The sequence below is a fragment of the Alistipes sp. CAG:29 genome, assembly GCF_000435435.1.
In the GTDB taxonomy this organism is placed as follows: domain Bacteria; phylum Bacteroidota; class Bacteroidia; order Bacteroidales; family Rikenellaceae; genus Alistipes; species Alistipes onderdonkii.
Window position 1 is genome coordinate 65,536 of the sequence record NZ_FR893507.1, and the last position, 48,225, is coordinate 113,760.

A 48,225-nucleotide genomic window follows, 5' to 3' on the forward strand; every position below is an offset into this window, starting at 1 on the left:
GTCGTGCTGGAGAAATAGGGCGGGTGTGCGCATGCATGCGCACACCCGTTTGCGATAATAAACAGGTTAGGTTATGCATCACAAGGAGAGTCGCGCCACCTTGGGTGGCAAATTGAGCGCCGTGCTGGTCGCCGCGGGAAGTTCCGTGGGGCTGGGCAACATCTGGCGCTTCCCCTATGTAGCCGGGGACAACGGCGGCGGGGCATTTCTGATAATCTACATCCTTTGCGTCCTGCTGCTGGGGCTGCCGCTCATGATCGCGGAGTTCACCGTGGGGCGTGCTTCGCACCGCAATGCCGTGGGTGCCTACCGGGCGCTGAACCCACGGTGGAGTTTTCTGGGTTACAACGGCGTGCTGGCCGCATTCCTGATCCTGGGGTTCTACTTCGTAGTATCGGGATGGACGGCCGAATACATGGTGCACTCGGTGACGGGCAGTATCGCTCGTTTCTCGACCGCCGAGCAGTACAAGAGTCTCTTCGAGAACTTTATCAGCAATCCCTGGAGGCCGGTCGTCTACACCTGCCTGTTCGTCCTCGCAACCCATTTCGTGATCGCCATGGGCGTACAGAAAGGCATCGAACGCTCGGCTAAAATCCTCATGCCGCTGCTGTTCCTGATTCTGATCGTACTGTCGGTACATTCACTGCTGATGCCGGGCGGGGAAGCCGGGTTGAAGTTCCTCTTCGCCCCCGACTTCTCGAAGGTGACGCCCACGACCGTGCTCGTCGCACTGGGGCAGGCGTTCTTCTCGCTTTCGATCGGCATCGGCACGATGGTGACCTACGCCTCGTATTTCAAACCGGACACGAACCTGCGCCACACGGCGCTCAACGTCACCATCCTCGACACACTGGTGGCCATACTGGCCGGCGTGGTGATCTTCCCGGCGGTATTCAGCGTAGGCATCGAGCCTTCGTCGGGGCCGTCGCTCGTATTCATCACCCTGCCGAGTATCTTTAACGGCATGCCGCTGAGCATGGTGTGGTCGTCGATTTTCTTCCTGCTGCTGGTCGTCGCAGCACTCACCTCGACCATCTCGCTGCACGAGGTAGTCACGGTCTACCTGCACGAGGAGTGGCACCTGAGCCGTAAGGCTGCGGCATGGCTGACGACCGCCGCCACGGCCGCCCTGGCGTCGCTGGCATCGCTGTCGCTGGGTGCGTTGGGCAGTTGGAAGATCGCCGGGCTCTCGCTTTTCGATTCGCTCGACTTCCTGACGGCCAACATCCTGCTGCCGGCAGGCGGGCTTTTCACCTGCATCTTCGTGGGCTGGAAGCTCGACCACCACATCCTCAAGGCACAGATCACCAACGACGGAGAGCTGAAATTCCGCATCTACGGCCTGTTCAGCTTCCTGCTCCGCTACGTCTGCCCGGCCGTGCTGCTGCTGATCTTCCTCGACAACCTCGGCGTATTCTGACACGGCCGACACGCGTTTCCCCGACCCCGGACTTCGGAAAGTCCGGGGATTTTTATTTCCGCGGCCAGGACGGAATGGAGGGCGTACATTTCGATTCAAAACCACTCTTTCTCAAAAAAGCAGACATTTCGCCCAGTTTTTTTGTGTTTTATTTTGGAAAATAAAATTAAAGATTTATTTTTGTTTCATAATGAAATTAAAAATATTACACATCACAATAAAAAACACAAATACAACCGAAAAACCCAAAAAAGGTAAAAAGCGGCACGAGATCCAATCACGACCGTAAAAGGCAAACCGCGGGCAGCACCCGCGGCCTGCATCCGTTTCAGTGACAAGCTTTCGCAGCGGCAGCCGATTGCCAGGGTATGAAAAAAGGATTACATTCCGGTGACAACGACACACGGAGCCAATTATTAAAATATTTTTGCAGCCGGAGCGACAAAGGCTCCCACCTATAATAATAAAGAAACCATTCGAAAAGACCCGGCCATGAAAAACCTGTTACTTTTCCTGCTGGCCTGCAGCCTCGGCGCCGCAGCCGCAGCCCGCCCGATACGGGGATCGGTCAAATGCGGCGGAAAGCCGATGGGCGGCGTGACCGTAACCGACGGTTATACGTTCGCGCAAAGCGACGAGCAGGGCATATTCACGCTCGATGCCGACGACCAGGCGCTGTTCATCAGTCTGGTGACCCCGTCCGGCTACCTGGCTCCGCTCGATGGGGGCATCCCGCAATTCTACCGCGCATACGACCCGGCGGCCAAACGCTACGACTTCGAATTGCAACCGTGGCCCGGCCCGGACGGATGCTACGAACTGCTGGCGATCGCCGACCCGCAGCCTAAGACCGAAGAGCATTTCCGGCGGTTACGGAGCGAAGTCATGCCCGCATTGCAGGCGGCAACCGATAACGGGAGAACGCGGGGCGCGAACCAGGCCGCGATCGTGCTCGGGGACATCGTATGGGACTCCCCGGAACTCTTCGCAGGCGTGAAAGCGGAGTTCGCCAAGCTCGGGGTACCCGTATACGGCGTGATCGGCAACCACGACCATGACCTGAACAAATATACCGACCGCGAGGCGACGGAGAATTACCGCAGCCATTTCGGCCCCACCTATTATGCATTCGACATGGGGCGCACGCACTATATCGTGCTCGACGACATCGTTTACCACGGCGCGAAGAAATACGAGGAGCGGATCGACACGATGCAACTGCGCTGGGCAGCCGCCTATGCCGAACGCCTGCCCGCAGGGTCGCGCGTCTGCATCGCGATGCATGCCCCGGCCATGAAATCGTGGCTCGGGAACCGCGTCATGGAGTCGGCCGAAGGGCTGATGGACGCCTTTGCGGGGCACGAACTGCACTTCATCACCGGGCATACGCACCTCAACTCGAATTACGACATCCGCGAGGGGGTCATGGAACACAACGTAGCGCAGGTCTGCGGCAACCTCTGGTGGGATCCGATCAACTGGGACGGTACGCCCAAGGGCTTCCAGCTGTTCCGCGAATGCGGCGGGGAATTCTCGTGGGAATACCGGAGCCTCGGCGAGTCCCCGGCACGGCAGATCCGCGTATGGCACCCCGGCCAGGTGGCCAAGCACCCGGCCAGCGTCGTGGCAAAGGTATGGAACTGGGATTCGTACTGGACGGTCGTATGGTATGAGGACGGCCGTTACCGCGGCGCCATGCAGCGTACGACGCTCGACGACCCGGATTATACCGCGCACATCGACTCGCTGAAGGCCGCCGGAAGGAAAATCTCCAAAGTCCAGCGCCCACGCCCGACGAACTTCTATTTCACGGCACGCCCCTCGGCATCGGCCCGCGAGGTGGAGGTGGTCGCCACCGACCGATTCGGGCGCCGCTACTCGGAGCGCATCGCACTCGGGCACACCGACTGACGTACAGGACACCAACACCAAAATCATCAATAGCCTATGAAAAAACTGATTACTTTAATCGCCGGGTTGCTGCTCGTCGCCCTGCCGGTCGGACTGGCCGGTTGTGACGACAGCGACAAGGAGATCTACAACGATGGCCGGCTGGTCACCGATGTAGTTATTCCGACCTCGATGACCGTCTACCGCGGGATGGAGGTTTCCGTTTCCGGCTACGGCTTCGCCCAGGGCGACGCCATCGCGTTACGCGCCGGTGAGGATCTCCCGGCAGCGACCACGGTAGCATCGGAAAAACTGCTGACGTTCGTCATACCCGACGGCGCGGCAGACCAGACCGTCTATAAGGTCGTGCTCAACCGGGCACAGGACTACCAGGTGCTCGGATCGAGCAGGATGACCGTACAACTGGCCATCGACGTCGACCTGGGCAAGACCATCTCGGGCAACTGGGGCGGCGACGCCGTGATCCGCGGCCGCGGGTTCATGGCTACGGACAAACTCTTCCTGGAACAAGGGGGGGGGGAAATTCGAAGCGCCGGTCAAGGGTGCTGACGATTCTTCGCTGACCTTCACCATTCCCCAGAACGCCGCCGACGGCGACTGTGAATTCACCCTGCAGCGCGGAGCAGAAGAGCAGGCACTGGGCTCCGCCAAACTCAACCTCTCCCTGGGCGGCGTCACCGTACCGGACAAGGAGGGCGCGACGATCAAGGGTATCGTCCACCTGGCAGGACAAGGCATCGCCGACGTCCTGGTCTCGGACGGAGACCTGATCACCAAGACCGACGCCAACGGTTTCTATTGGCTCAATTCCGAAAAACGCAACGAACTCGCCTTCGTCATCCTGCCTGCGGGCTATGACGTCCCCACCGTCAAGGCGATGCCCCAGTTCTGGCAGCCCTGCACGCTCGACGCAAACACCGTCGAACAACTCGACTTCCAGCTGCTCAGGGCCGACAACGACTCCCACACCATGCTCGTGGCCACGGACATGCACCTGGCCAACCGCAACTCCCCGAAAGATTACGTCCAGTTCGCCGACGGCTTCGTCAAGGAGCTGACATCGGCCTACAACTCCGCCGCACCCGGAAAGGTATACTGCCTCAACCTGGGCGACTTCTCGTGGGACGGCTACTGGTACGACAACAAGTGGGCGCTGCCCGAATGCAAGCAGAGCGTCGAGGACTTCAACTTCCAGATGTGGTCGGTGATGGGCAACCACGACAACGACCCCTATGTAGCCTCCGATTTCGGCGCCGAAGGCCCCTACCGCCAACACATGGGCCCGGTTTACTACGCCATGAACATCGGCCGGATACACTACATCATGCTCGACAACACCGAGTACCTCAACACGGGCGGCTCGCAGGGTACGGTCGGTTCGCGCAACTACAACCGCCGCTTCGACGACCGGCAGCTGGCATGGCTCAAGGAGGAACTCACCCATGTCGACAAATCGACCCCGATCGTCGTGGGATGCCACTGCCCGCTTTACTCGTACAGCGGAAGCGGCGGCGTGAGCGTAGCGCTCCAGACCCAGGCCGACATCGACAAAATCCTGAGCTGCTTCGCCGGCTTCAGCAACGTGACTTTCCTCACGGGGCACACGCACGTGAACCGCAATATCCAGTCGCCGACCTATGCGAACGTCTACGAGCAGAATATCGCGGCGGTCTGCGGCACCTGGTGGTGGACGCAGCAGTACGGCAACAACAACGTCTGCACCGACGGTTCGCCCGCGGGTTACAAGATCTTCACGGTCGACGGAACCGACCTCAAATGGCAGTACAAAGCCACGGGGCTTCCCATCGAAAAGCAGTTCATCACCTACGACATGAACGAGGTCAAGGAGTACTGGGCCACCGACGCCACGGCACTCAAGGCCTTCGCCGCAGGCAACGACCTCCGAAACCGCGACAAGGATTATTCGACGGTGGGCGAAAATGCCGTCTACATCAACGTCTGGGCCTATGAGCCGGGCTGGACGGTTTCCGTGACGGAAAACGGAACGCCGCTCGCCGTGAAACAGGTCTGGAGCAAGAAAGACCCGCTGCACAGCATTTCGTACGACATCCCGCGCGGCGCGGCCAACAACGGCACGCTCACCTTCCCCTCGACCTCCTGCATGCATATGTTCGAGGTTACGGCCTCCTCGGCGTCTTCCACGCTGGAGATATCGGTTACCGACCGCTTCGGCAACGTCAGCACGGAGTCGATGACCCGGCCCAAGGCGCTCACGACCGACGTGACCAAATAACCCTCAAAAAACCTTAAGACAATGAAGCGTATAATGAACAAATGGTTGTGGTCGTTATTATGCGTCACGCTCCTGGGAGCCGCGGCATGCAGCGACGACGACACCGAAGGGGATTCGGGGAACCCCATCCCCCCGGCACTCTCCACCGAAAACCTGCCCGATGCAGGGCTGAAGTTCCTCTATTCGGCACTGACCCCGCATACATTTACCATGAGCGTCGACGCGCCCTGGGAGATCACCAAGACCGCAGGCTGGTTCGTCGTCACCCCGAACAAGGGCGAGGCGGGCCAGAATATCCAGGTCACCGTCACCCCGGCCCTGAACCAGGGCGAGGCGCGCGACGGCGAATTCACCATCCGCGCCAACAGCGGCAACAACCTCCATCCCTGCCTGACGGAGAAGAGCATCCCGCTTTCGCAGGACGCCTACCTGGCGGCCGGCATCGTGATAACGGGGCTCGAAGAACGCCTGCTGGCCTTCGAAGCCGAAGATACGGATCCGGTGGTCTTCACCGTCGAGGCATCCTACGACTGGACGCTCACGGTGGAGAACGAGACCTGGCTGACGGTAGCGCCCAAGAGCGGCAAGGCCGGCTCTGCGGCCCAAGTCACCATCACGCCCAAGGCCAACACCACCGACGAACGCCGCGAGTCGAAAATCACGATCACGGCCGGCGACGCCGAATTCGGCGAGAACACCGCCGAAGAGATCATCGAGCTGGTTCAGGCGCCCTACATGCCCAAGGACACGCATGCCGAGGGATACGTCTTCTTCAGCGACGACTTCCAGTGGATTCCCGACAACTGGGTGAGCCCCTACACCAAGTACGGCTGGCCGAGCGTATCGATCGACGGCACGAACGGCAACGAGTTCGCCCTTTCGACCGACGGGATGAAAGAGGCCGTAGCGGCCAAGGGCTACACCTACACGCCCTCGGTATATGCCCGTTACGAAGGCCATGTCAAGCTGGGTAAGACCGCCAACATGGGCGCCATCACGATCCCCGCACTCACGGGCATCGACGCCGGCAAGGCCGCGACGCTGCTCGTGCAGTTCGACGCAGCCGCCTATTCGTCGGCAGGCGGCACGGTGGACAACGGCGACGACCACATGGACGTCACGATCGAAGGCCCCGGCACGATCGGCGACCTGGTGGAAACCTCCGCGCTGGTCGAAGTGAAGAACGTCTGGGAGTGGACGCGCTACTCGCTGATCGTCTACGGCGCTACGAACGAAACCCGCATCACCTTCGGCAGCGAGCGCGAAGTGAAGTGCCGCCTCTACCTGGACAACATCACCGTGACGCGCGCCAAGGACGAGAACCCCGAAGCCCCGGCTCCGGAGGCACTCGTAACCCCGCTCGACAAGGAGATCGTCAATACCTCCGATGCGAGCCTCTTCGATGCCAACAAGATGGTGGTCGCCGAAGGCGGCACGCTGATCTGCTCGGTGCGCGTCAACAAGGCCTGGACGGCGGAGACCGACTGCGACTGGCTGACGATCACCACCGTACGCTGCGGCGACGCAGATCCGTCGACGGTAACGGGCGCCAACAACGGCGCATCGCTCTCGAACGGTGTGGCGACCGTCAAGGCCACGGGGCTGCCCTACGTCACCACCAAGGTCGAAGTAGGCAGGAACTCCGGAGGCGAAAGCCGCACGGGCCATATCATCATCAAGTCGGAAGGCGCAGAGATCGAGAAGGTTGCTGTCACGCAGGCTTCCGGGGCACAGATCACCATCGAAGGGCTGACGGACAATACGCTGGAGCTCAGCGACAACCCCACAGAATCGGGTGCCGAGGTGAAATTCACGGTCAACGCCCCCTATCCCTGGACGATCGCCCCATCGGGCGCTGCGGCATGGTACGAGGTGAGCCCCGGGCAGGGTGCCGCCAACACCGACGTGGAGGTAACGGTCAAGGCGCTTGAGCAGAACCTCTCGTTCCGCCGCTTCGGCGAGTTTACGATCACGGCGGCCGAGGGCGATGCAACCCTTACCGAGAAGATCGCGCTTTCGCAGCAGCCCGTATCGCCCGGAACGGTGAAATGGGACTTGGCGTCTCCCGTACAATGGTCGTTCTCGGAAGAGGATATGGGCAACTACGCCCAGGACTTCAAGGGCGGGCCCGACAGCCCGTACAACACGGTGCTGGCCCAATCGGGGCCGGGGTACCTCTCCTATACGCACACGGCACCGAGCGATCCCGACAAGAAATGCGAACGCATCGTCGGCAGTACGGGCCATCCGTACATCACGGGCGGCTGGCCGGGCGACTACTGGACGTTCGCCGTCCCGGTGACGAACCTCGACGCAGGCACCAAAGTCCGCTTCACGGCGATCACCCGCACCTCGGCCACCGGCCACAAATTCTGGCGGATGGAGTACAACGACGGCGGCACCTGGAAACCCGCCGCGGCATTACAAACGACCACGGAAACGGGGGAAGAGGTCTCCTACACCCACGCCATGAAAGCCGACAGGACGACCTACATCACGGTCGACGTGACGGTCACCTATGCCAATGCGATCTCCGGCGGCAACATCGAATTCCGGTTCGTCTGCGCAGCCAACTGGCAGGCCAACGGCAAGGGCGCACTCACCAAGCCCAACGGCGAAACGATACGCTGGGGCGGAGCCGGAACGGCCGACAGCCCGAGAATACAGATCGTACCCTAAACCGACCTTGACGGCTGCGGCCGCCCGCAGGACGACCGCAGCCGTTCGACAAAAAAAACCGAATTAAAAAATCAACAATATGAAGCTTAAAACATACATACGGAATGCTTTGGCAACCGCGGTAATGTTGCTGGTCGCTTCGGCCGCCTGGGCCCAAAGCCGCAACATCACGGGCATCGTGTTCGACACGGACGGCAAAAGCCCGCTCGTCGGGGCCACCGTCATCCTGAAGGGGACTGCGACAGGCACGATTTCGAACGCAGACGGAACCTATACGATCCATGTGGGCAGCGACAACGACGTGCTGGTCTTCCAGTCGCTGGGTTATGACCCGCAGGAGGTCACGGTCGGAAGCCGCACCACGATCAACGTCACGCTGAAAGAATCGGCGCAGAAGATCGACGAAGTGGTCGTCACGGCACTCGGCCTGACCCGCTCGGAGAAATCGGTCGGCTATGCCGTTTCGAAAGTCTCGGGCGACGAACTCACCAAATCCATATCGAGCAACTGGGTGACGGGGCTCAACGGCAAGGTCGCCGGTATGTCGATGTCCTCGGCGGGCACCGGCCCCGGCGGTACGGTACGTGTGACGCTGCGCGGCGACACGTCGCTCAACTACGGCGCCAACGAAGCGCTGTTCGTCATCGACGGTATCCCGATGAGCAACGGCACGGTAGCCTCCGGTTCGGGCGCCAACTATGCCAACAGCAACGCCCCGGTGGACTTCGGTAACCCGATCTCCGACCTCAACCCCGACGACATCGAGAACGTCTCCGTCCTCAAGGGCCCCGCCGCAGCCGCGCTTTACGGTTCGATGGGCCAGAACGGCGTGGTGCTCATCACCACCAAGTCGGGCCGCGAACAGCGTGGTATCGGCGTTACATACAACGGTTCGGTGACCTTCGAGACCGCAGGCTTCTGGCCCGAATTCCAGGAGGAATACGGCCCCTCGGCCGTCACCACGTCGCTCACCAACCGCGTCGCATCGGCATGGGGCCTTCCCGGCACGATGACCTACGACGGGCAGCCCGTCCGCCAGCAGATCTCGCGCTACACGTACGGCGAGCATTTCGACTCCAGCAAGCTGCGCTATCTCTACATGTCGAAGAACTGGGAAACCGGAGAGTTCACCCCCCTGCCGTGGGTATACGCCGACGACTGGTTCACCGGCCTCTTCGAAACGGGCGTTACGTGGAGCAACTCGGTGACCATCGACGGTTCGACGGGCAAGGGTACGAGCACGCGCTTCTCATTCACCGACCTGCGCAACGACTGGATCACGCCCAACTCGGGCTACGAACAGCAGACCTTCGCACTGGCCCTGAACCAGAAGATCAGCAAGGCCATCAAACTGGCGGCAAAGGTCAACTACATCCGCAAGAACAGCGACAACATGCCCATGTCGGGTTACAGCCAGGGTTCGCCCATGTACGGCCTGATCTGGGGCTACAACACCAACCCCATCTCGGCTTACCGCGACGAGTACATGCAGGGCCGTTATACCTATGCCAACTACCTGGCAGGCAGCGGCGAAGACAAATACAACACCACTTCGGGGCTTATCTACAACAGCCTCGAGGGCCACAACCCCTACCGCACGCTGTACGAGGAGCTGAACAAACTGGATCGTGACCGTTTCTTCGGCAACGTGAGCATCGACTTCACGATCCTGCCCGAGCTGACCTTCACGCTGCGCGGCGGCTTCGACGCCAATATCGAATGGCGCTCGCAGCAGAAACCCTTCATGTCGCTCGACAACCGCTACGGCATGTACCGCGAGAAGACCATCCGCCGCTACGACTACAACTCGGACTTCCTGCTCAAGTACAACAAGCTGTGGGATCGCTTCGGCGTCACGGCGGCATTCGGCGGCAGCGTCCTGCGCAACAAATACTACTCGACCACCATCACCGCCTCGCAGCTGAGCAGCGAAGGCCCCGGCATGTATTCGTTCGCCAACGCCGCGGTAGCCCTCGACACGTCGCCCTACCGCAGCAACCGGCAGACCAACAGCCTTTACGGCTTTGTCAACCTGTCGTGGGACGACACCTACTTCCTCGACGTCACGGCCCGCAACGACTGGTCGTCGACGCTGGCTCCCTCCAACTGGAGCTATTTCTACCCGTCGGTATCGGCCAGTATCCTGCTCGACAAGGCGTTCAAGATCAACTCCCCTCATGTCAACATGATCAAGCTGCGCGGTTCTTGGGCACAGGTGGGTAACGACACTTCGGTCTTCTCGCTCTACGACGACTACTCGACCACGGACTATCCGGGCGGCGTCACGCTGCCTACGGCCAGCAACTACCCGTACATCCTCCCGGAAAAGACCAGCAGCTGGGAAGTCGGCCTGGAAACCAAGTTCCTGGGCAACCGGCTCAATGTCGACGTGGCGCTCTACAAGACCAGCACCCGCAACCAGATCATCAGCGCCGAAACGAGCGCCGAAACCGGCAGTACGTCCCGCAAGATGAACGCCGGCCTGATTACCAACAAGGGTGTCGAGGTCACGTTCCGCATGGTTCCCGTCCGCACGAAGGACATCAACTGGGAGATCAACGGCAACTGGTCGCTCAACAAGAACAAACTCAACGAGCTGCAGAACGGATGGGATCCCGCAACGCCGTTGCAGACCTCGACCTCGACGACCATCGGCAGCCGTATATTCGTCTACTCGTACGTGGGTAAGTCCATGCACCAGCTCTATTCGGCCAGCCACTACGAGTACGCGCCGGAGGGTTCGACCTACACGGACGAAAACGGTAACCAGGTCGACTGCTCGGGCATGCAGATCATCAACGCCAAGACCGGCTACCCGCTGCTGACCAAGGAGACCGACTCCAAGAAGTTCGAGCACCTGGGCAGCGTAATCCCCGACTGGAAGGCAGGCTTCGGCACGACGTTCCGCTACAAGAACCTCTCGCTGAGCGCGCAGTTCACGGCGCAGGTCGGCGGCGTGGCCTACTCGGTGACCAACTTCGCACTCTCGTACCAGGGCAAACTGAAGAACTCGCTCGCCGGACGTGACGACGGCCTGGTTCTGCAGGGCGTCAACGCCGTGGACAACGGCGACGGCACGGTTTCCTACCAGAAGAACACCGCCGTCACGGAGAACATCTACACCTACTACCAGTCCTACAAATGGGTGCGCGACAACGGCCGTGAAAACACGTTCAGCACCGACTTCCTCAAGTTCAAGGAGCTGCGCATCGACTACCAGCTGCCGAAGCACCTGATGGCCAAGACCCGTTTCCTGCAGGGCGCGTCGATCGGGTTCTTCGCCACCAACCTCTTCTGCATCACCGACTGGCCGCAGTTCGACCCCGAGGCGGCAGGTCTGGTCAACGGTACGAACATTTACCCCGGTATCGAAACCGTCACCTTCCCGATGACGCGTACCTACGGTATCAACATCAAACTTCAGTTCTAAAACTGCGAACGCCATGAAATACGCAAAATATATCCTGATACTCGCGCTGCTCGCCGCATCGGGCGCATGTACGAACGATTTCGAGGATTACAACACCAATCCGAACAAACAATCGGAAGGGTCGGTAGCCCCCATCGCGCTGCTCGAACCGCTGATTTACAGCTCTACGAACAGCTATTCGTCCTACATGCTGAGCATCGCCAACGAGATTTCGCAGGTCACCGTGGCCAAGTCGACACCGCGCCGCGAACACTGCTACAACCTTGCCGACGGCAATTTCAAGGCCATCTGGAACCTCGGGTACAAATGGGCCGGCAATGCCAAGCACATGTACGACCTGGCCGTGGCGCAGAACCAGCCCAACTTCCAGGCCATCGGCCTGACGCTGAAGGTCTATAACATGTCGATCCTCACCGACATGTTCGGTTCGATCGCCTACCGCGAGGCGCTCAAGGGCGGCGAGGGCATCAACACCCCGCATATCGACTCGCAGCAGGAGGTCTATACGGCCATGCTGGAGGAACTCGAGCTGGCCAACTCGCTCTACAACGCCAGCCTGGGGCTGGACGACCCCACCAAGGACGGCATCTACGGCGGCGACATCGCCAAGTGGCAGAAATTCACCAACACGCTGCGCCTGCGTCTGCTGATGCGCGTGAGCGGCCGTAACAACGCCTTCACCCCCACGGTCGGCGAGCAGATCAACCAGATCATCTCCAACCCGGGCAAATACCCCGTCTTCGAGTCGAACGACGACAACGCCACCGTGAAGTTCTCCGGCAGCGCGGAGTATTACAAGACCTATTTCAACTCCAGTTCGTTCCCCGACGACAAGAGCCTGTCGAGCGACCACCACATCGCCGCACAGCTGCTCGACCTGCTCTACGACGCTTCGGACGGCTTCGTCGACCCGCGCCTGCGCATCTGGATCAAGCCCCGCTACATCCAGTATCCCAGTGCGACCGAGCCCGATGTGATCCGCGAAATGATCGGCGCCGTCTCGGGCTGTACGATCAACTACAACGGCATCACCTCCATCAGCGAACGCGAACCCTACCTGCATTACGAAACGCTGGTGGGCGACACGCGCCCCAACCACATGCTCGACTACGACGAGCTGCTCTTCATCAAGGCCGAAGCAGCGATGAACGGCTGGATATCGGGCTCCGCCAAGGAGTATTACGAAGCGGCGATCACCGCGTCGTGCCAGAAATGGGGCGAATACGGCATTTACGCTTCCTACCCCGAACTCAACGCGTCGAACAAGATCGAACTCAAGACCGTAGCCATCACGCAGAAGAACATCGCCGCACTGCTGGCGAGCGACCAGGTAAAATGGAACAATACCCAGCAGCGCCTCGCCGAGCAGAAATGGCTCTCGCTGTTCTGGGTCATCGGCTTCCAGATGTACCACGAAATGCGCCGTACGGGGTATCCCGAGTGCAAGACCGGTATGGGAACGATCGAGCTGAACGCCACGGGCGGAAAGTTCATCGCCCGCTATCCCTATCCGTCGATCGCGATCGCCAACAACCGTGCGAACTATACGGCCGCATTCGAGGCACAGGGCGGTACCATCAACGACAACACCATGGTCTTCCCGATATGGTGGAGCGGCCAGGCCGTCGCCAAGGATGCCGGGCAGCCGTGGGAACACTCGTTCCGCAAGAATGTCATCGCCGAAGAGAACCTATAATCTAAAAACGAACGCACTATGAACGCGAAAAACATAATCCGCAACATGAGGGGCCTGGCCATGTCGGCGCTGCTCCTGATCCCGGCGGCCTTCGTCTCGTGCAGCGACGACGACACGGAGGGCGGCAGCCCCTACTTCCGGCTGGAGAATACCGTCGTATCGAGCAAGCTGGTGACCGCCTCCTCCGACCTGGGTTTCGACGCCGAGGCCATCATCGGCGACGCCACGCTCGAACTGATCCGTTACGACATCCGTTCGAACTGCAACTGGAGTGTCGAATGCAACTCCACGGACGGAGACTGGATCAAATTCTACCCCAAGACAGGCCAGGGCGACGGCAAGGTACGCTTCTGCCTGGAGGACAACGATGCCAACACCCCGCGTTCGGCGACGGTCGTATTCCGCTATGCGGACGGCAGGCAGACCGAAACGACCCTCGTCGTCAACCAGAGCGCCAACGAACCTTACATCAGGTTCGTCGTCAACAACATCGAGACGAACGAGATCGTAGCGGGACGTTATGCCGCCCATTACGACATCAAGGTCGCGTCGAACGTGACGCCGTTCTACGAACCCGAAAAAGCCGAATGGGCAACCTTCACCGAGACGGGCAACGGGACTTTCACGCTCGACATCGAGGAGTATCCCGAGCAGCCGGCATCCCTGAGCCGTGATTTCAGCATCGCCTTCAAGGGCAGCGGCCAGTACAAGGACATCAAAGCCGACCTGAACATCCTGCAGGACATCACGCCGCAGATCGAGATTACGAGCGAGGACATCGGCGACGACCTGGCACTGCCCCCGTTCCCGGCCTACCAGCCCAATGCATTCACCTTCAAGGTGAAATCCAACTGGGACTGGACGATTTCGGTTGCCGAGAACGCATGGATCGAGGTCACGCCCTCGGCCGGCGAAGCGGACAAGGAGTATGTCATGACGGTGAAAGCGACCAGCAACCTTTCGCTCGACGAACGCTCCGCTTCGTTCTCGATCATCTCGGACGAGGTGCTCGGCACCAAAGCCGTCAAGGAGATCTTCGTGACACAGGAAAGCCTGGCGGAAGGCGGGCCGCTGGAAGGTCTGGACGCTCCGGTAAAGTGGTTCTTCAACGGTGCCTCGGGCACGGACTACACGGTTCCGAAAGAGCAGTTCGAGCAGAACAACAAGCTCATGGCCTCATCGGGCGTAGGTTATATCTCCTACTTCCACACCTTCAACTCCGACGGCAGCCTGCACCCCAACAGCACGCGCATGATCGGCGGCACGGGACAACCCTACGTCACGGGAGCATGGAAGGGCGACTACTGGTTATTCGAAGTTCCGGTCAAGAACTTCAAGTCGGGAACGAAGGTTCGTTTTACGGGTCTCACACGTATCTCCGGCACCGGACAGAAGTACTGGAGCCTGCAATATATGGACGGTACGAGCTGGAAACCGGCGACCGACACGCAGACCGCAACCGTCAACGGGGAACAGATCACCTACACGCATCTGGTACCGACGGCCAACATGCAGATCGACGAGACAATGACCTTCGCACGCGGTATCAGCGACGGCAGCGTCAAGATCCGGTTCTATTGCGAAGCCAATACCACGGGCGGTACGGAACCCAACGGCGGTACGATCCGCTGGGCAAGCTCCGCCGATAACGGGTACAACGACAGTCCGGTCATTCAGGTTGTCGAATAACACCGTTCGATCCCCATACCGAAGAGGGAGGCCTGAAGGCCTCCCTCTTCTTTTATTCCGCCCCGGGTGGCAACGGCGATGGCGGTGGTACAGGCCTCCGAAGGCCGGGCCCGCCGGGCCCGAGGCACATGCCTTTCCGTCCAAGCCGTGAATGGCGCCCCGGAGCATATCAGGCGGCGGAGAGGGACGCACGGGCGCCGACACGGACACACAACTCGCGGGCACACGAGTTCAAGACGCACAGCACACGGTTCACGGAGCACGGTTCCCAGAGCACAGGACACGGATCATAGGTCATGACACACGGACGCAACTGATAACCGCTACGCACCGCCGGAAACGCCGCAAAAAAGGGAGCCTATGAAAGGCTCCCTTTAATATCTGTACCAAAGTCGTCAGTTGATGTTCCGCCGGTCGGGTTCGTGGTCGGGGGAAGCGGCTTCCATGTCGATCTGCAACTTGACCATGTTGATGGCTGTCGCAGCCGCTTCATCGCCCTTGTTGCCGTGGCGGCCGCCGCAGCGGTCGAGCGCCTGCTGCATGTCGTTGACGGTCAGCACACCGAATGCGATCGGCATGTTCCACTGGATCTGCAGCTGGGTGATACCCTGCGTCACGCCCTGGCAAATGAAATCGAAATGGCGCGTATCGCCCTGGATGACACACCCGAGCGCGATCACCGCGTCGACATCGGTATATTCGGCGAAAAACTGTGCGCCGAGCGCCAGTTCGAACGTCCCGGGGACATATTTGATCTGGATGTTCAGGTCGGGGCATCCGGCGGCACGCAACGTGCGCACGGCGCCTTCGAGAAGGGCTTCGGTGACCTCGCGGTTCCACTCGGCCACGACGATGCCGAACCGCATCTCGGCGGCCGAAGGCAGGGGTGAATCGAATTGGGAAAGGTTATGCTTCTTGGTCGCCATAGTCTCCGGTTATTTTATGCTGCCGAGAAGTTTCTCCGCGTCGCGTGCGTCCATCGACGCCGGGTACGAAGTCAGTATCTGCTCGTAGTATGCGGCCGCTTTCGCGCCGTTGCCCTGGGCCTGCTCGGCCAGGCCGGCTTTGCGGAGGTACATCGGAGCGGTGAGGTTGTTGTCGGCAGCCGCTACGGCTTTGTCGTAGAATTTCACAGCCTTGGCATAGTCCTTCTGCTCGACGGCGATGTCACCCTGCAACCCGTAGTTCTGGGCGTTGATCAATGCGCCCGGGATACCCTTTACGGGCGAATACCTGGCCAGGAATTTGGCGGCATTCTCCAGGTCGCCGGCCTTCAGGTAACAGATGCCGGCGTAGTGTTTGGCAAGGTTGCCCGAAGGGGTCGAGCCGTACTTCTCGATCACCTCGAGGAATCCGGCGCCGTTGGCATCGCCTTCGAGTGCCAGCGCATAGTCCGCATTCTGATCCTCGAAACGGTACTGCGCCTCGGCGATCATTTCGGCGGCCTTCTCGGCACGCGGCGACACGATCAGTGCGCGGTAGCCGAAAACGAGGGCTGCGAGCACCAGCAATCCGAGGAAAACATACGACAACATACGGCCGTTCTTCTCGAAGAAAAACTCAGTTTTGTTCATTGCTTCGCCAAGGGTTTCCTGCTCGGCGACATGCTGTTTTGCCATAAAAATCTATCTTGTTTAGTTTATAATTCCGTACGTTAGGCAGCAAAGATACAAAACTATTCACAATGTACAATGCCGCATCCCGATTTTTTGCAACTCGGGATACATGCGACGGGCGCAATGCCCAAATAAATTTGGCATTGCGCTCGGCTTGCACTATCTTTACAGAACACAGGCGGCGCCTTGGCAATGCCCAAATAAATTTGGCATTGCGCTCGGCTTGCACTATCTTTGAACCATGTATCTGAAGAAAATATCGCTGCTCAACTTCAAGAATATCGCACAGGAGGAACTCGCCCTGTGCCCCGGCATCAACTGCCTGGTGGGCGACAACGGGGCGGGCAAGACCAATGTCATCGACGCGGTCTATTACCTCTCGATGTGCAAGTCGTCGCTGACGATGACCGACGGGCAGAGCGTCCGCCACGGCGCGGATTTCTTCCTCGCCGAAGGACAGTACCTCACCGATGCGGGCAAGACGGAGAGCGTCGTGTGCTCGTTCTCGCGCAAGGGCGGCAAGGTGCTCAAACGCAACGGAAAGGAGTACGAACGGCTGTCGGATCACGTGGGGCTGATTCCAGCCGTGATCGTGTCGCCGGCCGACAGTGCGCTCATCAGCGACGCCGCGGACGAACGCCGCCGCTACCTCAACGGCTTCATCTCGCAGCTCGACCGCACCTACCTGGCCGCCGTAATGCGTTACAACGGCGTGCTGGCCGAACGCAACCGCCTGCTCAAGAACATGCCCGACGAAACGATGCTCCGCATTTACGACCTGCAACTCGTCGAGCAGGGCAACCGAATACACGCCCTGCGGCGGGAGTTCACGCAACGGCTGCAACCCGTCGTCGCGGACTATTACCGCACCCTCTCGGGCGACCGCGAGCAGGTCGAACTGCACTACAAGTCGGAGCTGAACGACCGGCCGTTCGACGAACTGCTCCTCGCGGCACGGCAGAAAGACCTCGCCAACGAATTCACCACGGCAGGCATCCACCGCGACGACCTGGTGCTGAAAATCGGCGGCTACCCCCTGCGCAAATACGGGTCGCAGGGACAGCAGAAATCGTTCCTGATAGCCCTCAAACTGGCGCAATACACCATCGTCGCCCGGGAAAAGGGCGAAAAACCGATCCTGCTGCTGGACGACCTCTTCGACAAGCTCGACGCCGGGCGCGTGGAGCAGTTGATCCGCCTCGTGTCCGAAGATTCGTTCGGGCAGATCTTGATCACCGACTGCAACCCCACACGGCTGCGTACGATCCTCGACAAGGCGGGCGGCGAATATGCGCTTTTCACGGTCGGGAACGGGGCGGTGACGCAGGGGAATGCAACGGCAACGGCTGCCGCGGCAGACCCGGACAAAGGATCGGCCGGAAGCCGGCCCGGGAATGCGGTAACGGACGGGGCTGCGGAACCGATGGAGGAAAAAACACCGGGACAGACCGGGACTGCGGCCGCGGATCGGACAGAAGGGCAAGCCGGGGAATCGCCGGCGGGAGAACCCGCGCGGCGGCCTTCGGAACCAGTCCCGGCACCGGAGCCTGCCGAAGAACCAGCAGCAGAACCCGACGGCAACGGGGCACGCCCCGGGGATGCAGCATCGGAAGGAGGACGGCCATGAGACGGACGAAGACCATGCTGATGGGCGACCTGCTGGAGGAGTTTTTCAAACGCCCCTATGTTGCGGCGAAAGTCGCCGAAGGGAAACTGCCCGACACCTGGCGCGAGATCGTGGGCGACCGCGCCGCGGAGATTACGACCGAGCTGAAAATCGAAAACCACATCCTCTATGCCCGCATCCAGTCGAGCGTGCTCCGCTCGGAGCTCTTCTACCAGCGCGAGGCGCTCAAGGAGGAGATCAACCGCCGCTCGGGCGTGCGGCTGGTCAATGCCGTGATTATCAGGTAAAACACACAGCCGACACCCCGGAATCAGCACAAGAAAAAGGTGCAGGACAATCCTGCACCTTTTTCTTTTCTACTTCGGGGGAAGCCCGCAGCCTCGCTCCCGATTACTGGATGATCGCGGCACGATTGGCGGCCTGAACCTTCTTGAACGGATCGGGCGAGTTGCCCTTGCCCTCGTAATTCAGCTGCTTGGGGTTGACGCCCTTCGATACGAGGAAGTCGAATACCCGCTTGGCACGGTGCTCGGCGACGCGCTTGTTCCCGGCTTTGGTTCCCGTCTGCTGGTCGGCATGGCCTACGATCTGATAAACCATATCCTGCGGGCCGTTCTTGATCTTCTCGGCCACCAGCTCGAGGCGGGTCTTCTCCTGCGGCGTGAGCCACGACATGCTGTAATCGAAGAGGATGATCGAAGTATCCGCTGCAACCTGCTCCTCGGCGGCAACCACCGTAGCGGCTGCGGCGGCAGTAGCTGCCGCAGCTGCGGCATCGGCCGTGGCGGCGAGCTCGGCCTGCGAGGCGGCAAGCTGCTGTGCCAGCTGGGCATTCTCGACCTCCATGGCGGCGGCAGCGGCCATGCTGGCGGCTACGGCGTCCTGGAAAGCCTGGATGTCCGCAACGGTATAGCCCGCAACACCGCGCTGCCAGCCGCGCTTGTTAAAGCGGTAGGTGAAGCCTGCCGTAGCGCTGAAACCGAACAGGTAAGAGCCGTCCATCGCAACGGGGCTGACCCGCGAAGGCGCTATCAGCCCTTTGAGTTCGATATTGAAATCGAACGACGGCGAAATGCGGAACTTGTTGAGCCAGCCCAAAGTGAACGCGAACGACTGGTGCGTACCCGAACCGTTGTTCTCGTGGCTTTTGTCGGTAAAGTTCGAGGCCATATATCCGAAACCGGCGAACGGCACGGCATAGTAGGCTCGGTCTTCACGGTAACCTCCTGCCCAGTTGGAGAAGTTGAGCATGAAATCGGCATGCACGAACAAATAGGGCCATTTCGCCTTGCCCAGCACATCGTCGAAATTGGCGAACCGGCCGCCCTGCAACTGAAGGCGCATACCGGTCACCGGATGGAACCATTTGGTAAGGCCGAAGTTGGCCTCGAAATTAATACGGTCGCCGAAACTCCCCTGGTTGGTACCGTTGGAAAGGGCCGTACCGGCACCGCCCCCAAGCGTAATTTCCCAGTTATCCCAGAAACCGTTCGACACGAAACCGGCGAAGCTCGGTTTTTTGGGCGTGTCCTGCGCCCATACAGACGTAGCCAATGCCACGGCTGCCAACAATAGAATAAGTTTTTTCATGGTCAATAATATTTAATCCCAATAATAAAGTTTCTCTTTTCCCGAAACCGTTAATTGACAGGTCATAGCACAAAAACAGCGCCGAACCCGCACAAAAAAGGCTGGAAACGTGTATTTCCAGCCTTTTAAGCTCAGGATTAAATCTTTACAGAATCAACCGCACTTCGAATAACCGCACGACATGCACGTAAGACAGCCATTCTGGTAGGCCATATTCTCCTGTCCGCAGCTCGGGCACTTGCCTTTCGACTTGGTGCCGTCGACGATATACTGCTTCAGGGCGCGGCAGACGCCCGTCTTCCACGTGTTGATCGACTCGCTGTTCAGGTGGAGCGATTCGATCAGCGAGACAGTCTTCTCGATCGGCATACCGTGGCGCAAGACACCCGAGATCAGTTTGGCATAGTTCCAGAACTCCTCGTCGAACAGACGCGAGATACCGCCGATGGTATTCGTATAGCCGTAGCGGTCAGTATACTGGAAGTCGTAACGCTTGGTGCCGTCCTCCTCGCGTACCTTTATAATATAGCCCTTGTCGATCTTGCGGGGGATATACATGGCATCCTCCTCGATCTTACCGGTGAAGACCTCGTAGGGGCGACCGTCCTGCAGGCCCACGAAGGCGATCCAGTCCTCGGTGCCGTTCTTGAAACGCACGATGTCGGCCGGGATCGACTTGGGACGCTTGGGCACCTGTCCGGGATGCTCCTCGCACTTCGGCTTCTTTTTGGAGCCCTTTTCGAGCAGCACACCGTCGCGGCAGCCATCGCGGTAAACCGTGACGCCCTTGCAGCCGCATTCCCAGGCCGTGCGGTAAACCTGCGCTACGAGCCCCTCCGAAACATTGTTCGGCAAGTTGACGGTCACCGAGATCGAGTGGTCGACCCATTTCTGGATCGCACCCTGCATCTTGACCTTGGCCACCCAGTCGATGTCGTTGGCCGTAGCCCCGTGGTAGGGCGAAGCGGCCACCCACTCTCCGAGCTCCTCGTCGGAGATCGTCGCGAGCTTCGACGTGTCGTATCCGTTCGCCTCGAGCCACTTCACGAAGTTGTGGTGGTAGACGTTGTATTCCTGGAACTTTTCGCCCGTTTCATCCTCATAGTCCACATGCGTGTCCTTGTCGGAGGGGTTGATCTTGCGGCGGCGTTTGTAGACCGTGCGGAACACCGGCTCGATGCCCGACGTGGTCTGCGACATGAGCGACGTGGTACCCGTGGGGGCGATGGTCAGCATGGCGATGTTGCGGCGGCCGACCTTCTCCATCTCGGCGTAGAGTTCCGGGTCGGCCTCGCGGATGCGGGCGATCATCGGATTGTCCTTCTCCTTGGCTGCGTCGTAGACCGGGAAGGCACCGCGCTCGGCGGCCATCTTCACCGAAGCCCGGTAAGCCTCGACGGCCAGCGTCTTCTGCACCTCGACGGCGAATGCGATCGCCTCCTCGGAACCGTATACCAGTCCCAGTGCGGCGAGCATGTCGCCTTCGGCCGTGATGCCGAGGCCCGTACGGCGGCCCTTCTGCGCCATGCCGAGGATCTTCTTCCACAGCTCCAGCTCCACGCGGCGCACGTCCTCGTCCTCGGGGTCGGCGGCGATCTTCCCGATGATCTGCTCGACTTTTTCCAGTTCGAGGTCGATGATGTCGTCCATCATGCGCATGGCCATGGCCACGTGCGACCGGAACTTGTCGAAATTGAACTTCGCATCCTTCTTGAACGGGTTGTCCACATAGCTCAGCAGATTGAGCGCCAGCAGGCGGCACGAATCGTAGGGGCAGAGCGGGATTTCACCGCAGGGGTTGGTCGAAACCGTCACAAAGCCCTCGTCGGCATAGCAGTCGGGCACGCTTTCGCGGATGATCGTATCCCAGAACAGCACGCCCGGCTCGGCCGACTTCCAGGCATTGTGGATGATCTTGTCCCAGAGCTTCCGGGCGTCGATATCCTGCTCGTATCGGGGGTTGTCCGAATTGATCGGGAATTGCTGGTGGTATTTCTTGCCGGCGATGACGGCACGCATGAACTCGTCGTCGATCTTGATCGAAACGTTAGCGCCCGTGACCTTGCCCGTGTCGACCTTGGCGTCGATAAAACGCTCGGCATCGGGGTGCTTGATCGACAGCGAGAGCATCAGCGCACCGCGGCGGCCGTCCTGCGCCACCTCGCGCGTCGAGTTGGAATAGCGCTCCATGAAAGGCACGATACCCGTCGACGTGAGCGCCGAGTTGAGCACCGGGCTGCCCGTGGGACGGATGTGCGAGAGGTCATGCCCCACGCCCCCGCGGCGTTTCATCAGTTGCACCTGCTCCTCGTCCATGCGGAAGATGCCGCCGTAGGAGTCGGCCGGATGCTTGTGCCCGATCACGAAACAGTTCGAGAGCGAGGCCACCTGGAAATTGTTGCCGATACCCGTCATCGGGCCACCCTGGGGAATCACATACCGGAAATGATCCAGCAGGCCGAAGACCTCCTCGCGCGACATCGGATTGGGATACTTGCGCTCGATGCGCTCGATCTCGGCTGCGATACGCTCGTGCATCTGTCGGGGTGACGTTTCATAGATATTGCCGAAAGAGTCTTTCAGGGCATATTTGCTGACCCATACCGTCGCGGCAAGGTCGTCCCCGTCGAAATACTTTTTCGACTCGGCAACCGCATCGTTGTAATCGACTTTCTGCGGCGCTTCGGGTTTTACGGCTTTAGACATAACTGTTATTGCTTTTATTTCAGATTTTTAGCGTCGATCCGGGCGAAACCCGGTTCTACAAAATTCATTCTTTTCTATGGAATAACCCAATGCACGGCACCAAACTTATCCACAAATTATTTACAAAAAGGCAAAACATGCGCCCCACATTTATGGGGCGCACATTTGCTGCGGACGGGATGTCCGGCAACGGCTATTTCGCCGCGACGGCGTCGATCTCGACCAGCGCCCCCATCGGGAGTGCGGCGACCTGGTAGCATACGCGCGCGGGCATTCCCGAGGTGAAGAACCCGGCGTAAACGGCATTCATCGCGGCAAAGTCGCCGATGTCCTGCAACAGGACGGTCGTCTTGGCCACGTCGCCGAGCGTATAGCCGGCCTCTTCGAGGATATGGCGCAGGTTGGTGAGCGACTGCCGCGTCTGGGCCTCGATGCCTTCGGCCATCTTTTGGGTCGCGCCGTCGATGGGGAGCTGTCCCGAAACATAGAGCGCTCCGCCGGCCTCCACGGCCTGCGAATAAGGGCCCACGGCCTTGGGGGCGTGGGGCGATGCGATAATCTTCTTCATAGCGGGGTGTTTTTCAAATTCCACACAAAGATAAGATATATTCCGTATATTTGCACAACACATTTAAGAATATGCTATGAAGATTTTGCTGAGAATCGCAGTTATCGCAGCCGTAGCGGCACTCGCCGCGGGTTGCTGCAAATGCCGTTCCTACCAGAAGAAAAACCGCCGGCCGCTCATCGGCACCGAATGGCAGCTCATACAGTTGGACGGCAGGGCCGTCAAACCCGAAGAGGGCAAGTTCTATGTAATGTTCCTCGCCGAAGAGAACCGCTTTGCGGGGGTCGGGGCCTGCAACCGCCTGATGGGCAAATACGAAACCACCGACAAGGGCGCGCTCAGGATCGGGCCGATCGCCTCGACGATGATGGCCTGCCCGGGCATGGAACAGGAGGACGCCTTCACCAAGGCGCTCGAAGCCACCACGCACTACGATATGGACGGGCCGATGCTGCTGCTGCTCGGCGACGGCGAGCTGAAAGCCGTATTCCAGGCCAAACCCTGAAACAGCGGTCGGAGAAAATCGGAAACAGGGGCCGGTTCAAATGAACCGGCCCCTGCCGTAACAAGATGCATCCGCCGCCTATTTCAGGTGCGGGTTCAGGCCGCGCCACTTTTCGACGGGCGGGATGATCCCCATCGAGATCACCTCGTCGCGCAGTTTGCAGAGGTGCCCGTAGCTGTCGGCAAGAGCCTTGTTCTCCTCGGCCGTACCCTGCACGTTTTTGTAGCTGATACCGTCCTTCGTGATTTCGGTCTCCATCGCCATCAGGATATGCTTGAACCGGTCGTTGTGTACGAACACGCCGGCCGGATAGCCGAACGGCCTGCCGCCCATCGCCGCGGCAATCATGCAGATCGACAGGTAGGCCGGGCTCTGGAACGACGAACGTCCGCGCAGGTCGATGATGTGCTTGCCGCCCTGGATCACCCGCTGTTGCAGGTCGTGCCAGTCGCCTTCGGGCATCTCGCGGCCGATCAGCTCCGACAGGGGGCGTCCGGCAACGAGCGTCGTCGAAGCGAAGACCGCCATCTGCTCGCCGTGGCCGCCGTAGGTGCGGCAGTTGCGGATCTCGTCGGGCGAAATCCTGAAATATTTGGCCAGTTCGCTCCGCAGGCGCGTGGAGTCCAGCGCCGCGAGGGTCGAAAGCTGCGACGGGCGGATACCCGCATAGATGAGCGTCACCAGCCCCGTGATGTCGGCCGGGTTGAAGACCACAACGACGTGTTTCACGTCGGGGCAGTAAGCCTTGATGTCCTTGCCGAACTGTGCGGCGATCTCGGCATTGCCCTTGAGCAGGTCTTCGCGCGTCATGCCGGCCTTGCGGGCCGCGCCGCCCGACGAAACGACATAGGCCGCTCCCGAGAGCGCCTCCTTGACATCGCTCGTCCAGGTGATGTTCACCCCTTCGAACGCACAGTGGTAAAGCTCCTCGGCCACGCCCTCGAGCGCCGGAGCATAGGGATCGTAAAGGCAGATGTTGGGCGTAAGGCGCATCATCAGCGCCGTCTGGGCCATGTTCGAGCCGATCATGCCGGCCGCGCCCACGATCGTGAGCTTGTCGTTTGTCAGAAATTCCATATGAGAAATATTTTACATTGGTACAATCCTGTACCCGGGTCTTGCTTGCAAAAAAACGGGCGACAGTTCCGGCCGTATTCCGGCATATGTCGTGCCGCAACCGGGGATCCGCCCCACAGTGCGCCCCGGCCGCAGGTCATTCGACCTCGCGGCGGTTCAGCAGGGCGTGCGTGATGGTCAGCTCGTCGACATATTCCAGTTCGTCACCGAAGCCGATGCCGCGGGCAATGGAGGTGACTTTCAATTCCGGGAACTGCCGGAGGCGGTTCATCAGGTAGAAGAGCGTGGTTTCGCCCTCGACCGAGGTGGAGATGGCGAGGATCACCTCCTTCACGCCGCCGCGGGCGATGCGTTCGGTCAGCAGGTCGATCTTCAGGTCGGAGGGCGAAATACCCTGCATGGGCGAAATAACGCCGCCCAGCACATGGTACAACCCCTTGTACTGCCGCGTGTTCTCGACCGACAGCACGTCGGCCACCTGTTCGACGACGCAGATCGTCGTATGGTCGCGCTCGTCGTCGGCGCAGATCGGGCAGACATCCTCGTCGGAGAGGTTGTTGCACTGCGTGCAATATTTGACCTCGTTGCGGAAACGGTCGATGCTTTCCGTCATTTCGGCGACCGATTCGCGCTCCATCCGAAGGATGTGGATGGCCAGGCGCAGTGCCGTACGGCGCCCTATGCCCGGGAGTTTCGACAGCTCGCCGACAACGTCCTGTAAAAGCCTCGACATTCAGATGATTTCGATTTTGCGTCCTTCGACCCAACCCTTCTTGCCGTCGGCGATTACGACCTCGCACCACCCGTCGAGGCGGTCGGTGATCGTCACGACCGTACCCTCGTGCAGCACGAAGAGGTCGGTCGACGACTTGTCGGGCGAACTCTTCACCGCCGTGGAGGCGGTCATCACCCCGGCCGAGGGGGCGTCGCGGCTCTGGCCGAGGTGTCGTCGAGCATCTCACGGCGTTCCCCCACGGCGAACCACGTGGTCAGCATGAACAGCAGCGCCGCGACGACCGTGCCGTAGAAACCCGCCTTGCGCAGCGAAATGCGCTGTGCCAGCAGGTAGACCAGAAACAACCCCAGCATACAGGCCAGCAATGCGAGCGAAAGCAGGCTCCACGCCGTGCATCCCATCATGTGGCGGATGTCGCGCATCCACGTGACGAAGAAGAACTCGGGGATATCCTCGATGTTGTCTTTGGTGCGGGCCTCGGCGACGCTGAGGTTGTAACGGATGTCGTCGTTGCCCGGCGCAAGGCGCAACGCCCGGTTGTAATAGAGGATGGCCTTGCCGATACGGTCGTCCTTGAAATAGGCATTGCCCAGGTTATAATAGAGTTTCATGGAGCTCACCCCGCGCGAAAGCAACTCTTCGTAGGTATCGGCGGCCGCATGGAAATCGCCGTTGATATAGGCCGTATTGGCTTTGTTCCACAACTGCTCCGCAGTCTGCTCCCCGGGGGCCTGCGCCTCGGCAGGGGCTTCCCGGGAAACCCGTTGCAAGCTGTCGGCAGGCTCCTGCGCAAAGGATACCGCGGCCAGGGCCAGCGACAACAGAAAACACAAGATCATTCGTTTCATGGCGTTCTTATCTTTTTATCACCGCTTCGATCCGGGAAATGATGTCCACGCCCTCGGCGTACACCTCGCTCATCTGTGCCGATGCAGCAGGCGAATACTGCGCCTCGTCGCACTTGGTGATGATGGACGTGAAGCGCTGCGATTCCTCGACCGACACGCCGCGCTTGTGCAGTTCCTCGCGGACGTTCTCCTTGGTGAGGTTGGCCACCGGGATGTTGAACTTGTCACCCATGTACCCCCACAGAGCCCGGAGCATCTCCTCGTAGAAGGCATGGCGGTTTTGCTCCTCCATATAGCGTTTAGCGACCCGGAAACGCTGCACGGCGACCTTGTTGGCACGCTTTCCGCGCACCAGCGCGGCGTTCTGCGACTCGCGGATCTGCTTGCGCAGCGCCACGTAGACCGCCGTGAAGAAGGCCAGGATTCCGAAGAGCAGCACCCAGTAGACCGCACCGAAAAGGAACGGCTCGCGCACTGGGCGCAACTGCGCGTTGCCCAGCTTGATGAAACGGATGTCCTGGCCGAGCATCTTGACCTCCTCCTTGGACATGCCGCGTCCCTGCACGACATAGGCGTCGCCCCCGCCGCCCTTGGCATCGGGCGTGATCTCCAGTTCGAGCGGACGCGAGCGCAGCGTCATGTACTGCATGCGCGCCGGATCGAAATAGCTGAATTCGACGGGCTCGACTTCGTACGTGCCTTCGGCGCGTGCGATAAAGGGGTATTCGAACTGGCGGTAGCCGGAAATCCCGGCCGCCGAGGCGTTGATCGACTCGGTCGTCTTGACGTTATACTGCTCGAACGAGGCGGGCAGCGTCAGCTTGGGTGCCTGCACGAACGTGAGGTTGCCCGTACCGGAGATCTTCACCGTATAGGTCGCCGCAGAATTGGCTGCCAGCCGGTCAGGCGGCAGCACCGCATCCATCGCAAAACTGCCTACGGCGCCGCTGAAGCTGGCAGGAGCGCCCGCCGGCAGCGGTTTGACCGTGACGTTTATCCGTGGGCTCTGCACCTTGCGGGGTACGTTCACGAAATCGTGCCCGCCCCCGAAGAAGGGATCGAGGCTGCGCCGGCTCTGGATGACGACCTGCGCCACGGCGGTGATCTCGGCAGGCTCGATGACGAGCGTACCGGCCTGCTGCGGATAGAGCAGGTACTCCTTGGCAACGAGCGTCTCGTAGACTTTTCCGTTGAAGGTTTCGCGTTCGCGGCGGGCGTTCTCCGTATTGAGTTCCTGCGCCCAGAAGCCGTTGAACGAAGGGAATTTCACATCGTTATACCCCACTATAGGAACCCGCTCGTAGAGTTTGAAGGTCACGCGCAGCGGCTCGCCTTTGAAAACCGAAGTCCGCGACACGATGGCCCGCAACAGGATGTCGTCCTTGGCGACCCGGCTCTGCGCCGCACTCTCGGAGGAGGCTTCCTCGCGGCGCTGCGGCTGCCCGCCGGCGGCGGGACCGCCGCCTCCCCCCGGCGCCGGAACCGCCGCCTCCCGGCGCCTTGCCCTCATCCACCACCTCGATCGCCAGCGGCTTGGTACGGTAGGTAGTCCCCTCGACCGTCACCTCGGCCGCACCGACGGTGACGTTCCCAGCGCCCTGCGGCACGAGCACATAGGTGATCGTGTAATTGACCACGCGCGTCATCGAATTGTTCACGATCTGGATCGACTGTCCCTGCGCTTCGGCCGGGCCGGCGATCACGTCGAACCCTTCGAACGAAGGAGCTTTGAACGAGCCCGGCTCGGGCTGCGCGTTCAGTGCGAACTCCACGCGGAACGGCTCGCCGACAGCGACCGTCAGCGGAGAATTAGCCTCAAAAGTGACCTTCTCGGCAGCCGATGCCGAGAAGATCGCCAGCACGAAGAGTGCCGTCAGGGATATTTTCGCAATGAAATCTCTCATTGAGCTCTACAATAAAACCTTCTTTCAGATTTTACAACGTAAACTTTTGCCCGTTAGTATATCCGCGGGCCGGTTTTTAATGCTTGAAATCGGCAAAAAAATCGTTGCCTTTGTCATCGACGATGATGAACGCCGGGAAATCCTCGACGTAGATCTTGCGGACGGCCTCCATACCCAGCTCGGGGAAGTCCACGACCTCGACCGATTTGATGGAGTTCTTGGCCAGGATCGCCGCCGGGCCGCCGATCGAACCGAGGTAGAAACCGCCGTACTTCTTGCAGGCGTCGGTCACCTGCTGCGTGCGGTTGCCCTTTGCCACCATCACCAGCGAACCGCCCAGCGACTGGAACAGGTCGACGTAGGGATCCATACGCCCGGCCGTCGTGGGGCCGAACGATCCCGAGGCCATGCCGTCCGGGGTCTTGGCAGGCCCGGCATAGTATACCGGATGTTTCTTGAAATATTCGGGCATCGGCTTGCCCTCGTCGATCATCTGCTTGATGCGCGCATGGGCGATGTCGCGGGCCACGATGAGCGTGCCTTTCAGGTTCAGACGCGTCTTGATCGGGTATTTCGAAAGGATTTCACGCACCTTGTCCATGCCTTCGTCGAGGTCGATGTCCACGGCGGGCGACATGTTGGGCGCCTCCTTGGGCAGGAAACGCGCGGGGTTCTTCTCCAGTTGCTCGAGGAAGATGCCCTCCGGCGTGATCTTGGCCTTGATGTTACGGTCTGCCGAACAGCTCACGCCGATGGCCACGGGGCATGAAGCCGCATGGCGCGGGGCACGGATCACGCGCACGTCGTGCACGAGGTATTTGCCGCCGAACTGGGCGCCAACACCGCTCTGCTGGCAGATCCTGAGCACCTTCTCCTCCCACTCCAGGTCACGGAAGCAGCGGCCGCCCTCGTTGCCCGAAGTGGGCAGCTCGTCGAGGTAGCCGGCCGAAGCCTTCTTCACGGTCGAGAGGCACATCTCGGCCGACGTACCGCCGATGCAGATGGCCAGGTGGTAGGGCGGGCAGGCCGACGTACCGAGGTCGAAGATATGGGTCTTGATGAAATCGGTCAGCGATTTCTCGTTCAGCAGCGCCTTGGTCTGCTGGTAGAGGAAGGTCTTGTTGGCCGAACCGCCGCCCTTGGTAATGAAGAGGAATTCGTACTCCATGCCGGGGTGGCCGCCGTAAATGTCGATCTGCGCCGGGAGGTTCGTACCGGAATTCTTCTCCTCGGTCATCGTGAAAGGCACGACCTGCGAATAGCGCAGGTTGCGGTCTTTGTAGGTCTCGTACACGCCTTTGGCAATGTATTTCGCATCGTCGGCGCCCGTATAGACGTCCTCGCCCTTGTGGCCGATGCAGATGGCCGTGCCGGTGTCCTGGCACGTGGGGAGTTCGCCCTCGGCCGCAACGACCTGGTTGAGCAGCATGGTGTAAGCCACGAACTTGTCGTTGTCGGTGGCCTCGGGATCGTCGAGGATGTTGCGCAACTTCTGCAGGTGGGCGGCACGCAGGTAGAACGACACGTCGCTGTAAGCGGCTTTGGACAAGAGTTCGAGGCCAGCGGGGTCGACCTTGAGGATCTTGCGGCCGTCGCATTCGACGACTTTCACGTAATCCTTCGTCAACAGACGGTACTGGGTTTTGTCTTCCCCGACGGGGAACGGCTCCTGATAAATGAAATCAGCCATAATCGTGATATGTTTTGTGTTTGTTAATGTCCGTTTGTCCCGTGCCCGGCATGCCGCGCGGCGCTTTTCCGCAGGCAGCCCCTGCAGCCGGGAGGCATCCTGCGCCGCCCTGCCGCCCGCAATCAACCGCATGCAGGCCGCACCGGGCATACCCTGCCCGCACACCGGGGCTTAAGGCCATGCAAAAATACAAAAAACTATCCGGATTGCACAACAATTTCCCGCCGGCTGTTATTATTTTCACAAAAAGAGAATAAAATAGCCGGATCGGACGCAATTAATTAGAATTTTTATTAAATTTGTGCGGTTTTTCGAGACAAACAATTCACTGCATAAATTAAATTATTATGGTATCGTACAAAGAATTGGGACTTGTGAACACCCGTGAGATGTTCGCAAAAGCCATCAAGGGCGGTTATGCCATCCCGGCATTCAACTTCAACAACATGGAGCAGATGCAGGCCATCATCTCGGCTTGCGTGGAGGCTTCGTCGCCGGTCATCCTCCAGGTTTCGTCGGGCGCACGCAAATACGCCAACCAGACGCTGCTGCGCTACATGGCACAGGGCGCCGTCGAGTATGCCAAGGAGCTGGGCAAAAACATTCCCATCTGCCTGCACCTCGACCACGGCAACTCGTTCGAACTGTGTAAGAGCTGCATCGACATGGGCTTTTCGTCGGTGATGATCGACGGTTCGCACCTGCCCTACGACGAAAACGTAGCCCTCACCAAGCAGGTCGTAGACTACGCACACCAGTTCGACGTAACGGTCGAGGGTGAGCTGGGCGTGCTGGCCGGCGTCGAGGACGAGGTTTCGGCCGAGCACCACACCTATACCGACCCCGCCGACGTGATCGACTTCGTATCGAAGACCGGCGTAGACTCGCTGGCCATCTCGATCGGTACGTCGCACGGCGCCAACAAGTTCAAGCCCGAGCAGTGCACCCGCAACGCCGAGGGTATCCTCGTTCCGCCCGAACTGCGTTTCGACATCCTGGCCGAGATCGAGAAGAAGCTCCCCGGCTTCCCCATCGTGCTGCACGGAGCGTCGTCCGTACCGCAGGAGTACGTGAAGATCATCAACACGCACGGCGGTGCGCTCAAGGATGCCGTAGGTATTCCCGAAGAGCAGCTTCGCCGCGCCGCCAAGAGCGCAGTCTGCAAGATCAACATCGACTCGGACGGCCGTCTGGCCATGACCGCAGCCATCCGCAAGATCTTCGTAGACCAGCCCGCAGAGTTCGACCCCCGCAAATACCTGGGCCCGGCCCGCGACGAGCTGAAGAAGCTCTACATGCACAAATGCGAAAGCGTCCTGGGTTCGGCCGGACAGGCTTAATCCGGAGTTCCCGACAGAAAAATCCCGGGCCATCGCGGCTCGGGATTTTCTTTTATACCCGCAAGCCCGGTGCCCCCGGATCGGCACAGCCCGACAGACCAGCACAGCCGCCGTCCCGCAGATCGGCATAGCCCAGCACCTCGCAGTTCGGCACATCCGGCACCCCCGGATCGGCACTGCCGCCCCCGCAGACCGGCAAGGCCGGCACCCCGCAATATACCCCGCCGCCGCGCCAGGCTCCGCCCAGGGCCACCGGCCGGGCCGGAAGGCCGCCTACACGCTGAACCGTTCGGCCTGCTGCCGGGTATTACGCCCCAGCACATCCGACAAAGCCGCCCCGGTCAGGCACGCCTCGATCCATGCCGTAAAATCGAAGTATTTGAGTAACGGCCGCTCGTATTTATCGGCCGCAACTGCCTGCACCGCACCGTACAGCCGTTCCCACAGGCGGCCCCTCTCCCGCCGGCTCCCGGGCAGCGGAAAGAGGCGTACAAACCTGAAAACAAGTTTTTCGACCGAGCTGTTTCCGATAGCGGTACTGCGGCGTATGGATTTGATTTCGTTTTCGGCGAAATCGAACCGCCCGCATTCGGCCTGCAGGAGCAAATTCACCAGCCGCGCAATACGGAAAGCCGGGAAATTATAGAACACGAGCCCGGTCGCCTGGATCCGGGTCATGGCCTTGCGGGCTTCGCCACCCCGGTCGCACACCAGATGCAGCACGACCAGATTGAGTTGCAACAACAGTTGGACATCGAGTTTTTGCTGCGACAGTTTGCGGAACAGGGTCTCCTCATGTTGCTTATAAAGTTCCTGCGCATCGGCGAAAGCCCCGCAATTGATGAGCCGGAACGAATCGTACAGATAGATAAAGGCCAGCACTTTGCGGACAAACTCCTGGGGGTAGTCGCTTTCCGTAAGCCGGTGCAGCTTGGCGATAAAAAAGGGCATCTCATCGTAAAGCCCCGCCGAAAGCAGGCTGTCCAATACCCCCAGCACGGCATCGAGGTAGTGCAACGGAGGGTTGAGCATCCGGCCCGGATTGTGGTCGAACAATTCGAGCAGTTGCTGATAGATGCGGATGGCAGCCTTGTAATTGCCCGACTGCAGGAAATAGGTCGACTGGAACAGCTGGTGGAGTTTATCCACCTCGAACCCGTTGTACGTGTTATTGGCGATCAGGTGCAGCTCGCTCAGCACCAGATCGTTCAGGCTCTGGCACTCCTGTTCGGAACGCACCTTGCTGCGGTAAAGCGCCCGGTACTTGAGGATATCGTAAAGCTGCATGTGCTGGTTGGCGCTGCGCAGATGCTTGAACGTCTCGTTCACTTTCATCTGTTTTTCGACCAGCTGCTTTTCGCTCATCCCCTGATAATCCCCGGCACTCAGGTAACGCAATTCCGTCTGCCGGATCAGCATGAGCAAAGCCGTCATCTCATACTGCCCGGCCAGTTTTTTCGCCCGGCTCAGCTCTTCGGTCGCGGCCTGCAGCAAGCCGCAGCGGAAAAGGATCTCCGCCTCGGCCATGCGGTTGGAAATGCGGGCCTGGATGTCATACCGGCTCCGTAAATGCAGCAGGCAGTCGACAACTACCTTATACAGGTGCTTGACGGCAATGTCGAAGCTGCTCTCCCCGGCATCGACGCCAAAACGCCGGGTAACCTCCTCGACCGAAGAGCACTCCTCCATCAGGGCGAACAAAGTCAGATAGACCTTATCGCCCTCCTGCAGGTTGCTGTAAAGTTTGAAATAGCGTTTTTCCGCCTTCGTCATCGAATGGATAAGTACAAGCAGCGAAATAGCTTTGTTCATGGCCTTGCGGGTTAGTTACACAAAGATAGGAATTATTTGCCGGAGATGAAATCCCGGAAATTCCTGATGGAAGATCCGGGTTATAAAGGAATATTCCCGGACAATTTCGCACACATCCGGATAATCCCAAATTAGGTCATTTCACAGCCAAATACACGCAAAACCGGTATTGTCGCTCTATCGGGCAACTTCCCGAGGTATTTTTTACAGCCACAGGCCCTTATAAACATTAAGTTCGGATAAAATCATTTGAAAACAACCGGATAAAACATATAATAACACCCATAGTAATATAGCCACATCTATAATATTCAATATTTTAAATCCAACAATGCAATACATATTATTTTTAATAAATCACTTTGGGTTTATCCTAATTAAAGTAAAAATACACCTCATTATTAGAACTTTTAAACTTATATTTGTATAACAAACGGCCGGACAAATACGCCAAACGATCCGCAAACAAGGCGACGAACCTATATATTCAATAATTTAATTAACCCAAAATACGCATAACCATGTAACCCAATGCCGGGGCAAAGCCCTCCCACCACCAGTTTAACCAACCAAACCTGTAAAACTATGACCCTAATTCTACGAAAAAACATGCTGCGCACCTGTTGTCTGGCCGCGCTGCTCGGTACGCTGCCGGCCGTCATGCATGCAGCCGGTACCCCAGATTACGACACCTTGCAACAAAACGACACCCGCCGGATCTCCGGCCGGGTAACCGACGACACAGGCAAGCCCCTGATGGGCGTAACGGTCGTTGAGAAAGGTACGACCAACGGCGTCAGCACCACTGCCGACGGCAGCTATACGCTGCGTCTGCAAAATGCGGAAAATGCCGTCCTCGAATTCTCATTCATCGGCTACCGGAACACGGAACTTCCGGCAGGAACGAAAACAACGCTCGATGTGCAACTCACCGAGTCAGTCACGACGATGGACAACGTAGTGGTGATCGGGTACGGTACCACCACGAAAAAAGAGCTGACCGGCTCGGTCTCCTCCCTCAAGAGCGATGATTTCAAACAAGGGAACATCACCAATCCGCTGCAACTGCTCCAGGGACAGGTTGCAGGCCTGAATATCGTACGCGCCGACGGCGGAGACCCCAACGGCGACTTCGAAATCCAGTTGCGGGGCATGACCACAATGGCCGGCGGCGCTTCACCGCTGGTCGTCATCGACGGCGTCGTGGGCGGCGACCTGTCGAACGTCAGTCCCGACGACATCGCCTCGATCGACGTGCTGAAAGACGGTTCGGCCGCTGCGATCTACGGCACACGAGGTACGAACGGTGTGATTCTGGTGACGACGAAAAAAGCCCATGCGGGGGAGAACCGTATCGAATTCTCGGCTTATGTCGCCATGCAAAGCGTGGACAAAAAACCCGACGTGATGTCGGCGAGCGAATACCGCAACACGATCCGGCAATATTTCCCCGACAAAGCGTCGTCGTACGATTTCGGCGGATCGACAGACTGGTTCGACGCCGTCACGCGCAAACACCCTGTAAGCCAAAATTATAACGTATCCTCATCGGGCGGCTCCGCAAAACTCAACTACCGCGCCAGCGTCTCCTACACCAACGACATCGGGCTGGTAAAAAAAACCGGGAACGAGAAACTCCGCGGACGTCTGAACGTGAGCCAGTCGCTCATCCGGGATCGGCTGAAAGTGGATTATAATTTTGCGTACACCACCGGAAAAGGCTCCTATGCCGACAAGTTCATCATGCGGCAGGCCGTATTGCGCAACCCGACCGAACCCATTTACGAAACCAGCGGCAACAACCCCCAGTACGGCAAATACTTCTTCTCGCCGGGAATCGACTACCACAACCCCGTGGCGATGCTCGAACAACGTGACGACGAAGGCATCCGCAAAGAGTTCTCGGGCAGCGTCAATGCTTCGCTGCGCATCATAGACGGCCTGAAAATCAGTGCCATGGGCGCCATCATCGAGCGGTCGGAACGCTATGGGCACTATTACGGCCGCTATTACCCGGTAAATATCGGCAACAACGGGACGGCGGAAACTTACAACGACCACTACAAGAACAAGATGCTCGAAGCGACGATCGATTATTCGGGCACGTTCGGCGACCACAAACTGCAAGCCATCGCCGGTTACTCGTTCAGCGAGGAAAGTTCGGAAAGCTACGACCAGATGAACTACAAGTTCGATACTGACATCTTCGGGTTCCACAACATCGGCAGCGGCGGGGCGCTCAAGGAAGGGCTCGCCTCGATGGGCAGCAGCAAGGAAGACAACCGGCTCATCGCCTTCTTCGGCCGCGTGATGTATAATTACAAGGAAAAATACCTCTTCTCGGCATCGGTGCGCTATGAAGGTTCATCGCGTTTCGGCGACAACCACAAATGGGGAACCTTCCCGGCCGTGAGCCTCGGCTGGCGCATATCGCGCGAACCGTGGCTGAAGGACGCCAAATGGCTCAACGAGCTCAAGCTGCGCGCCGGCTTCGGCATCACGGGCAACCAGGAAATCGGCAACTACCGTTCGTTGTCGATCCTGCGCAAGGGTTCGTCAAATTTCTATTACAACAAAAAGTGGATCAGCACCTATGAACCCGGCAGCAATCCCAACCCCGACCTGCGCTGGGAGAAGAAAAAAGAGTTCAACGTCGGGCTCGACATGAGCGTGCTCGACAACCGGCTCAACGTCACGGTCGACTACTACAACCGCCGCACCAAGGATCTGCTCTACACCTATACCGTACCCGTACCGCCCAACCTCTACCCTTCGAAATTCGCCAACGTCGGCACGATCGACAACAAAGGTATCGAAGTGACGGTCAACGCCACGCCGATTTCACGCAAGAATTTCAGCTGGAACCTCGCGGCGACGATAAGCCACAACAAGAATAACCTGGTCAAATTCTCCAACGAGGATTACGAAATGGTGCAAATCCAGACCGGCTACTTCCCCGATGACCTGAAAATGTATACCATGCGCATCGTCGAAGGCGGTTCGCTGGGCAACTTCTGGGGCCCGAAATTTTTGGGATTCAACGATAACGGCGGCGCCATCTACGAAGACTTAGACGGTGTAGAGGGCATTACCGAAGCGGACTACCAGGTTATCGGCAACGCATATCCCGACGTACTGCTGTCGCTGCAGAATACCTTCAGCTACAAACAGTGGAGCCTGAGCTTCCTGCTGCGCAGTTCCATCGGCAACGACGTCCTGAACCAGAGCCGTGTCTATTACGAAGGGTTCGGTTACTTCGGCACCCGCAATATTCTGCGCTCGACACTCGACCATGCCAACTACAAGGACGGCGCATACTATTCGTCGCGGTTCGTGGAGGACGGCTCCTACCTCAAGCTCGACAACATAACGCTGAGCTACGACTTCAAACTCAAATCGAAGGTCATCTCCAAGCTGCGCTGCTATGTCACGGCACAAAACCTCTTTACCATCACCGGCTACAAGGGAATCGACCCCGAAGTCAGCATTTCGGGGCTGCAACCCGGCATCGACTGGTATGACTTCTATCCCCGCACGCGTACATTCGTTCTCGGAGCCGCCATCGCATTCTAAATCATCCGACCAACAAACGAACCTATTATGAAAAAGATAGTATCAATCCTGTCCACGATATTCCTGCTAAGTGCAACACTGAGTTCCTGCACCGACCTGGAAGAGAATCCCTACTCCTCGATCCCGTCCGACGAATTCTTCAACAACGAAGAAGAATTCCTGATGAGCGCCGGGCGTATTTACGCTTATCTGGTACGCTATACCTGCTACCGCTGTATCTGGGGCACGATTTCCGTATCGACGGACGAGGCGGTCAGTCCCCTGCGCGAAGGAAACCAGTGGGTCGACGACGGCGTATGGCGCGACATGCACGCACACACGTGGAATTCGCAGATGCAGGATCTGCAAACGATCTGGGAGTTCCTTTTCGGCGGCATTTCGCTCTGCAACCAGATACTCTATGAGTTCGACCAGTCGTCGGTCGATTTCGAGGCCAAACCCAGCCTGGTAGCCGAGGTGCTGGTCATGCGCGCATGGTTCTATCTGAATGCCATGGATCTGTTCGGCAATGTTCCCTTCACCACCGACTTCTCGGACACGAGCCTGCCCAGGCAGGTGGATCGCAAGTTCCTCTTCTCGTTCATCGAACAGCAGATCAAGGATAACGTCGGCCTGTTGCAGGACGTGCCTACCGCCTCGAACTACGGCCGCGTAACCAAGGCGATGGCTTACACCACGCTCGCCAAACTGTACATCAATGCGCAGGAGTGGATCGGCGAGGCCAAATGGGACGAAACCATCGCTGCCTGCGACCAGGTGATCGGCTTCGGGCAACTGGAGATAGAACCCGACTACTTTTCGAACTTCAAGGTGGACAACACCTCGTCGAAGGAGAATATATTCGTCATCCTCTATGACAAAGTTTATACGTCGCAAAACTGGTGGCACGTCTTCCGGTTCCACCAGCTGACGCTCAACAGCCTCTCGCAACAGACCTACGGCATCCTCGACTTTTGCTGGAACGGCTTCGCCGCAACCGAGTCTTTCTATAACAAGTACGATCCGAAAGACATCCGGCGCAGGCAATGGCTCGCGGGCCCCCAGTACGACATGTCGGGCAATCCGCTCCTGATGCAAAACGGGCAGCAGCTCGACTACACGCCGCATATCACCTCGCTGTTCGACTTCTCGAACCCGGCAAAATCGAACGAAGGCGTCCGCTCGGCCAAATACGAATATGCGAACGGGCTGCAGGGCGAATGCATGGACAACGACTATGTGGTCTACCGTTATGCCGACGTGCTGATGATGAAGGGCGAGGCGCTCGTGCGCCAGGGACATGCCGACCTGGCAGTCCCCCTCTTCAACGAGGTGCGCCATCGTACGGGGCTCGACGATTACAAGGCTTCGGATCTGACACTCGACGAGATTTACGACGAACGGGGCCGGGAATTTGCATGGGAAGGATTACGTCGCCAGGATATGATCCGGTTCGGCAAGTGGGGCGAAGCACGCGACCTGAAACCGGCCGTCAGCCCGGCATACACGAAACTTTACCCTATTCCGGCCAACATCCGCAAGACCAACACGAACCTCAAACAAAACGACGGATATACCGATTAAACACCACCCCGCCCTGCCGGGTGCAACAAACCGGCAGGGCGGGACAAACAGCTACACAGTAAAAACACATGTCAGAATCAAAAATTCTCGTAATCGGCAGCTCGAACACCGATATGGTCATCTGCACCGGGCATTTACCCCTTCCCGGCGAAACGGTCATCGGGGGCACCTTTTTCATGAACCCGGGCGGCAAAGGCGCCAACCAGGCCGTCACCGTGGCGCGTCTGGGCGGAAGGGTCTCCTTCATCTGCAAAACAGGCAGCGACATCTTCGGGCACCAGGCCAACCAGCTGTTCAACGAAGAGGGGATCGACACCTCGTATGTATTTTCCGACACGAAAAACCCGTCGGGCGTGGCCCTGATTACCGTGGATACCGACGCTGAGAACTGCATCGTCGTCGCTCCCGGCGCCAACGCGCATCTCACCCCCAACGACCTGAAACGGTCGGCCGAGGCAGTCGAAGCGGCCGATATCATCCTGTTGCAACTCGAAATCCCGATGCAAACCGTCGAGGCCGCCGCCATGATGGCGTACCGGCTGGGCAAGAAGGTCGTCCTGAACCCGGCCCCGGCCTCGAAGCTCTCCGCCGGACTGCTCGAAACGCTGTACGCGATCACCCCGAATGAAACCGAAGCCGAAGCCATCTCCGGAATCCGCATCACCGATGAGCGCACGGCCGAAGAAGCTGCCCGTAAAATCGCGTCGATGGGTGTGTGCAACGTCATCATCACGCTCGGTGCCAAAGGTGCCCTGGTCTTCGACGGTGCACACTGCGAAATCGTCCCGGCATACAAGACACAGGCCGTCGACACGACCGCCGCGGGCGATGTGTTCAACGGGGCGCTGGTCGTGGCCCTTTCCGAGGGACGGACACTTCCCGAGGCCGTGCGTTTCGCCTGTAAAGCCTCGGCCATATCGGTCACACGCGTAGGCGCGCAAAATTCCGTACCTTACCGTACCGAAGTCGACGTATTCAACCTATAACGCTAAAACAGACCCAAGCATGAAAAAAACCTTATTTCTACTCTGCGCCGTGATCCTGGGCGCCTCGTGCAATTCCGCACCGGCGACACAGCCACTTCCGGCACAAGTCACCATCTCCAAAGAACGGCTGCTCGACAAAATCAAGGGCGGCTGGGCCGGCCAGACTATCGGATGCACCTACGGCGGCCCGACCGAGTTCAAATTCAACGGCACGATGATCCAGGAATACACCCCCATCCCGTGGCCGGAACATTACATCAAATGGTGGTACGAGAATACGCCGGGGCTTTACGACGACGTATATATGGACTTAACGTTCGTCGAGGTCTTCGACCGCCTGGGCATCGACGCCCCGGTGGATTCGCTCGCCGCAGCCTTCGCCAATGCCGGCTACGTCTTGTGGCACGCCAACCAGGCCGCACGCTACAACATCCTCAACGGCATCCGCCCGCCCGAGTCGGGGCACTGGCTCAACAACCCCCATGCCGACGACCTCGACTTCCAGATCGAAGCCGATTTCGCGGGGCTCATGTCCCCGGGCATGCCCAACGCGGCCTCGGAGTTCTGCGACCGCGCGGGACACATCATGAACTACGGCGACGGCTGGTACGGCGGAGTTTACGTGGCAGCGATGTATTCGCTTTCGTTCGTCTCGGACGACATCGGGTTCATCGTCGAGGAAGCCTTGAAAACCATCCCCGAACAGAGCCGCTATCACCGGTGCATGAAAGACGTCATCGCCTGGCACAAGCAGTATCCCGGCGACTGGAAACGCACGTGGTTCGAATGCGAAAAGAAATGGAGTTCGGATATCGGCTGCCCCGACGGGGTATTCGTGCCGTTCAACATCGACGCCGTGACCAACAGCGCCTACATCCTCATCGGCCTGCTTTACGGCGAGGGCGATTTCTCGAAGACGCTCGACATCGCCACCCGTTGCGGACAGGACTCGGATTGCAACCCGGCATCGGCCGGCGGTATCCTGGGCGCAATGCTCGGGTACAGCAAAATCCCCGAAAAATGGATGCGCAACCTGCGCGAAGTGGAAGATATGGAGTTCGCCTATACCGACATCTCGCTCAACCGCACCTACAAGATGAGCTTCGACCAGGCATTGGAAGTAATCCGCCGCAACGGCGGTTCCGCAGGTGAAACCGACGTGACCATCGCATGCCAGCAACCCGTACCCGTCCGTTTCGAACAGTCGTTCGAAGGGCATTATCCGACCGAACGCCGTGCAATCCACCAATCGCTCCCCGAAGCCGGCGTAATCGAATTCGACGGCATCGGAGCGGTATTGACGGGCGCCCTGCGCTGCCCCGACGAGTCGTACGTGGCCGAAGTAACCTTCTCGATCGACAGGCAACCGGTCGAACGCGTCAAGCTCCCGGCGCTTTACCGCACCCGCCGCCATGAACTGTTCTGGCGTTACCGGCTCCCGTCCGGCCCCCACCGCATCACGGCCGAATGGCATAACCCGCGCAAGGATGCATCGCTGCAAATCCGCGACCTGTTGGTATACGGCAGCACTCCGCAAGCTGCCGGGAATTAATCCGAACCCCGTAAATTCGACGCATTATGTTTATCGTTCAAAGTTATCCCCTGGCAATCGCTTTTTGCTTCATCACCATGCTGTGCTGGGGCTCCTGGGGCAACACCCAGAAACTGGCGGCCCGCACGTGGCGCTATGAACTCTTCTACTGGGACTATGTCATCGGCCTGCTGCTCTTCTCCGTGCTGTCGGCCTTCACGCTGGGCAGTTTCGGGACGGAGGGGCGCAGTTTCCTCGCAGACCTTGCACAGGCAGACGCAGGCAACCTCTTCTCTGCATTCATGGGCGGCGTGATATTCAACGCATCGAACATCCTGCTTTCGGCAGCCATCGCCCTCTGCGGCATGTCGGTAGCTTTTCCCGTGGGTGTAGGGCTCGCACTGGTACTGGGCGTAGTGATAAATTATTTCAGCGCGGCCAAAGGCGACCCGACCTTCATTTTCCTCGGGGTACTGCTCATCGCCGCAGCGATCGTCATGAACGGATTCGCCTACAAGAAAGCCCAGACCGAAAAACGCAAACTCACGACCAAAGGCATTCTCATCTCGGTTGCGGCCGGCATCATCATGGCATTCTTCTACCGGTTCGTGGCCGCTTCCATGGATCTGAACGATTTTGCCGCCCCCGCAGCCGGCAAAATGACACCCTATACGGCCGTATTCATCTTCGCCGTCGGAGTTTTCATCAGCAATTTCCTGTTCAACACCGTCGCGATGAAACGTCCGGTGGACGGTGAACCCGTGCGGATCGCCGACTATTTCAAAGGCGGTCTCAAAACCCACATGGTCGGCGTGCTGGGCGGTATGATCTGGTGCCTGGGAGAATCGTTCAGCATGATCGCCTCGGGCAAAGCCGGGGCGGCAATCTCCTACGGCCTGGGACAGGGGGCGACACTCGTTTCGGCACTTTGGGGAATACTGATCTGGAAAGAATTCAAGGGAGCACCCAAAATCTCCCACAGGCTCAACCTGGGAATGTTCCTGCTGTTCCTCACCGGGCTCGGGATGCTGATCTATGCGGGCGCATAGGCGACTGAATACCCTATTAAAAAATCCCGAAGCATTGGCTTCGGGATTTTTTATTCTGGGCAGCAACCATCCCCGCACCCAACGCCCGGGCACCGGATGCGGCCTGGAGTAGCCAGGCGCCGCAATGAGCTACCCGACAATGATCCGGAAGCGGCATTCTCTGCCGCCCGACAACACGGTCTCGAGCTCTTCCACCCGGATGTCCTTGCCGGGCAACAGCTCCTCCATGACATAGAGGATGCTCTGGCGGGAGCATTCGCAATGGGCCGGAGAGTCCACGAACCCGGCGTCGACCTGCGGGCAGAGGCACCGGGGATACCCGACCTCGTAAACCCGCCCCGGCTCGATGATGTCCGCAAAAAAATACTCCGAGCGGCCGTATTTCGTATACTGCCGGTCGAGATCGCGGCCGCATTCTTCGAATTGCCTGCGGAGCTCCCTCAGGACGTCGTCCTTCACACAATCGACGGCACACGGCCGGTAAAGCGCCCCGCGCACATCGGCCGGGAGTTTAGCGACGCCTTCCTCCAAAATCCGGTAGAAGGACTTGACCCGCTGTTGATTATCGTTTTCCATAGTTTATTTCTATTATCCGAAGGGCATACTCCGAACCGGCAGAAGCGCCCGGAAACCGCCCCGGGCCCTTTTCAAGCGGGCCCGATATATTTCCCGACGAACTCCCCGACGCGGCGCGTGTATTCCTCCCGGTTGTCGCGGTACGAAGCGGCATGTCCGGCACCCGGCACGAGCCACAGCTCCTTGTCGCCCGGCTTCGCCTCGAAAAGCGGACGAACCATCCAGGTAGGGACGTAGTCGTCGGCATCGCCGTGGATGAAGAGCATCGGCAGGCGGCATTTCGCGACCTGCGCCAGCGCAGAAGCCTCGCGGAAATTCCACCCATATTTCAGGTCGCACAGCCAGCTGGCCGTATACAGCAGCGGGAATGCCGGCAGCCCGAACGACGACTTCAGTTCCTTGGAGAACTCGTCCCAGACGCTTGTATAGCCGCAATCCTCGACAAAACACCGAACGTAAGGTCGTTGGGGTTCGCCCGAGGCCATCATCGTCGTGGCAGCTCCCATCGAGATGCCATGCACGACCATCCGCGTGTCGCCGCCGAAAATCCCGTCGGCAACCTCCATCCAGCGCAGCAGATCGAAGCGGTCGAGCCACCCCATGCGGATCGCCCGCCCTTCGCTCTGTCCGTGGTAATACAGATCCGGCAGCAGGATGTTATACCCCAGGTCATGGTTATAGAGGTAACCGATCATCAGCATCCGCACGGCGCAGTCCGTATAACCGTGGACGATGACCGCCGTCCGGTCGGTCGGCACGGGAGCCGCCGCGTAGAGGGCGTGCAGCCGGACACCCTGCGGATCGGCGATCACGGTGTCGCGCAACGCCCCGGCCGTCTGCAAACTGTCCACCCACGGGCGCAGGAATGGGTATTCGGCATACATGTATTCATAGGCCGTGGCATTCTTTTCCCGCATCCTGGCGTCGGGACGCAGCGAGAACGCGAGCATATAGAAACTCCCGCCGATAACCGCAGCTACCAGCAACAGGATAAAACCGGTAATGATTCGCGCAATTCGTCTCGTCGTCATAACTTCTGGTTATAGGTCTGCACGCTCGGAAAGCGACATGCCCTGTGTTCCGGCATAAAACATCACCAGCTCCAGCTCCCCGTCGCCCCGGTTCTCGCCGTAATGGCGCGTACCGACCAGCTCCACGATGCCCTCTCCGGCCCGGAACATCCGTTGGGCACCGGTTTCGGCAATGACGGTCAGCTCGCCCCGCAGGATCACCCCCGCATTGACCAGGGCGTGCGTATGCATCGCCAGCGTAGTATGCGGCGGCACCGTTGCCCGGAGTATCGTCACCCGCGGCGCACCCCGCGGATAGGAGGGCAGCGGCGCCCCGTCCCAACTGGCCGCGGTTTCGACGACACGGGATATGGCAACGCCATCATCCCCCGGATTCACTTCGAGGCGACTTTGGCACGGATATGCTCCAGCATATCGTCCGTCATGCGCGAGAGATCCCATTCGGGTTTCCACCCCCACTCCTCGCGGGCGCAGGTATCGTCGAGCGAGTTGGGCCAGCTCTCGGCGATCTCCTTCTTCACGGGGTCGACGTCGTAGTCCATCTTAAAATCGGGCAGCCGTTTCCGGATCTCGGCACAGATGATCTCCGGGGTGAAACTCATCGACGCGATATTGAAGCTGTTGCGGTGCACGAGCTTCGCGGGGTCGGCCTCCATCAGTTCGACGCAGGCCCGCAGCGCATCAGGCATGTAGATCATGTCCATATAGACGTCCGACGGTACGGGGCAGGTGAACCGGCCCGACCGGATCGCCTCATAGTAGATCTCGACGGCGTAGTCCGTCGTACCGCCGCCCGGCAGCGTGACGTTCGAGATAATGCCCGGAAAACGCACCGAACGGGTATCCACACCGTACTTATGGTGGTAGTAATTCCCCAGCATCTCGCCCGTGACCTTACAGATGCCGTAGATGGTCGTGGGCTGCATGATCGTGTCCTGCGGGGTCTTGTCCTTGGGGGACGAGGGCCCGAAGGCGCCGATCGAACTGGGCGTGAAGAGGGCGCAATGGTGTTGGCGCGCCACCTCGAGCGAATTGTTGAGCGCCCCCATATTGACATTCCAGGCCATCTGCGGATTACGTTCGCCCACAGCCGAGAGCAAAGCGACCAGGTTGAAGATCGTATCGATGTGGTAACGCGCCACGACCGACGCCATCGCCGTCGCATCGAGCGCATTGAGCACTTCGAAAGGGCCGGCCTCGCCGAGGGCCTTGCATTCGCGCATGTCGGTAGCCACGACATTGTGGTCGCCGTAAATTTTGCGCAGATAGACTGTCAGCTCGGAACCAATCTGGCCTCCGGCACCTACTATTAGTATACGTTTCATGTGCATGGGTTATAATTCAAAAGTAAAGATAGAAAATAATTATGAATTATTCACAATTTTTTGGTCTTTTCATTTTTCTTATGTACTTTTGCACCACTCGAACGGGAAATGTTGCTGTTGTAGCTCAGTGGTAGAGCACTTCCTTGGTAAGGAAGAGGTCACGAGTTCAATCCTCGTCAACAGCTCTCGAAATCAAGCGGTTGCCAAAACAAGGCAGCCGCTTTTTTCGTGCATATATGGCAAAAAAGGCATGATTCGGAGCGGTTTTTCACCCGCATTTTTACCCGAATCCGACGGGTAAACGGCGAAATAGAAACGCGCGCTGCAAATAACGTAAAGCTATGAATATCACCGTTAACGTTGTTTGTCGCAAGGATAAGGCAAACAAAAACGGAACTACTCCCATCCATCTGCGATTTACCCGAGGCTCGAAAATTCGCTGTGTCAGCACCGGAACAGCAATCGTTCCTACGGCTTGGGATGCCCAAAACCGCCGTATCATCATTCAGAACGAGGAGCCGCAGGAAATCCAATACCGCATCGACAGCCTGCTTGCAGAATACCACAAACGCCTGAAACGACTTGAGATTTTGGAAGCAGACATCACGCTCGATAATCTTCTCGAAAGAAACGGGCGGAAAAACGACGGTACGACAGCCGAATATTTTGCACAAGCGATAACCCGGCAACAAGAACAGGGCAAGATAAACACAGCCACCAAATACCGTTTCACACTGGTATCATTGCAGAAAGTCCTGCCCCTACTCAAATTCGACGAACTGACACTTTCGCACCTGCATAATCCGGAGCAAAAGCTCCACGAAACGGACTGTTCCGCTAACAGCACAGCGGCAAAGATTAGCGTATTGAAAGTCGTTTACAAACGACAAAACCGACAATCGGCAGGCCCTTTTCCATCTATTTCACCAATATTATTCCCAAACAGAACTATGCGGAAACCGTGTTTGCCGTAACTTTGTGTTGTAAACGGACTCACATATGAAAATAACGATCAACCCCGCAATACGGCATGTGCAGCCATTCATCGAGCGGCTCCCGGAGGTTTTTCCCGTCTCGGGCGAAGTGCTCCACGAAGGGCGCAACCAGATACGGGCTTTCGACATCGGGGGCGAAAGCCTGGTCGTCAAACGCTACAAACGCCCCCATCTGTTCAACAGGGTCATGTATTCGTTCTTCCGCAAGAACAAGGCCCGCCGCGCCTACGAGCACGCCCTGCGCCTGCGCGGGATGGGTTTCGACACCCCGGAACCGGTGGCATGGAGCGAATACCGCAAGGACGGCCTGATCGCCGACACCTATTTCGTCTCCCGCCGGTCGGAGCTCACCCCGCTCCCGCAGACCATGCGACGCTTCCCGGCGCCGGACACGCTGCCCGTGCTCGAAGCCTTCGCCCGCTTCACCGTCCGCCTCCATGAGCAAGGAATCTGCCACGAGGATTTCAACCAGACCAACATCCTCTGGGAATACGACGGCACGGCAGGCAACTACCGCTTCCAGCTGATCGACATCAACCGCATGAGATTCCACGCACGGCCGCTGCGCCCCGACGAATGCATGATCAACCTGCGGCGGCTGAGCTGCCCGGCCGTCCCGTTCCTGTACATATTGGATCGCTATGCCGACATACGCGGGTGGGACATCAACGACACGCTGCTGCGGGGGACTTTCTTCCGCCTGCTCTTCGGCCGCCGGCAGCAGTTCAAAAAGCGGTTCCGGGAACGGAAATCGGCCGCCGCAGGCAAAAAACAGGGCTGAGAATTTGGATTCCGCAAATATTTTACTACATTTGCCGCTGTTAATCCCCACAAGAGATGAGACTTTACGGTTTTGCATATTACTTTTTTTACTTTTTCTTTTATAGCAGGAGGAAGAGCGGGGTTGTATGCAATTAGCTGTATGATACGATAGAGTGAAAACACGAAGGATCCCGTTCTGCAAAGAGCGGGATTTTTTAATGCCTAAAATTCGATTATGAAACGCATCACCATACAGGGACAACCCGGATGTTTCCACGAGACCGCAGCCCGGTGCAGTTTCCCCGGCGAGCAGGTCGAAATCCTGCCCTGCGACAGCTTCGACCAGCAATTCGCCCGCATGGCCGCCGACCCGACGCTGCTGGGCATCGCGGCCATCGAGAACACCATCGCCGGCAGCCTGCTTCCCAACCACGAGCTGCTGCGGCGCAGTTCGCTGGCCGTCATCGGAGAATACAAACTCCGCATCTCGCACGTACTGGCGGCACTGCCGGGGGAGGCGCCCTGCGACATCGGCGAGGTACACTCGCACCCGATCGCCCTGATGCAGTGCGGCGACTACCTGAAAGCCCATCCGGCGATGAAAGTCGTCGAACGCGACGACACGGCGGGCAGCGCCCGCGAAATCGCCGAGCAACGGCTCCGCGGCACGGCCGCCATCTGCGGCGCCGGGGCGGCGGAGCTCTACGGGCTCGAAATCCTGGAACGGGGCATCGAGACTAACAAACACAACTTCACGCGTTTCCTCCTGCTGGCCGACCGCAGCCGCACCGCAGGGTTCACCGACCCGGCGCGCACGAACAAGGCATCGCTGGTCTTCTCGCTGCCCCACACCCAGGGAAGTCTCTCCAAGGTGCTCACCCTGCTCTCTTTTTACGAAATCAACCTCTCGAAAATACAGTCGCTGCCGATCATCGGCCGCGAGTGGGAATACCGCTTCTACGTGGATGTCACCTTCGACGACCCGGTGCGTTACCGGCAGGCCATCGAAGCGGCGAGGCCGTTGACAAGCGACTTCCGCATCCTGGGCGAATACGCCGAATGTCCCAACCCGGCAATCTGACAAGGAACAAACGATAAAAACGAAAAACATAAAACCATGAACGACTTACAACCCATCAATCTCCCGGGGCTCGACCCCCGCCGGCCGCTGGTCATCGCGGGGCCGTGCAGCGCCGAAACCGAAGAACAGGTAATCGAAACAGCCCGCGAACTGGCCGCGGAAGGCTTCAAGCTATTCCGCGCCGGACTGTGGAAACCGCGCACCAAACCGGGCGGGTTCGAGGGCGTAGGCGTCGACGGCATAGCCTGGCTGCAACGCGTAAAACGCGAAACGGGGATGTACACAGCCACGGAGGTCGCTACGCGCAAGCACGTCCTGGCGGCGTTAGAAGGCGGCATCGACATGATCTGGATCGGGGCCCGCACGACAGCTAACCCGTTCGCCATGCAGGAGATCGCCGACGCGCTGCGCGGGCACGATATCCCGGTGCTGGTGAAAAACCCCGTGAGTCCCGACCTCGAATTGTGGATCGGCGGCGTGGAACGCATCTACAACGCCGGCATCCGCCGCCTGGGTGTCATCCACCGCGGGTTCACGTCGATCGACAAAAGCCTCTACCGCAACCACCCGATGTGGTCGATCCCCATCGAGCTGCACCGCCGCCTCCCGGGGCTGCAGATATTCTGCGACCCGAGCCATATCGGCGGGGGGC

The 48,225-nt window shown here is 59.0% G+C and carries 37 protein-coding genes, 1 tRNA gene and 1 pseudogene; 22 read left to right on the forward strand and 17 right to left on the reverse strand.

Features of this window, described 5'->3' with window-relative positions; translation table 11 throughout:
* The first annotated feature begins 73 nt into the window (after positions 1-73).
* From QVP03_RS13145 to QVP03_RS13180, 8 genes are all read left to right on the forward strand, one after another.
* Entirely contained in the window at positions 74-1,423 is a 1,350-nt protein-coding gene (locus QVP03_RS13145) for a sodium-dependent transporter (protein ID WP_022333848.1), read from the forward strand.
* A gap of 492 nt (positions 1,424-1,915) precedes the next feature.
* Entirely contained in the window at positions 1,916-3,334 is a 1,419-nt protein-coding gene (locus tag QVP03_RS13150) for a calcineurin-like phosphoesterase C-terminal domain-containing protein (RefSeq protein WP_022333849.1), read from the forward strand.
* A 36-nt stretch (positions 3,335-3,370) separates the two neighbouring features.
* Positions 3,371-3,883: a hypothetical protein gene (locus QVP03_RS13155; RefSeq protein ID WP_022333850.1), complete on the forward strand. Its 513-nt coding sequence runs from the start codon at positions 3,371-3,373 to the stop codon at positions 3,881-3,883.
* Positions 3,884-4,103: 220 nt separating this feature from the next.
* Positions 4,104-5,588 (forward strand): calcineurin-like phosphoesterase C-terminal domain-containing protein, encoded by a 1,485-nt coding sequence (locus QVP03_RS13160; RefSeq protein WP_256166203.1) that lies wholly within the window; start codon positions 4,104-4,106, stop codon positions 5,586-5,588.
* A gap of 21 nt (positions 5,589-5,609) precedes the next feature.
* A complete protein-coding gene (locus tag QVP03_RS13165) occupies positions 5,610-8,267 on the forward strand; it encodes a BACON domain-containing protein (RefSeq protein WP_022333852.1) in 2,658 nt (885 codons plus the stop codon).
* Positions 8,268-8,346: 79 nt separating this feature from the next.
* Complete coding sequence (locus tag QVP03_RS13170) at positions 8,347-11,697, forward strand: SusC/RagA family TonB-linked outer membrane protein (protein WP_022333853.1); 3,351 nt, start codon at positions 8,347-8,349, stop codon at positions 11,695-11,697.
* 13 nt (positions 11,698-11,710) lie between these two features.
* On the forward strand, positions 11,711-13,393 hold the full coding sequence (locus tag QVP03_RS13175; protein WP_018696145.1) for a SusD/RagB family nutrient-binding outer membrane lipoprotein: 1,683 nt from the start codon (positions 11,711-11,713) through the stop codon (positions 13,391-13,393).
* Positions 13,394-13,411: 18 nt separating this feature from the next.
* The gene (locus QVP03_RS13180) at positions 13,412-15,082 is read left to right on the forward strand and encodes a BACON domain-containing protein (protein ID WP_022333854.1); all 1,671 of its coding nucleotides are present in this window, start codon (positions 13,412-13,414) and stop codon (positions 15,080-15,082) included.
* A 395-nt stretch (positions 15,083-15,477) separates the two neighbouring features.
* On the opposite strand, the gene ribH is transcribed toward QVP03_RS13180, so the two are convergent.
* The gene (gene ribH / locus QVP03_RS13185) at positions 15,478-16,008 is read right to left on the reverse strand and encodes a 6,7-dimethyl-8-ribityllumazine synthase (RefSeq protein WP_022333855.1); all 531 of its coding nucleotides are present in this window, start codon (positions 16,006-16,008) and stop codon (positions 15,478-15,480) included.
* A 9-nt stretch (positions 16,009-16,017) separates the two neighbouring features.
* Positions 16,018-16,701: a tetratricopeptide repeat protein gene (locus QVP03_RS13190; RefSeq protein ID WP_022333856.1), complete on the reverse strand. Its 684-nt coding sequence runs from the start codon at positions 16,699-16,701 to the stop codon at positions 16,018-16,020.
* Between the two features lie 238 nt (positions 16,702-16,939).
* Here QVP03_RS13190 and recF point away from each other — a divergent pair, with 238 nt between their 5' ends.
* Together recF and QVP03_RS13200 are read left to right on the forward strand one after the other, a co-directional pair.
* The gene (recF, locus tag QVP03_RS13195; RefSeq protein ID WP_022333857.1) at positions 16,940-18,325 is read left to right on the forward strand and encodes a DNA replication/repair protein RecF; all 1,386 of its coding nucleotides are present in this window, start codon (positions 16,940-16,942) and stop codon (positions 18,323-18,325) included.
* A gap of 14 nt (positions 18,326-18,339) precedes the next feature.
* A complete protein-coding gene (locus QVP03_RS13200; protein ID WP_055202647.1) occupies positions 18,340-18,612 on the forward strand; it encodes a DUF721 domain-containing protein in 273 nt (90 codons plus the stop codon).
* A 103-nt stretch (positions 18,613-18,715) separates the two neighbouring features.
* On the opposite strand, the gene QVP03_RS13205 is transcribed toward QVP03_RS13200, so the two are convergent.
* The 3 genes from QVP03_RS13205 to QVP03_RS13215 form a co-directional block, all read right to left on the reverse strand.
* The gene (locus QVP03_RS13205; RefSeq protein WP_022333859.1) at positions 18,716-19,915 is read right to left on the reverse strand and encodes an OmpA family protein; all 1,200 of its coding nucleotides are present in this window, start codon (positions 19,913-19,915) and stop codon (positions 18,716-18,718) included.
* A 153-nt stretch (positions 19,916-20,068) separates the two neighbouring features.
* Complete coding sequence (locus QVP03_RS13210; protein ID WP_022333860.1) at positions 20,069-22,621, reverse strand: adenosylcobalamin-dependent ribonucleoside-diphosphate reductase; 2,553 nt, start codon at positions 22,619-22,621, stop codon at positions 20,069-20,071.
* 193 nt (positions 22,622-22,814) lie between these two features.
* On the reverse strand, positions 22,815-23,189 hold the full coding sequence (locus QVP03_RS13215; protein WP_022333862.1) for a RidA family protein: 375 nt from the start codon (positions 23,187-23,189) through the stop codon (positions 22,815-22,817).
* A gap of 76 nt (positions 23,190-23,265) precedes the next feature.
* Between QVP03_RS13215 and QVP03_RS13220 the strand changes: the two genes are divergently transcribed.
* The gene (locus tag QVP03_RS13220; RefSeq protein WP_022333863.1) at positions 23,266-23,694 is read left to right on the forward strand and encodes an META domain-containing protein; all 429 of its coding nucleotides are present in this window, start codon (positions 23,266-23,268) and stop codon (positions 23,692-23,694) included.
* A gap of 78 nt (positions 23,695-23,772) precedes the next feature.
* Here the strand turns inward: QVP03_RS13220 and QVP03_RS13225 are convergent, their stop codons facing one another.
* The 7 genes from QVP03_RS13225 to QVP03_RS13255 all read right to left on the reverse strand — a co-directional run bounded on the left by QVP03_RS13225 (position 23,773) and on the right by QVP03_RS13255 (position 29,949).
* Entirely contained in the window at positions 23,773-24,771 is a 999-nt protein-coding gene (locus tag QVP03_RS13225) for a malate dehydrogenase (protein ID WP_022333864.1), read from the reverse strand.
* Between the two features lie 136 nt (positions 24,772-24,907).
* Positions 24,908-25,504 (reverse strand): recombination mediator RecR, encoded by a 597-nt coding sequence (recR, locus tag QVP03_RS13230; protein WP_022333865.1) that lies wholly within the window; start codon positions 25,502-25,504, stop codon positions 24,908-24,910.
* Positions 25,505-25,678 carry an SH3 domain-containing protein gene (locus tag QVP03_RS13235; protein ID WP_022333866.1) on the reverse strand — a complete coding sequence of 58 codons (174 nt, stop codon included), beginning with the start codon at positions 25,676-25,678 and terminating at the stop codon, positions 25,505-25,507.
* On the reverse strand, positions 25,678-26,355 hold the full coding sequence (locus QVP03_RS13240; RefSeq protein WP_022333867.1) for a tetratricopeptide repeat protein: 678 nt from the start codon (positions 26,353-26,355) through the stop codon (positions 25,678-25,680). The genes QVP03_RS13235 and QVP03_RS13240 overlap by 1 nt, the downstream gene beginning before the upstream one ends.
* A gap of 7 nt (positions 26,356-26,362) precedes the next feature.
* Positions 26,363-27,712, reverse strand: a complete 1,350-nt coding sequence (locus tag QVP03_RS13245) for a BatD family protein (protein ID WP_288210829.1) — start codon at positions 27,710-27,712, stop codon at positions 26,363-26,365.
* Entirely contained in the window at positions 27,630-28,259 is a 630-nt protein-coding gene (locus tag QVP03_RS13250; RefSeq protein ID WP_288210830.1) for a BatD family protein, read from the reverse strand. The genes QVP03_RS13245 and QVP03_RS13250 overlap by 83 nt, the downstream gene beginning before the upstream one ends.
* A gap of 76 nt (positions 28,260-28,335) precedes the next feature.
* The gene (locus tag QVP03_RS13255; protein ID WP_022333869.1) at positions 28,336-29,949 is read right to left on the reverse strand and encodes a fumarate hydratase; all 1,614 of its coding nucleotides are present in this window, start codon (positions 29,947-29,949) and stop codon (positions 28,336-28,338) included.
* 347 nt (positions 29,950-30,296) lie between these two features.
* On the opposite strand from QVP03_RS13255, the gene QVP03_RS13260 reads away from it, so the two are divergent.
* Positions 30,297-31,289 (forward strand): class II fructose-bisphosphate aldolase, encoded by a 993-nt coding sequence (locus QVP03_RS13260; RefSeq protein WP_022333870.1) that lies wholly within the window; start codon positions 30,297-30,299, stop codon positions 31,287-31,289.
* A gap of 273 nt (positions 31,290-31,562) precedes the next feature.
* Here the strand turns inward: QVP03_RS13260 and QVP03_RS13265 are convergent, their stop codons facing one another.
* Positions 31,563-33,101, reverse strand: a complete 1,539-nt coding sequence (locus tag QVP03_RS13265; RefSeq protein ID WP_022333871.1) for a hypothetical protein — start codon at positions 33,099-33,101, stop codon at positions 31,563-31,565.
* Between the two features lie 585 nt (positions 33,102-33,686).
* Here QVP03_RS13265 and QVP03_RS13270 point away from each other — a divergent pair.
* From QVP03_RS13270 to QVP03_RS13290, 5 genes are all read left to right on the forward strand, one after another.
* Positions 33,687-36,674: a SusC/RagA family TonB-linked outer membrane protein gene (locus tag QVP03_RS13270; RefSeq protein WP_230317632.1), complete on the forward strand. Its 2,988-nt coding sequence runs from the start codon at positions 33,687-33,689 to the stop codon at positions 36,672-36,674.
* Positions 36,675-36,701: 27 nt separating this feature from the next.
* Positions 36,702-38,237 (forward strand): RagB/SusD family nutrient uptake outer membrane protein, encoded by a 1,536-nt coding sequence (locus tag QVP03_RS13275; protein WP_022333873.1) that lies wholly within the window; start codon positions 36,702-36,704, stop codon positions 38,235-38,237.
* Between the two features lie 68 nt (positions 38,238-38,305).
* The gene (gene rbsK / locus QVP03_RS13280; RefSeq protein ID WP_022333874.1) at positions 38,306-39,223 is read left to right on the forward strand and encodes a ribokinase; all 918 of its coding nucleotides are present in this window, start codon (positions 38,306-38,308) and stop codon (positions 39,221-39,223) included.
* Between the two features lie 19 nt (positions 39,224-39,242).
* Positions 39,243-40,775: an ADP-ribosylglycohydrolase family protein gene (locus QVP03_RS13285; protein WP_022333875.1), complete on the forward strand. Its 1,533-nt coding sequence runs from the start codon at positions 39,243-39,245 to the stop codon at positions 40,773-40,775.
* Positions 40,776-40,801: 26 nt separating this feature from the next.
* A complete protein-coding gene (locus tag QVP03_RS13290; RefSeq protein ID WP_022333876.1) occupies positions 40,802-41,803 on the forward strand; it encodes a GRP family sugar transporter in 1,002 nt (333 codons plus the stop codon).
* Positions 41,804-41,932: 129 nt separating this feature from the next.
* Here QVP03_RS13290 and QVP03_RS13295 read toward each other — a convergent pair whose 3' ends face one another.
* The 4 genes from QVP03_RS13295 to QVP03_RS13310 all read right to left on the reverse strand — a co-directional run bounded on the left by QVP03_RS13295 (position 41,933) and on the right by QVP03_RS13310 (position 44,735).
* Positions 41,933-42,379 (reverse strand): hypothetical protein, encoded by a 447-nt coding sequence (locus QVP03_RS13295; protein WP_022333877.1) that lies wholly within the window; start codon positions 42,377-42,379, stop codon positions 41,933-41,935.
* Between the two features lie 71 nt (positions 42,380-42,450).
* Positions 42,451-43,410: an alpha/beta hydrolase gene (locus QVP03_RS13300; RefSeq protein WP_022333878.1), complete on the reverse strand. Its 960-nt coding sequence runs from the start codon at positions 43,408-43,410 to the stop codon at positions 42,451-42,453.
* A 9-nt stretch (positions 43,411-43,419) separates the two neighbouring features.
* Positions 43,420-43,788: a cupin domain-containing protein gene (locus QVP03_RS13305; RefSeq protein ID WP_022333879.1), complete on the reverse strand. Its 369-nt coding sequence runs from the start codon at positions 43,786-43,788 to the stop codon at positions 43,420-43,422.
* Positions 43,785-44,735, reverse strand: coding sequence for an NAD-dependent epimerase/dehydratase family protein (locus QVP03_RS13310; protein ID WP_256166182.1), 951 nt, complete (start codon positions 44,733-44,735; stop codon positions 43,785-43,787). The genes QVP03_RS13305 and QVP03_RS13310 overlap by 4 nt, the downstream gene beginning before the upstream one ends.
* 113 nt (positions 44,736-44,848) lie before the next feature.
* On the opposite strand from QVP03_RS13310, the gene QVP03_RS13315 reads away from it, so the two are divergent.
* The 5 genes and pseudogenes from QVP03_RS13315 to QVP03_RS13335 form a co-directional block, all read left to right on the forward strand.
* Positions 44,849-44,920, forward strand: a tRNA-Thr gene (locus QVP03_RS13315).
* 156 nt (positions 44,921-45,076) lie between these two features.
* Complete coding sequence (locus QVP03_RS13320) at positions 45,077-45,709, forward strand: Arm DNA-binding domain-containing protein (protein WP_022333881.1); 633 nt, start codon at positions 45,077-45,079, stop codon at positions 45,707-45,709.
* Positions 45,710-45,734: 25 nt separating this feature from the next.
* Positions 45,735-46,511, forward strand: coding sequence for a lipopolysaccharide kinase InaA family protein (locus QVP03_RS13325; protein WP_022333882.1), 777 nt, complete (start codon positions 45,735-45,737; stop codon positions 46,509-46,511).
* A 216-nt stretch (positions 46,512-46,727) separates the two neighbouring features.
* Entirely contained in the window at positions 46,728-47,573 is an 846-nt protein-coding gene (locus QVP03_RS13330; RefSeq protein WP_022333883.1) for a prephenate dehydratase, read from the forward strand.
* A gap of 36 nt (positions 47,574-47,609) precedes the next feature.
* A pseudogene (locus QVP03_RS13335) lies at positions 47,610-48,225 on the forward strand (3-deoxy-7-phosphoheptulonate synthase); the annotation flags it as partial.

Excerpts from the sequence above, each read along its gene's own strand:
- QVP03_RS13145 (WP_022333848.1), top strand. The coding sequence starts at position 74 with ATGCATCACAAGGAGAGTCGCGCCACCTTGGGTGGCAAATTGAGCGCC.
- QVP03_RS13300 (WP_022333878.1), bottom strand. The coding sequence starts at position 43,410 with ATGACGACGAGACGAATTGCGCGAATCATTACCGGTTTTATCCTGTTG.
- QVP03_RS13270 (WP_230317632.1), top strand. The coding sequence starts at position 33,687 with ATGACCCTAATTCTACGAAAAAACATGCTGCGCACCTGTTGTCTGGCC.
- QVP03_RS13165 (WP_022333852.1), top strand. The coding sequence starts at position 5,610 with ATGAAGCGTATAATGAACAAATGGTTGTGGTCGTTATTATGCGTCACG.
- ribH (WP_022333855.1), bottom strand. The coding sequence starts at position 16,008 with ATGGCGACCAAGAAGCATAACCTTTCCCAATTCGATTCACCCCTGCCT.
- QVP03_RS13285 (WP_022333875.1), top strand. The coding sequence starts at position 39,243 with ATGAAAAAAACCTTATTTCTACTCTGCGCCGTGATCCTGGGCGCCTCG.
- QVP03_RS13330 (WP_022333883.1), top strand. The coding sequence starts at position 46,728 with ATGAAACGCATCACCATACAGGGACAACCCGGATGTTTCCACGAGACC.
- QVP03_RS13190 (WP_022333856.1), bottom strand. The coding sequence starts at position 16,701 with ATGGCAAAACAGCATGTCGCCGAGCAGGAAACCCTTGGCGAAGCAATG.
- QVP03_RS13320 (WP_022333881.1), top strand. The coding sequence starts at position 45,077 with ATGAATATCACCGTTAACGTTGTTTGTCGCAAGGATAAGGCAAACAAA.
- QVP03_RS13265 (WP_022333871.1), bottom strand. The coding sequence starts at position 33,101 with ATGAACAAAGCTATTTCGCTGCTTGTACTTATCCATTCGATGACGAAG.
- QVP03_RS13155 (WP_022333850.1), top strand. The coding sequence starts at position 3,371 with ATGAAAAAACTGATTACTTTAATCGCCGGGTTGCTGCTCGTCGCCCTG.
- QVP03_RS13235 (WP_022333866.1), bottom strand. The coding sequence starts at position 25,678 with ATGACCGCCTCCACGGCGGTGAAGAGTTCGCCCGACAAGTCGTCGACC.
- QVP03_RS13290 (WP_022333876.1), top strand. The coding sequence starts at position 40,802 with ATGTTTATCGTTCAAAGTTATCCCCTGGCAATCGCTTTTTGCTTCATC.
- QVP03_RS13215 (WP_022333862.1), bottom strand. The coding sequence starts at position 23,189 with ATGAAGAAGATTATCGCATCGCCCCACGCCCCCAAGGCCGTGGGCCCT.
- QVP03_RS13225 (WP_022333864.1), bottom strand. The coding sequence starts at position 24,771 with ATGGAATTTCTGACAAACGACAAGCTCACGATCGTGGGCGCGGCCGGC.
- QVP03_RS13200 (WP_055202647.1), top strand. The coding sequence starts at position 18,340 with ATGCTGATGGGCGACCTGCTGGAGGAGTTTTTCAAACGCCCCTATGTT.
- QVP03_RS13170 (WP_022333853.1), top strand. The coding sequence starts at position 8,347 with ATGAAGCTTAAAACATACATACGGAATGCTTTGGCAACCGCGGTAATG.
- QVP03_RS13220 (WP_022333863.1), top strand. The coding sequence starts at position 23,266 with ATGAAGATTTTGCTGAGAATCGCAGTTATCGCAGCCGTAGCGGCACTC.
- QVP03_RS13250 (WP_288210830.1), bottom strand. The coding sequence starts at position 28,259 with ATGAGAGATTTCATTGCGAAAATATCCCTGACGGCACTCTTCGTGCTG.
- QVP03_RS13210 (WP_022333860.1), bottom strand. The coding sequence starts at position 22,621 with ATGTCTAAAGCCGTAAAACCCGAAGCGCCGCAGAAAGTCGATTACAAC.
- QVP03_RS13175 (WP_018696145.1), top strand. The coding sequence starts at position 11,711 with ATGAAATACGCAAAATATATCCTGATACTCGCGCTGCTCGCCGCATCG.
- QVP03_RS13325 (WP_022333882.1), top strand. The coding sequence starts at position 45,735 with ATGAAAATAACGATCAACCCCGCAATACGGCATGTGCAGCCATTCATC.
- QVP03_RS13240 (WP_022333867.1), bottom strand. The coding sequence starts at position 26,355 with ATGAAACGAATGATCTTGTGTTTTCTGTTGTCGCTGGCCCTGGCCGCG.
- recR (WP_022333865.1), bottom strand. The coding sequence starts at position 25,504 with ATGTCGAGGCTTTTACAGGACGTTGTCGGCGAGCTGTCGAAACTCCCG.
- QVP03_RS13150 (WP_022333849.1), top strand. The coding sequence starts at position 1,916 with ATGAAAAACCTGTTACTTTTCCTGCTGGCCTGCAGCCTCGGCGCCGCA.
- QVP03_RS13180 (WP_022333854.1), top strand. The coding sequence starts at position 13,412 with ATGAACGCGAAAAACATAATCCGCAACATGAGGGGCCTGGCCATGTCG.
- QVP03_RS13260 (WP_022333870.1), top strand. The coding sequence starts at position 30,297 with ATGGTATCGTACAAAGAATTGGGACTTGTGAACACCCGTGAGATGTTC.
- QVP03_RS13295 (WP_022333877.1), bottom strand. The coding sequence starts at position 42,379 with ATGGAAAACGATAATCAACAGCGGGTCAAGTCCTTCTACCGGATTTTG.
- QVP03_RS13255 (WP_022333869.1), bottom strand. The coding sequence starts at position 29,949 with ATGGCTGATTTCATTTATCAGGAGCCGTTCCCCGTCGGGGAAGACAAA.
- rbsK (WP_022333874.1), top strand. The coding sequence starts at position 38,306 with ATGTCAGAATCAAAAATTCTCGTAATCGGCAGCTCGAACACCGATATG.
- QVP03_RS13205 (WP_022333859.1), bottom strand. The coding sequence starts at position 19,915 with ATGAAAAAACTTATTCTATTGTTGGCAGCCGTGGCATTGGCTACGTCT.
- QVP03_RS13275 (WP_022333873.1), top strand. The coding sequence starts at position 36,702 with ATGAAAAAGATAGTATCAATCCTGTCCACGATATTCCTGCTAAGTGCA.
- recF (WP_022333857.1), top strand. The coding sequence starts at position 16,940 with ATGTATCTGAAGAAAATATCGCTGCTCAACTTCAAGAATATCGCACAG.
- QVP03_RS13310 (WP_256166182.1), bottom strand. The coding sequence starts at position 44,735 with ATGAAACGTATACTAATAGTAGGTGCCGGAGGCCAGATTGGTTCCGAG.